The organism is Pseudomonas sp. MYb327, from assembly GCF_040438925.1.
GTDB lineage: Bacteria > Pseudomonadota > Gammaproteobacteria > Pseudomonadales > Pseudomonadaceae > Aquipseudomonas.
Map to the genome: position 1 here is coordinate 4,472,501 of NZ_CP159258.1, position 56,369 is coordinate 4,528,869.

Below are 56,369 nucleotides of genomic sequence, written 5' to 3' on the forward strand. Positions count from 1 at the left end.
GCCGCCTTGGCGGCGTCGATGGCGCTCTGGATGGTTTCGCGGGTCGCCAGTGGCAACTTGTGAATGGCCTGGCCGGTAGACGGGTTGAACACATCGACTGCACGACCGTTCTCGGTCACCAGTTCGCCATTGATCAAATGCGGAATAACGCTCATGGAAGCTCCTGAAAAGTTGTCCACAGACGCCCCTTTCCGAGCGCCCGTTGTTTATAGCTATATAGAAGGAGAAATCAGTCGATCTTGCTCAGCACTTCGCCGACCGCGTCGAACAGACGATCCAGGTCCTGCGGCTTGCTGTTGAAGGTTGGACCGAACTGCAGGGTGTCGCCGCCAAATCGCACGTAGAAACCTGCTTTCCATAGCGCCATGCCCGCTTCGAACGGACGCACAATTGCGTCGCCATCGCGAGGAGCGATCTGGATCGCACCGGCCAGGCCGTAGTTACGGATGTCGATAATGTTTTTCGTGCCTTTCAAACCGTGCAGTGCATTTTCGAAATGCGGCGCGACTTCGGCCACGCTCTGCACCAGGTTTTCCTTTTGCAGCAGGTCGAGGGCCGCCAGGCCAGCGGCGCAAGCCACAGGGTGTGCGGAATAGGTGTAGCCGTGCGGGAATTCCACCGCGTACTCCGGCGTCGCCTGGTTCATGAAGGTCTGGTAGATCTCGGAGCTGGCAATCACCGCGCCCATCGGAATTGCACCGTTGGTAACTTGCTTGGCGATGCACATCAGGTCCGGGGTAACGCCAAAGGTGTCGGCGCCGAACATGTTGCCGGTACGACCGAAACCGGTGATCACTTCGTCGAACACCAGCAGGATGTTGTGCTGATCGCAGATCTCGCGCAGACGCTTGAGGTAACCCTGTGGCGGAACCAGTACGCCAGCGGAACCGGCCAGAGGTTCGACGAATACCGCAGCGATGTTCGACGCGTCGTGCAGTTCGATCAGCTTCAGCAGTTCATCAGCCAGTGCGATACCACCCTGCTCCGGCATGCCACGGGAGAACGCATTGCTCGCCAGCAAAGTGTGCGGCAGGTGATCGACGTCCATCATCGCCTGACCGAACAGTTTGCGGTTGCCGTTCACGCCACCAAGGCTGGTACCGGCAATGTTCACACCGTGATAACCACGGGCACGACCGATCATCTTGGTCTTGGTCGCCTGGCCCTTCAGGCGCCAGTAAGCACGGACCATCTTCACGGCAGTGTCAGCACACTCGGAACCCGAGTCAGTGAAGAACACGTGATTCAGGTTACCCGGGGTCAGATCGGTGATTTTTTCGGCCAGCTGGAATGACAGCGGATGACCGTACTGAAAGCCTGGCGAGTAATCGAGTGTGCCCAATTGCTTGGCGACCGCTTCCTGGATTTCCTTGCGGGTGTGCCCGGCGCCGCAGGTCCACAGACCGGACAGCGAGTCATAAACCTTGCGGCCCTTGTCGTCGATCAGCCAACTACCTTCAGCGCCAACGATCAGGCGCGGATCGCGCTGGAAGTTACGGTTGGCGGTGTACGGCATCCAGTGAGCATCGAGCTTTAGCTGGCTGGCCAGAGATGTCGGGGCGTTTTCAGGCAAGTTCATGGGCGAATCCTCGCAAGGCAATAAGCGCGTAGGGATAAAAAACCGTTGTTGCAGCTAAATTGCCACGGGGATAAAGTCGATGAAATGCAACTCTTCTAACCTTCAGTCAGCCCTTCACTAAACTATCGAGTAAGTGCATGTCCAGCCGCCGCCCCGATCCACTGGCGCAAGTCAGCGACTTTGATATCCGCCTGCTGCGGATCTTTCGCAGCGTGGTCGAATGTGGCGGCTTCTCCGCAGCCGAAAGCGTGCTAGGCATCGGTCGTTCGGCCATCAGCCAACAGATGAGCGACCTGGAGCAGCGCCTCGGCTTACGTCTTTGCCAACGTGGTCGCGCCGGGTTTTCCCTGACCGAAGAGGGTCGCGAGGTCTATCAATCGGCGTTGCAGCTATTAAGTGCGCTGGAAAGTTTCCGCACCGAGGTGAACGGCCTGCACCAACACTTGCGCGGTGAGTTGACCATCGGCCTGACCGACAATCTGGTCACCCTGCCCCACATGCGCATCACCCATGCCTTGGCGCAACTCAAGGAGCGCGGTCCGGACGTGCAGATTCAGATCCGCATGATCGCGCCCAATGAAGTCGAACAAGGCGTGCTCGACGGTCGCTTGCATGTCGGCGTAGTGCCGCAGGCAAGTGCGCTGTCGGGGCTGGAATATCAGCCGCTCTACAGTGAACGATCGTTGCTGTACTGCGCGGTGGGTCATCCGCTGTTTTATGTCGATGACAAACAACTGGACGACGGACGCCTGAACAGCCAGGACGCCATCGCTCCGACGTTTCGTTTGCCGGCGGAAATCCAGGCGCATTATCAGGCACTCAATTGCACCGCCAGTGCGTCAGACCGTGAAGGCATGGCGTTTCTGATTTTGACCGGGCGCTATATCGGTTATCTGCCGGACCATTACGCCAGCCTCTGGGTGCAGCAAGGTCGGCTGCGTGCGCTGAAACCCAAGGCGCGGTTCTATGATCTGAGCCTGGCTTCGGTTACCCGCAAGGGGCGCCGCCCTCATCTGGTTTTGGAAAGCTTCCTCGAAAGCCTGGCTGCCACACGCTGACCTGTAGGATCCGGCTTGTGGTGCTTTCGCTTTTACGCTATCAACGCACTGGATGCACCCACCCACTCGACCGGAAGTGCCTATGACCTTTGAAGTCCCAGCTCATGGCGGAAAACCCGCCAGCCGCATTCGTCAGAAGAACGAAGAGACCATCATCAAAGCCGCCGAAGACGAGTTCGCCCGTCACGGTTTCAAAGGCACGAGCATGAACACCATCGCCCTGAATGCCGGGTTGCCGAAGGCGAACCTGCATTACTACTTCACCAATAAACTTGGTTTGTATGTGGCGGTGTTGAGCAACATCCTCCAGTTGTGGGACAGCACCTTCAATACACTGACGGCCGATGACGACCCGGCCGAAGCCCTGACCCGCTACATCCGCGCCAAGATGGAATTTTCCCGTCGCCAGCCGCAAGCCTCGCGGATCTTTGCCATGGAAGTCATCAGCGGCGGGGAATGCCTGACCGAGTATTTCAATCAGGACTACCGCACCTGGTTCCAGGGCCGGGCGGCGGTGTTTCAAGCGTGGATCGACGCTGGCAAAATGGACCCGGTCGATCCGGTGAACCTGATCTTTCTGTTATGGGGCAGCACTCAGCACTATGCCGATTTCGCCACGCAGATCTGCCGTGTCAGCGGACGCGCCAAGTTGACCAAGCAAGATATGGAAGACGCCGGCAACAACCTGATCCGCATCATTCTCAAAGGCTGCGGCCTGACGCCATCCATTTAAGAAGCCTATGCCTTTTACCCTCAGCGACTTTTGCGAATACCGCGAAGAGATTCGCAAAAGCCGCTTCATTACCTTCGCCGCGCCGATCACCAGCCCTGCAGAAGCCCAGGCATTCATCGAGCAGCACAGCGACCACAATGCCACGCACAATTGCTGGGCGTGGAAGCTCGGGGATCAATATCGCAGCACCGATGATGGCGAACCGGGCGGTACCGCGGGTCGACCGATTCTGGCGGCGATCGAAGCGCAGGATTGCGATCAGGTCGCGGTGCTGGTGATCCGTTGGTATGGCGGTATTCAGCTCGGTACCGGCGGACTTGCCCGGGCGTATGGCGGCGGTGCGAACAAGTGCCTGCAAGCGGCGCCGAAGATCGAGTTGATCAGTCGGGTGCCGTTGCGGTGTGCCTGTGCGTTTGGCGAGTTGAACTTGGTGAAGTTGCGCGTGGCAGAGCTTGGGGGACTGGTTGTGCAAGAGGATTTCACGGCTGATGGCGTGGAATTGCAGTTGGCTGTCGGTGCGGGGCAGATTGATACCTTGCAATCGCAGCTTGCGGATTTGAGTCGCGGGCGGATTTTGCTGCAGCGTTAGATGAGCAAAAGATCGCAGCCTTCGGAAGCTCCTACAGAGAATCGCGCAGGGTGCGATCTTTTGGGGCGTCGCCGCTTTTCACTTATTCCGCACTTGCCCACATCTGCTGTGTACCCGACTGTGGATAACCTGAGCACATACCGCTGTAACCCTTCTGTCATGCGGCTTTGCGGGCTTTGCTCATTTTTCGTCCAATCTACCATCACAAACGCTAAATCCACGTAAAAACAAATAGTTAGAGCGGTTTATCACCTTTAGAAGATAGCCGATGCTCGCTTATGCCCGACATTTGAGCTTGCACACAAATACTGTGGAGCAATCTGTGGATAACCCGTTCATGGCCGGCGCGACACCATGCCGGATATGGTTTGCACCCAACTGGTCAATTTTTGATCAAACACTGACGCCTGAAACTGGAGCCTGGCCAACGGTTCTGCCCCCAAGTGGTGCCGCCTTCAGTATCGAACCAACCGAAGGTCCGCGCTTAAAGCCTTGGCCTGTCAGACTTTTCAGTTTTCCTGACCTGATGGCCAGGAAATTGCTTTATCCACAGGCATAACTCCAAATCCCTTGAGCCTGTCATGCCCGATTCCGCGCCGATTCCCGATCAAACACCGCGCCTGCAACTGCGCAAAATCCGCAAACGCTATCCAGGCTGCCTCGCCAACGACGACATCGACCTGAGCATCGCACCCGGTGAAATCCACGCCTTGCTCGGTGAGAACGGTGCGGGCAAAAGTACGCTGATGAAGATCATCTACGGCGTCGTGCATGCCGATGCCGGGGAACTGATCTGGCAGGGGCAACGGGTGAGCATGCGTAACCCGGCACAGGCTCGCGGCCTGGGGATCGGCATGGTGTTCCAGCATTTCTCGTTGTTCGAAACCCTGAGCGTGGCGCAGAACATCGCGCTGGCCCTGGGCGCGACGGCCGGCACACCCAAGCAATTGGAGCCAAAGATTCGTGAAGTGTCGCAGCGTTATGGCATGGCGCTGGAGCCTGAGCGACTTGTCCACAGCCTGTCGATCGGCGAGCGGCAACGGGTCGAAATCATTCGCTGCCTGATGCAGGACATCCGTCTGCTGATCCTCGACGAACCGACGTCTGTACTAACCCCGCAGGAGGCCGACGATTTGTTCATCACCCTGCGCCGACTCGCCGCCGAGGGTTGCAGCATTCTGTTTATCAGCCACAAGCTCGGGGAAGTCCGCGCGCTGTGCCACAGCGCGACAGTTCTACGCGGCGGTCGCGTGGCCGGGCATTGCGTACCGGCCGAATGTTCGGATCAGCAACTGGCGCGGCTGATGGTTGGCGAAGCCGCGGAGCTGATCACTGACTATCCGAAGGTGCGCGGCGGTGTGGCCTTTTTGCAGGTGAAAAACCTGTCCTGGCATAACCCGGACCCGTTCGGCTGTTCGCTCAAAGACATCGACCTTGAGGTGCGCAGCGGCGAGATCGTCGGCATCGCCGGGGTGGCTGGCAACGGTCAGGACGAATTGCTCGCCTTGCTCAGCGGCGAACAACAGTTAACTCGCGACGACGGCGCCACGATCAGTTTTGCCGCCGAACCGGTCGCCCATTTGCGCCCCGACGCCCGACGCCAACGTGGATTGGCATTTGTTCCCGCCGAACGCTTGGGCCACGGCGCGGTGCCAGAGTTGAGCCTGGCGGACAACGCCCTGCTCACGGCATTTCAGCAAGGACTGGTGAGCAACGGATTGGTGCAGCGCAGCAAAGTCCAAGCACTGGCCGAAGAGATCATCCGCCGCTTCGGGGTCAAGACACCGGACAGCCAAACGCCGGCCCGCAGCCTGTCCGGCGGCAACTTGCAGAAATTCATCCTCGGCCGGGAAATTCTTCAGCGACCGAAACTGCTGGTGGCCGCGCACCCGACCTGGGGCGTGGACGTCGGAGCCGCCGCAACCATTCACCGGGCATTGATCGCCTTGCGCGATGCCGGTGCGGCGATCCTGGTGATCTCCGAAGACCTCGACGAACTGTTCCAGATCAGCGACCGCCTCGGCGCGTTGTGCGGCGGTCGACTATCGCCGCTGCGGGCCACCGTCGACACCCGCCTGATCGATGTCGGCGGCTGGATGGCCGGTCGCTTCGACGCCCCTCAATCATCTGCATCCGCAACGTTTTAACGGAGTGTCACATGCTGCTTTCACTTGAACCGCGCGGCCAGCAATCGCGCCTGATGCTGTGGTGCTCTCCATTGTTGGCAGCCATCCTGACGCTAGGCTGCGGCTCGCTGCTGTTTGTTGCGCTGGGGCATGATCCGCTGCTGACCTTGCACACGTTGCTGATTGCGCCGGTCAGCGATTGGTATGGCGTTTCCGAGTTGCTGGTCAAAGCCCTGCCGATCCTGCTCTGCGCATTGGGCCTGGCCGTGGCGTATCAGGCTCGGATCTGGAACATCGGCGCCGAAGGTCAATTGCTGCTCGGCGCGCTGGCCGGCAGTGCGCTGGCGGTGAACATCATCGACATGCAGAGCCGCTGGGCGCTGGTGCTGATCCTGCTCACCGGCACCCTCGCCGGCGCGGTATGGGCGGGGCTGACGGCGTGGTTGCGCACACGCTTCAACGCCAATGAAATCCTCACCAGCATCATGCTCAACTACATCGCCTTGAACCTGTTGCTCTACTGCGTCCACGGCCCGCTGAAAGACCCGGAGGGATTCAACTTTCCGCAATCGGCGATGTTTGGTGACGCCAGCCGCTTGCCGCTGCTGATGGAGGACGGGCGCGTACATGCCGGGGTGTATTTCGCCCTGCTCGCGTTGGTGGCGGTATGGGTGTTGTTGCAGAAAAGCTTTGTCGGCTTCCAGATCAAAGTGCTCGGGCTGGACAAGCGCGCCGCCGGCTTCGTCGGTTTTCGCGAGAAGCGCCTGATCTGGCTGGCGCTGTTGATCAGCGGCGGTTTGGCGGGATTGGCCGGCGTCTGCGAAGTCACCGGGCCAATCGGCCAATTGGTGCCCCAGGTTTCGCCGGGTTATGGCTACGCGGCGATCACCGTGGCGTTTCTCGGTCGGTTGAATCCCATCGGCATTCTGTTTTCGAGCCTGTTGATGGCGCTGCTGTACATCGGTGGCGAGAATGCGCAGATGAGCATGAATTTGCCGCAGGCAATCACACAATTGTTCCAGGGGATGATGCTGTTTTTCCTGCTGGCCAGTGATGTGCTGATTCTCTATCGCCCGCGTTTGAACCTGCGCTGGGTCCGCCGCGCACCCGCCACCGTCGTACACGCAGGAGCGCTGTGATGGATATCGATCTGCTGAGTAATATTTTCTACGCCATGGTGCGTTGCGGCACACCGTTGTTGCTGGTGGCGCTGGGTGAACTGATCTGCGAGAAAAGCGGTGTGCTCAATCTCGGCCAGGAAGGGATGATGCTGTTTGGCGCGGTGATCGGTTTCATCGTCGCATTCAGCAGCGGCAACCTGTGGCTCGGCGTGGTGTTGGCGATGCTCGCCGGAATGCTGTTGTCGTCGCTGTTTGCCGTGGTGGCACTGGTGTTCAACGCCAATCAGGTGGCTACCGGACTGGCGCTGACGATTTTTGGCGTGGGCCTGTCGACCTTTGTCGGCGCGGCGTGGGTCGGGAAACCGCTGACCGGTTTCGAGCCGCTGGCGATTCCGTATTTGAGCGAGATCCCGCTGATTGGGCGCATGCTGTTTGCCCAGGATCTGCTGGTGTATTTGTCGTTCGCGCTGTTTGCTTTGGTGGCGTGGGTGATTCTGAAAAGTCGCGTCGGGCTGATCATTCAGGCCGTCGGGGAAAATCCGGATGCCGCCAGCGCCATGGGCTTGCCGGTGTTGGGCGTGCGGGCATTGGCGGTGTTGTTTGGCGGGGCGATGGCCGGTTTGGCGGGGGCTTATTTGTCCCTGGCGTACACGCCGATGTGGGCCGAAAACATGAGCGCCGGCCGTGGCTGGATCGCCCTGGCGCTGGTGGTGTTCGCCAGTTGGCGGGTGTGGCGCTTGCTGCTCGGGGCCTACCTGTTCGGGCTTGCCAGCATCCTGCATCTGGTGGCGCAGGGGTTGGGGCTGGCGATTCCGTCGAGTTTGCTGGCGATGCTGCCGTACGTGGCGACGATTGTGGTGTTGGTGCTGTTGTCCCGGGATGCGGTGCGCACGCGGTTGTATGCGCCGGTGTCGTTGGGACAGCCGTGGCAGGCTGGGCATTAAAGGTTGACTGGGCGGGCCTCATCGCGGGCAAGCCCGCTCCCACAAGGTTTGCGCAGATCCTGTGGGAGCCTGGCTTGCCAGCGATGGGGCCAAAACAGACAACAACGGACTCGACGCCTGACATCAGGCGTTGCAGCATAGACCGCATCAACGTTGTCCACTGAACCTCTTTAACCAGGGAAGCCACTCATGTCTAAGGCAAGAACCGCACTCATCATCGGCGCCTCCCGGGGGCTGGGCCTCGGTCTGGTGAAAACACTGCTGGCCGATGGCTGGCAAGTCACTGCTACCGTGCGCAACCCACAGAACGCCGAGGCCTTGCAGGCATTGGGCAATGTGCGGATCGAAAAACTCGACATGGACGATCAGCAAGCGGTGATCGCGCTGAGCCAGCAACTCAAGGGCGAAGTCTTTGACCTGTTGTTCGTCAATGCCGGGGTCAAGGGGCCAGACGTTCAGACACCGAACGGCGGCGCGACGCTGGCCGAGGTCGGTCAGTTGTTCTTCACCAACGCTGTGGCGCCGATCAACCTGGCTCAGCGCTTCATTGGGCAGATCCGACCGGACACCGGCGTACTGGCGTTCATGAGCTCGGTGCTTGGAAGCGTGACCATGCCGGATGCACCGGAACTCGCACTGTACAAGGCCAGTAAAGCGGCACTGAACTCCATGACCAGCAGCTTCGTCACCCAATTGGGCGAGCAGAAACTCACCGTGCTGTCGCTGCATCCGGGCTGGGTCAAAACCGACATGGGCGGTGAAGGCGCGGATATTGATGTGGAGACCAGCACCCGCGGGCTGGTTGATCAAGTGAATGCGTATGCCGGCAAGAGTGGGCATCACTTCATCAACTACAGAGGCGAAACCATTCCCTGGTAACCCTTGTAGGAGCCGGCTTGCTGGCGATCCCGGCGCTGCGGTGTGTCAGGCATGCCCTCAATCGCTGGCAACCGGCTCCTACAAGGTTGTGTTGTCTGGTCGGGCCGGGCTTGCCCGGATCGCACTTTTGATCGACACTTCGCACCTCGCCTCCCCGGCGACCCTGGATCAGCAGACAGGGCAACACTGAGCTGGCAACCCTGAACCCCACTTTCAGAGGAGCCGGCCAACATGCCTGCGACCCGTACCTGGTTAAAAAATCCCCTCGCCATTTTCACCGCCAACGACCTCGATGCCCGCGGTGGCCTGGTGCTGCAAGACGGTGTGATCGTCGAAGTGCTCGGCCTCGGTCAACAGCCTTCCGCACCGTGCAATGAAGTGTTCGACGCTCGCGAGCACGTGATCCTGCCAGGGCTGATCAACACCCATCACCACTTCTATCAAACCCTGACCCGCGCCTGGGCGCCGGTGGTCAACCAGCCGTTGTTCCCGTGGCTGAAAACCCTGTATCCGGTCTGGGCCCGACTCACGCCTGAAAAGCTCGCCCTCGCCACCAAAGTCGCGTTGGCCGAATTGCTGTTGTCCGGTTGCACCACTGCCGCTGACCACCATTACTTGTTCCCGGAAGGTCTTGAAAACGCCATCGATGTGCAAGTCGAGAGCGTTCGCGAACTGGGCATGCGCGCCATGCTGACGCGCGGTTCCATGAGCCTCGGGGAAAAGGACGGCGGACTGCCGCCGCAACAAACCGTGCAGGAAGGCCAGGTGATTCTCGACGACAGCCAACGCCTGATCGCCGAATACCACGAACGCGGTGCCGGCGCGCAAATCCAGATCGCCCTCGCGCCCTGCTCTCCCTTCTCGGTGACCCCGGAAATCATGTCCGCCAGCGCAGAGCTAGCGAACAAACTCGATGTGCGCCTGCACACGCACCTGGCGGAAACCCTCGACGAAGAAGACTTCTGCCTGCAACGTTTTGGCCTGCGCACCGTGGATTATCTGGACAGCGTCGGCTGGCTCGGCCCGCGTACCTGGCTGGCCCATGGCATCCATTTCAACCCGGATGAAATCGCCCGCCTCGGCGCCGCCGGCACCGGCATTTGCCACTGCCCGAGTTCAAACATGCGCCTGGCCTCCGGCATTTGCCCGACTATTGAACTGACCGATGCCGGCGCGTTGCTCGGCCTTGGTGTGGACGGCTCGGCGTCCAACGATGCATCGAACATGATGCTCGAAACCCGTCAGGCGCTTTACATCCAGCGCCTGCGTTACGGTGCCGAGAAGATCACTCCGGAGCGCGTGCTGGGCTGGGCAACCAAAGGTTCGGCGAGTTTGCTGGGTCGTAGCGACATCGGTGAAATTGCGGTGGGCAAGCAGGCTGACCTGGCGCTGTTCAAACTCGATGAACTGCGCTTCTCCGGCAGCCACGATCCGGTATCCGCGCTGTTGCTGTGCGGGGCGGATCGCGCAGATCGGGTGATGGTTGGTGGCAAGTGGCGGGTGATTGATGGGCAGGTTGAGGGGCTGGATCTGAAGGGGTTGATTGCCGATCACAGTCAGGCGGCGCGGCAGTTGATCAGCGGCGTCTGATCGGACGCCATCGCCGGCAAGCCGGCTCCTACAGGTTCGCGATCGACGCGTAACCCGCAGGAGCCGGCCTGCCGGCGATGCTTTTAAAGGCCCAGCAACGACAACATGATAAACGTCGCAAACAACACAAAATGGGTCATGCCTTCGATGGCGTTGGTTTCGCCGTCGTTGAGGTTGATCGCGCTGACGATCAGGGTGATGAAGATCATCACGGTCTGCACCGGGGTCATGGCCATCTGGAACGGCTGACCGGTGTAGAGCGCCATTGCTTCCATCACCGGGACCGTCAGGATCACCGTCGACAGCGACGCGCCCAAGGCAATATTGACCACCGACTGCATGCGGTTGGCGAGTGCCGCGCGTAACGCGGTCAAAATCTCCGGCGCCGCGGAAATCGCCGCCACCAGAATCGCCGTAATCACCGGCGGCGCGCCCGTTCCTTCCAGGCCCAGATCGAGGGTCTTGGACATCACTTCGGCCAGTGCGCCGATTACCACCACGCCGAACACTAGTAAGCCGATAGACAGCGTCAGGTTGATTGGTGCTGGCTCATTTTCCTGCGGCTCTTTCTTGCGGCGCTTGTCCGGATAGCTGTAGCTGAAAAAATAACTGTGCGGCCCGACCTGCATGCGCAGAAACAGCGCGTACAACACGACCATCGCGCCAATGGTGAACGCCGAATAGAGCTTCCAGTTGGCTTCAGGAATGAACTCCGGCACCACCATGGAAACACCCATGGCGGTGAGGATCATCACGCTGTAGCTGCGTGCCGAGTCATCGTTATAGGACTGCTCGCCATGCTTGAGCCCGCCCATCAATGCCGCCAGGCCGAGGATGCCGTTGATGTCGAGCATCACCGCCGAATAGATCGTGTCCCGCACCAAAGTCGCCGAGGCTTCGTTGCTCATCATGATCGCCAGGATCACCACTTCCACCAGCACCGCGGCCAGCGTCAGGATCATCGTGCCGTAAGGGTCGCCGACCTTTTCCGCGAGCAATTCGGCCTGATGGGCAACACGCATGGATGCGGCGACGATGAAGGCAATCAGCACCAGCCCGCCGATCAAGGCGACTGTCTGACCGCTGTGCAGCAGCCAGTGCTCCAGCGGGAAGGCCACCACCGCAGCGATCAGCGCCAACAGCAAATAAGTTTCTTGTTTGAGGACGGTGAGCATGTCGGGCCTTTTGCCGTGGTAAAGCGGATGAGGTACTGACTGCGAGGCGGCGCTAACGTTTCGTTAAACCTTAGCGCACCAACAGCATGCAGCCGGTTTGGCAGGTGCCCTTTTATCGGCCTTACCGACCCCATCGCTGGCAAGTCAGCTTTTACAGAATTCGCGTAACGTCTGTAGGAGCTGGCTTGCCAGCGATGGCCTCACTCCGATTTCAAACCGTTTGTTGTCTTGTTGGTCAGCAATTTGCATTGGCCCTCTGCACACACAACAAAATGGAGTTCCAATTCATGCACAAACGTCCGTTGAAGAAGCTGCTTTGCGCCGTTGTCGCGACCATCGGTCTGAGCGCCAGCCTGACCGCCAGTGCCGCCGACCCGCTGAAAGTCGGCTTCGTCTATATCGGTCCGATCGGTGACCACGGCTGGACGTATCAGCATGAACAGGGGCGCAAGGTGCTGGCGGAGAAATTCGGTTCGCAGATCACCACCAACTATGTGGAGAACGTCGCCGAAGGGGCGGACGCCGAGCGGGTCATCCGCAACATGGCCAAGGACAAGTACGACCTGATCTTCACCACCTCTTTCGGCTACATGAACCCGACGCTGAAAGTCGCCAAGCAATTTCCAAACGTGGTCTTCGAACACGCCACCGGCTACAAGCAGGACAAGAACCTCGGCACTTACCTGGCGCGCACTTACGAGGGCCGATACGTCGGCGGCTTCCTCGCGGCGAAGATGACCAAGACCAAGAAGATCGGCTACGTCGCGTCGTTCCCGATCCCGGAAGTGATCCGCGACATCAACGCCATTCAACTGGCCCTGAACAAGTACAACCCGGGCACCGAAATCAAAGTGGTGTGGGTCAATTCCTGGTTCGATCCGGGCAAGGAAGCCGATGCCGCCAACGCGCTAATCGACCAGGGCGTGGACGTGGTGTTCCAGCACACCGACAGCCCGGCGCCGATCCAGGCTGCTGAACGGCGTGGCGTGTATGCCGTGGGCTACGCTTCGGACATGGCGCACTTCGGTCCGAAAGCGGTGTTGACCTCCATCGTCAACGACTGGGGCCCGCATTACGTTCAGGCGACCCAAGCCGTGCTCGATCACACCTGGAAATCCCAGGACTACTGGGGTGGATTGAAGGAAGGCACGGTGGAGTTGCCGATCAGCGACCTGGTGCCGGCACCGGTGAAAGCCGAGGCCGAGCAGATCATCGCCGACATCAAGAGCGGTGCGCTGCATCCGTTCACCGGCCCGATCAAGGACCAGGCCGGGGTCGAGAAAATTGCGGCGGGGGTGAGTGCGACGAATGCGGAATTGGCCTCGATGAATTATTACGTGGAAGGCATGAAGGCCGAGATGCCGAAGTAACGCCTCAAACACACCCCCCTGTAGGAGCTGGCTTGCCAGCGATGGCGAAAAAACATTCAACAATGATGTTGGATCGAAAGGCCCCATCGCTGACAAGCCAGCACCTCCAGGTTCACTTCGCACTCTGGGCCGCAAAATGAACCAACTTCCAATCATCGACATTGCCCCACTCTACAGCGCCGACCAAAATGCCTGGCCCGCCGTGGCAAAGCAGATCGACCACGCCTGCCGCGAATGGGGCTTCTTCTACATCAAGGGACACCCCATATCCGCCGCGCGTATCGACGCCGTGCTCGACAGTGCGAAACGCTTCTTCGCCCAGCCTGCCGCCGAGAAGTTGAAGATCGACATCACCCAGACCCGTCACCATCGCGGTTACGGCGCCATTGCCACCGAGCAACTCGATCCGAGCAAACCCAGTGACCTGAAAGAAACCTTCGACATGGGCCTGAACCTGCCAGCCGACCATCCCGACGTGCTGGCGGAAAAACCCTTGCGGGGCCCTAACCGCCATCCGTCAATGCCAGGCTGGGAAGCACTGATGGAGGAACACTACGTCGACATGCAGGCCCTCGCTCAAACCCTGTTGCGGGCGATGACCCTGGCGTTGGGCATAGAGCGCGACTTTTTCGACTCACGCTTCAACGACCCGGTCAGTGTGTTGCGCATGATTCATTACCCGCCGCGCCACACCGCCAGCTCTGCAGAACAACAAGGCGCCGGAGCTCATACCGATTATGGTTGCATTACCCTGCTCTACCAGGATTCGGCCGGTGGTTTGCAGGTACGCAACGTCAAGGGTGAATGGATCGACGCACCGCCCATCAAGGGAACGTTCGTGGTCAACCTCGGTGACATGATGGCGCGCTGGAGCAACGACCGTTATTTATCTACTCCGCACCGGGTGATCAGTCCCCTGGGCGTGGATCGTTACTCGATGCCATTTTTTGCCGAACCGCACCCCGACACCCGCATCGAATGCCTGCCCGGTTGTCAGGATGAATCGCACCCGGCGAAATATCCGACCACTACCTGCGCCGAATTCCTGCTCTCTCGTTTCGCCGATACCTACGCCTATCGTCGGGAACAGGAAGCGGTGTGATGAACCTTCCGGTCAGGTTTTGCCAATTGTTTCTGCAAGCACCTGTAGAATGCCGGTCATCTGCACCTGATGAGAAAAGAATATGTACGACTGGCTGAACGCCCTGCCCAAGGCAGAACTGCACCTGCACCTTGAGGGCTCGCTGGAGCCTGAGTTGCTGTTCGCCCTGGCCGAGCGCAACAAGATCGCCCTGCCGTGGAGCGATGTCGAAACCCTGCGCAAGGCCTACGCCTTCAACAACCTGCAAGAGTTTCTCGACCTGTACTACCAGGGCGCCGACGTGTTGCGCACGTCTCAGGATTTCTACGACCTGACCTGGGCCTACCTGTTGCGCTGCAAGGCGCAGAACGTGATTCACACCGAACCGTTCTTCGATCCTCAGACCCACACCGACCGTGGCATCCCGTTCGAGGTGGTGCTCAACGGCATCGCCGCCGCGTTGAAGGACGGCGAGCAGCAACTGGGTATCACCAGCGGTTTGATCCTGAGCTTCCTGCGCCATTTGAGCGAAGAACAAGCCGAGAAAACCCTCGACCAGGCATTACCGTTCCGCGATGCCTTCGTGGCTGTGGGTCTGGACAGTTCCGAGATGGGTCACCCGCCAAGCAAGTTCCAGCGCGTGTTTGACCGTGCCCGTCATGAAGGCTTCCTGACCGTCGCCCACGCCGGTGAAGAAGGCCCGCCCGAGTACATCTGGGAAGCCCTCGACCTGCTGAAAATCCAGCGCATCGACCATGGCGTGCGCGCCATCGAAGACGAGCGTTTGATGCAGCGCATCATCGACGAGCAAATCCCGCTGACCGTGTGCCCGTTGTCGAACACCAAGCTCTGCGTGTTCGATCACATGTCGCAGCACAACATCCTCGACATGCTCGAGCGTGGCGTGAAAGTCACCGTGAATTCGGATGACCCGGCGTACTTCGGCGGTTACGTCACCGAGAACTTCCATGCGCTGTACACCGATCTGGGCATGACCCAGGATCAGGCCAAACGGCTGGCACAGAACAGCCTGGATGCGCGGTTGGTGAAACCTTAAGCATCCCGCATCGCCTGTAGGAGCTGGCTTGCCAGCGAAGAGGCCATCACGTTCAACATTGATGTTGAACGCAGGTCCGCTATCGCTGGCAAGCGAGCTCCTACAGGCGTTTTGTGTTCAGGAGTTCTAGAACGCCACTTCCAGTTCGGTTTGCGTGGCAAAACAATGGATTTCACGCTGCCCGACGGCAGTCAGTTGCAAGGCGCGCGATTCGTTCGGCAGGCTCATCCAGCCGGACTGCATGAACAGCTGCAACAACGCCGCACCCAATGACCCGCCCATGTGCGGGCGTCTTTCGCTCCAGTCAGGACAAGCACACGCGGCCCGACCGTTACGGTGAGCCAGTGCCTGAATGAAAACACCGCGCGCCGCCAGTTCTGTTGCGCCCTTGAGCGTGATGGTCACCCGCTGGTCGAACTGTTCGATCCAGCCCGCATCCAGCAAACGCTGGTACAAATCCGCCGCCAGGGTGCCTCCCAGATGGTCGTCGCAAAGCCGTGCGCGCAACAATGACGAGCGCGTTGCCTGAGGTTTGGTGAGGGGTGAAGTACGCTTGAAAATATCCGGGACTTCCCGGGGTGTACTGGCCAGCGTAGCGCTGGCCAGGGCTTCGATTGCAGCCCCGACTTCCGGGGCCGCCAGACGGAAAAAACGCTTGCGACCCCGTGTTTCGACTTTCAACAGACCTCCGGCAGACAAACGCCCCAGATGTGCACTGGCCGAGGACGGTGACAGGCCGGCCAACAATCCCAGCTCCTCGGTTTGTCGCGCCGAGCCGTCCATCAAGGCCCACATCATTGCGCTGCGCTTTGGGTCAGCCAGCAATGTGGCGATCTGACTGATGCAAGGTGCATGTTCCATGTATTCACTCCCTGTTGAATCGTTTCGTCTACTGCTCAGAGGCATCTTGACCAGTAATGTGTCGTCGGCCAAGACGCGGATACCGCCATAAACCGGGCAACGCCATCGCTTGCAAGCGACGGTGCGTACATGAGGCGAGCGCTAGTATAGGCGGGTTGACCGCCGGTTCCTGCCCTCTGCAAACCGTTGGTGGTGATAGTTCCTGAGGGAAATTTCGCTTTTTGCCTGCGACTAATGATCGATACCCGCCAACCCCGGAAAATGACGGCTCAAGGCGGCACATCGACTGGCCAGTTTTTCCCGCAAAAGGTTCACCGGCTTACTCAATTGCGCGCGATGGGCGCACAGCAGATTCAGCGGTGCGCGCTCACAAAGCAGTTCCGGCATCAGCACTTTCAATCGGCCGGCGAGCACATCCGCGGCCACATCGAGCCAGGACTTGTAGGCGATTCCGGCACCCGCGATGGCCCACAGACGGACGACATCGGCATCGTCACTGAAACGATCACCGCTGACCGTCAGGCTGACCTCGCGTTTGCCGTCGTGGAAACTCCAGTGATCGTGAACCCGGCTGCCGAGCATGAACAACAAGCAATTGTGCTGCGCCAGTTGCTCCAGATGACGGGGTTCGCCATGCCGGGCCAGGTAACTCGGAGCGGCACACAGCACGCGACGATTTTGCGGGGCAATCGGCAACGCGACCAGGCTGGAATCTTCCGGCTCGCCGTAACGCAGGGCAATGTCCACCGGTTGGCGGAACAGGTCGGCGATGCGATCGCCCAATAGCAGGCGCACGGTGAGTTTCGGGTGCTCGCGCTGAAACTCGTCGAGCCAGGGCAGCAGCAGGTTACGACCGAAGTCCGATGGCGCCGACAGCTGCAATACCCCGCTGACTTGATCCTGACCGCTGGCCAGCAAGCGCCGGCCTTCATCGAGGTTGCTCAGCGCCGCGCGGGCATATTCGAGAAAGCCTTCACCTTCAGCGGTCAGGCGCAGGCTGCGGGTGGAACGGGCGAGCAATCGGGCGCCGAGTTGCTGTTCGATACGCTTCAACGCGGCGCTGGCCACCGCCGCCGACATGTCCATGCCCCGCGCAGCTGCCGACAGACTGCCCAGGTCCGCCGCCCGAACGAACAACTGTAAGTCATCAAAACGCAGCATCTACAGCACCGATTATCAAAAAAACATTGAAAGAGACTGCTCTTTTAGCGGGTTTTATCTTCCACAGAAATAGCCAATCATCTGTCCATCGCAATCATCTCGTTTCCGGAGTCTCAGATGTCCCAGCCATTTACCGCTATCGCCACCCTCATCGCCAAAGCCGGCCAGCAGGACGCCCTCGAACAGCACCTGCGAGCACTGATAGAACCGACTCGCGCCGAAGCCGGTTGCGGCCAGTACGATCTGCATCAGGACCTGGCCAACCCTCTGGCCTTTTACATGATTGAACAGTGGAGCAGCGACGAAGCCCTGCAAGCCCACGATGCCAGCGCACACGTCCAGAACTTCCGCGCCAAGGCCGGCGATTTTCTCGAACACTTCGAACTCAAGCGCCTGCGCACCCTCGCCTGATTTCTTCTACTAATTTGCGGAGCCTTCATGAAAGCCATTGCCTACTACGCCTCGCTGCCGATCAGCGACGAAAAATCCCTGCAAGATATCGAGCTGCCAGAACCGGTTGCCGGGCCTCGTGACCTGTTGGTGGAAGTCAAAGCCATTTCGGTCAACCCGGTGGACACCAAAGTCCGCCAGAACGTCCAGCCCGAGGGTGGCGTGGCAAAAGTGCTGGGCTGGGATGTGGCGGGCGTGGTCAAGGCAGTCGGCAGTGAAGTGACGTTGTTCAAGGCCGGCGACAAAGTCTTCTACGCAGGCTCCATCGCCCGCGCTGGCGGCAACAGCGAACTGCACGTGGTGGATGAGCGGATCGTTGGCCACATGCCGAAGACCCTCGGGTTCGCCGAAGCCGCCGCCCTGCCACTGACCGCTATTACTGCGTGGGAATTGCTCTTCGAACGCCTGCAAGTGCGCGAAGGCAAAACCGATGAAGGCCAGAGCCTGCTGATCGTTGGCGCGGCTGGCGGTGTAGGTTCGATCCTCACGCAACTGGCCAAACAACTGACCGGTCTGAACGTCATCGGCACCGCTTCACGGCCGCAAACCCAGAGCTGGGTGAAAGAACTTGGCGCCGATCAGGTGATCGACCACAGCCAACTGTTGAGTGAAGAACTCAAGCGCATCGGCCTCAATCACATCACCCATGTCGCCAGCCTGACCCAGACCGATCAGCACCTGGATCAACTGGTCGAGGCGTTGGCTCCCCAAGGCAAACTGGCCCTGATCGATGACCCGAAAGCCCTCGACGTGACCAAGCTCAAGCGCAAGAGCCTGTCGCTGCACTGGGAGTTCATGTACACGCGCTCACTGTTCGAGACCGCGGACATGATCGAGCAACACAAACTGCTCAACCGCGTGGCGCAACTGATCGATGCCGGGACGCTGAAAACCACGGTTGGCGAACACTTCGGCACCATTAATGCGGCCAACTTGCGTCGGGCCCATGAACTGCTGGAAAGCGGTAAATCCAAGGGCAAGATTGTGCTGGAAGGGTTCTAAGGACTAATAAGGCACGCACCTGTAGGAGCCCGGCTTGCCGGCGATAGCGCTCTTCGGATCGCCATCGCCGGCAAGCCGGGCTCCTACAAGGAGTGCGACTTGTTGATCTGCACACCGTCAGTCCGAAGGTTGACCGCTGTCATAATTGCCATCCAATTCAGGACTACAATCGAAACCTCTGCGAGACAATCTTTTACTTGAGGAGGCCGGCAGTAATGAAGATCCTGATAAAAGAATTGGCAAAATCCCAGTGGCAAGTCCGTTTGGACCAACACGCAGTCACCTTCCGCAGCGAAGCAGAAGCGCGGGCCTTCACCAATACCCTTGAAGCGCGATTGCACGCGCCCCATCAGATCCCCGACCGTCAGCAGCGCGCCGCTGGCTGAGTCCGTCCCTACACCTGGGCTTGCGCCAGTGCCCGGGCTTTTTGCAACCGCCAGGTGAGCGTCGCCGCACTCACCACCAGAATTCCGCACAGGCTGATGACCATGGCCATCGGCACGGCGCTGCCGTCGTGCAAGACGCCGACCAGCGCGGCGGCGCCAGCGGCGACGCTGAATTGCAGGCAACCGAGCATCGCCGAGGCACTGCCGGCCCGCGCACCCTGACCGTTCATCGCGCAGGCCGAAGCATTGGGCAGGATGCAACCCAGACTTGCGATGCAGACAAACAACGGGATCAACAACGGCCACAGCTGTTCGGTGTGCAACGCACTGACGGCGAGCAAGGCCAGGCCGGCACCGAGGTAAATCCAGACGGTGCGCGTGAGCAGAAACGCCGGGCCACGCTTGGCCAACAGCCGCGCGTTGACCTGGGCCACGAGAATGAAGCCCGCTGCATTCACACCGAAGAACCAGCCGAAATGCTCGGCCGGGATGCCATAGAGCTTGATGATGACGAACGGCGATCCGGCAATGTAGGAAAACATCCCGGCGATGGCGATACCGCCTGTCAGGGCATGGCCGAGGTACACCGGGTCCTTCAACAGACGCCCGTACTGACGCAACGCGCCGGACAAGGGTTGGCGTGGCAAATGATCGGGCATGCTTTCCGGTAATCCGAGCGCCACGGCCAGACCTGCCAAGGCACTGAACCCGGTCAGCGCCAGGAAGATCGACTGCCAACCGGTGGTGTTAACCAGTAATCCACCCAACATCGGCGCAAGAATTGGCGCCAAACCCATCACTAGCATCAGCTGTGAAAAGACTTTCGCCGACCCCACCGCATCGCATTTGTCGCTGACCACCGCCCGCGAGATCACCATCCCCGCGCACCCGCCCAGCGCCTGGATGAACCGCGCGCCGATCAACCAGTCGAGGTTCGGCGCATAGGCGCACAACAACGAGGCGGCGGTGAACAAGCCGACGCCGATCAACAAGGGAATGCGTCGGCCAAAACGATCCGCCACCGGGCCGTAGGCCAGCTGTCCGATGGACAAGCCGAGGAAATACGCCGCGAGTGTCAGCTGTACGTGCTGTTCATCGGTGCCAAAGGCCAGCGCCATCGCCGGGAACGCCGGCAAATAAAAGTCGATCGCCAGCGGACCGAACGCGCTCAAGGCGCCAAGAATCAGAATGGTACGGAAGTTCATCAAGCATCCAGTTGGGCAAGTCGGCAGCCCGACAGTCTAGCCGCGCATGGACGCCTTGAACATTCCGATAGCACGCTAACTATTAAAATCAGGCCAACCTTGCGTCATAGCCTTCTTCGTTGATCGCGTCGATCACCTGATCGGTGGTCAGCGCACTCTCTACGCCGACTTCTTTGGCAGCCAAATCGATATGCACGCTGGCGGCCGGGTCCTTGGCCTGAACGGCTTGAGTGATGGCCTTGACGCAGTGACCGCAGGACATGCCTTCAACATTGAACACTTGCATGGGACGACTCCTTAAATGAGCTGTTTTGATATGCCTTCGTGCAGTGTCGAGCTTGCCATCATGGCAAGGTCAAGTTCTGAAATGATCTGCCGGGGTGGCAATCGGCGCCGCGCTCGGCCAAGCTGCGTCCATCTATGACTCGATCTCAGGAGATTCAGCCCATGCGCTGGTCAGCTTTCAGCCTGTTTGGCTTCCTCAGCCTTTTCGCGGCCCTGCCTTCGGCCAATGCCGCCGGGGAGGATTATGGCGTGCTGGTCATTTCCCGCGAGCGGCTGGAAGTGTCGACGAGTTGCGAGATCGGCGTGTATATCCAGGATCAGCTTTCGGCGCGACTGTTCCAGGAGGAAAGCACCTCGTTCAACCTGCCGCCGGGCAATGTGTCGCTGCGACTGAAACTGTTGCCGGGCCAGGCACCCGGTTGCAATCCGGGAATGTTGGCGCCGGGGTCGCAGAACATCACGCTCAAGGCCGGGGATGTGTTGAAGTTCCGGATTGCGATGACGCAGGAAGGGATGTATTTGAAGCCTGCGGCACTCGGATATTGAGTCGCCTTCCCCTGTAGGAGCGAGCCTGCTCGCGAAATCGGTCTGACAGTCACATCCATGTCGAGTGTGCCGCCGCCATCGCGAGCAAGCTTGCTCCTACAATTGGAATTGCGGCGAATTTCAGATTGGCGCTTGACCTTGCCAACATGGCAAGGTTGATCCTGTAGGCATCTTCTACAGGGAGCGTGACCCATGTCCGAATCCACCACCTTCGATCTGCCGATTGCCGGTATGACCTGCGCCAGTTGCGCCGGTCGTGTCGAGCGTGCCTTGAGCAAGGTGCTCGGCGCCAGTGCCGTCAGCGTCAACCTCGCCACCGAGCTGGCCCGTGTTCAAGCGCCTGTCGACAGCCTGCCGGCCTTGATGGAGGCGGTGCAAATGGCCGGTTACAGCGTGCCGCAGCAGAGCCTTGAATTGAGCATTGACGGCATGACCTGCGCTTCCTGTGTCGGTCGCGTTGAACGGGCGCTGAACAAAGTGCCGGGGGTGAAGAGCGTCAGCGTCAACCTGGCTAATGAACGGGCGCACTTGGAACTGCTCGGCCAGATCGATCCGCAAATCTTGATCGGCGCCGTGACCAAGGCTGGCTACAGCGCCAGCGTCTGGGAAGCCCAACACCCAACAACCGACAATCAACAAACCCGCCTGCACCGCGAACGCTGGGCCTTGATCGCGGCCATTGCCCTCGCCTTGCCGTTGGTGCTGCCGATGCTGCTGCAACCGTTCGGCGTGCACTGGATGCTCCCGGCCTGGGCGCAATTCGCGTTGGCAACACCAGTGCAATTCATCTTCGGTGCGCGGTTTTATGTGGCGGCATGGAAAGCCGTGCGCGCCGGTGCCGGCAACATGGACTTGCTGGTCGCCCTCGGTACCAGCGCTGGTTACGGCTTGAGCGTCTACGAATGGGCCACCGCCGCCGGGCGCATGCCGCATCTGTATTTCGAAGCGTCCGCGGTGGTAATCGCTTTGGTATTACTCGGCAAATACCTCGAAAGCCGCGCCAAACGCCAGACCGCCAGCGCCATTCGCGCCCTCGAAGCCTTGCGTCCGGAGCGGGCGATTCAAGTAATTGACGGCCGTGAGCAAGATGTCGCCATCAGCGCCCTGCGCCTCGATGACCTGGTGTTGGTCAAACCCGGCGAACGCTTCCCGGTGGACGGTGAAGTGGTCCAAGGCCAGAGTCATGCCGACGAAGCGCTGATCAGCGGCGAAAGCCTGCCGGTACCGAAACAACCGGGCGACAAGGTCACCGGCGGCGCGATCAATGGCGAAGGGCGGTTGCTCGTGCGCACCCAGGCACTCGGTGCGGAAACTGTGCTGGCGCGGATCATTCGACTGGTGGAGGACGCTCAAGCGGCGAAGGCACCGATCCAGAAACTGGTGGATAAAGTCAGCCAAATCTTCGTGCCGGTGGTTTTGCTGCTGGCACTGGCGACCTTGATCGGCTGGTGGTTGTATGGCGCTTCCATCGAAACCGCTTTGATCAACGCCGTCGCGGTGTTGGTGATCGCCTGCCCGTGCGCGCTGGGCCTGGCCACGCCGACCGCGATCATGGCCGGTACTGGCGTAGCGGCGCGCTACGGGATCCTGATCAAAGACGCCGAAGCGCTGGAACGTGCCCATGAAGTCCGTGCGGTGGTGTTCGACAAGACCGGCACCCTGACCTCCGGCACTCCGCGCATCGCCCATCTGAGCGCCATCGACGGAAATGATGCCGCCCTGCTGCAAATGGCCGGCGCGCTGCAACGCGGCAGTGAACACCCGCTGGCCAAGGCTGTTTTGGACGCATGCGCCGAACGCGGACTGAGCGTGGCCGATGTCACCGAGAGCCAGTCCCTGACCGGACGAGGCATCGCTGGCATTCTCGACGGACGGCGCCTGGCGCTGGGCAATCGTCGCTTGCTGGAAGAATGCGGTTTGAATGCCGGTCCTTTGGCAGAATCGGCAGGCGTGTGGGAAAACGAAGGCCGAACCTTGTCCTGGCTGATCGAACAAAGCCCCGAGCCAACGGTGCTGGGCCTGTTCGCCTTCGGTGACACGCTCAAGCCTGGCGCGCTGCAAGCGGTGCAGCAACTCAGCGCTCGCCACATCAGCAGCCACCTGCTGACCGGCGACAACCGTGGCAGCGCCAAAGTGGTGGCCGATGCACTGGGCATCAGCGACGTGCACGCCGAAGTACTGCCGGCAGACAAAGCCGCCACGGTCGTCGCGCTGAAAAAAACCGGCGTGGTGGCGATGGTCGGTGACGGCATCAACGACGCCCCGGCACTGGCCGCCGCCGACATCGGTATCGCCATGGGCGGCGGCACCGACGTGGCCATGCACGCCGCCGGAATAACGCTGATGCGCGGCGATCCGCGCCTGGTGCCTGCGGCACTGGAAATCAGTCGCAAGACCTACGCGAAGATCCGGCAGAACCTGTTCTGGGCCTTCGTCTATAACCTGATCGGCATTCCATTGGCGGCCTTCGGCTTCCTCAACCCGGTGCTGGCGGGTGCCGCGATGGCGTTGTCGAGCGTTAGCGTGGTGAGCAATGCGTTACTGTTGAAAACCTGGAAACCCGAGGATCTGGAGGACAACCGATGAACATCGGCCAAGCGGCTCGCCACAGCGGCCTGAGCGCCAAGATGATCCGTTATTACGAGTCCATCGGCTTGCTCAAGGCGGCCCATCGCACCGACAGTGGTTACCGGGTTTACGGTGACGACGACCTGCACACCCTGGCTTTCATCAAACGCTCACGGGACTTGGGGTTTTCCCTGGAAGAGGTCGGCAAGTTGCTGACCCTCTGGCAAGACCGCCAGCGCGCCAGTGCCGATGTGAAGGCATTGGCGCGTCAGCATATTGATGAGCTGAACCAGAAGATCCGGGAGTTGGGGCAGCTGCGCGATACTTTGCAGGATCTGGTTGAGCATTGTCAGGGCGATCATCGGCCCGATTGTCCGATTCTCAAGAATCTTGAGTCGGGGTGCTGCACTCCCACGACTAATACCTAACACCTGTAGGAGCAAGCTTGCTCGCGATGGCAGAGGTCCTGACACTTTGATTTTTAATGTGCCGACGCTATCGCGAGCAAGCTTGCTCCTACAGAGGGTTTTGTGACGGACATAAAAAACCCGGCCGAAGCCGGGTTTTTCTTTAGCCGCTCACTGCATCCAGGGTGGAGGCGGTTCTTCGGCCTTGCTTGGCGGTGCATCGTCAGCGGCGCGGGCCGCTTGCTTGCGCTCTTCATCCAGGCGTGCAGCCTCGATCTCGCGCATGATGCCGCCCACGTCGGCCAACTCTTCCGGTTCGTCGAACTCGCCAGTCAGGATACTGGCCGGGTGCAAGGTACCGGCCTCGTACAGGGCCCACATTTCCTTGGCGTACCTGGTTTTTTTCAACTCCGGCGCAAACCGCCCGAAGTAGGACGCCATGTTGCCCACATCCCGCTCCAGCATGCTGAACGCGTGGTTGTTGCCCGCCGCGTCCACTGCTTGCGGCAGGTCGATGATCACCGGACCGGTCGGCGTCAGCAGCACGTTGAACTCGGACAAGTCACCGTGCACCAGACCGGTACACAGCATCAGCACGATCTGCGAGATCAGGTACGCGTGATACTCGCGCGCCTGGTCCGGTTCCAGCACCACGTCGTTCAGACGCGGCGCGGCATCGCCGTACTCGTCGGCCACCAGTTCCATGAGCAGCACGCCTTCGAGGAAGTCATACGGCTTGGGCACTCGCACACCGGCACTGGCCAGACGGAACAGCGCCGCCACTTCGGCGTTCTGCCAGGCGTCTTCGGTTTCCTTGCGGCCAAACTTGGAACCCTTGGCCATGGCCCGCGCCTGACGGCTGTTGCGTACCTTGCGGCCTTCCTGATACTCGGCCGCCTGACGAAAACTGCGTTTATTCGCCTCCTTGTAGACCTTCGCGCAACGTAACTCGTTGCCGCAGCGCACCACATAAACAGCTGCTTCTTTACCACTCATGAGTGGGCGCAGCACCTCGTCGACCAGACCGTCCTCGATCAGGGGTTCAATGCGTTTTGGAGTCTTCATCAGCTTTTATTGTGGGTCCTTTATTACCAAACACGCGAAAGTCATTCGTTATACGGCAATCCACGCAATCGGGGGAGGGGGTGCCGACCTATGAACATTGCCAATGCACACAATGTGCCGTTTTCATCAGCAAAACCTGCGATCCGTCAGCGGTCGCCGAGGATCATAGCCGAGGCCGCAGCACTTGCTATCCAAGGGATGCGAGGGCATTTGTGACAGAAGCTGACATCCGGATTCATACCCCTCGCAGGATTTTTCAAATCAGTCCTCAATTTCCTCCGACAGCCGCCGAAGTCCTAAGTGACAAACTGATTTGTCCGACAATCGTTTCTACAACAATAACGATGCCGCACTCACGGATCCGGGTTCATTAGAACGTTTACGGCTGCCAATAAACCGCGAGTCATCTGCACTGCGTGGGCCTACAAGAAAATCTGGAGCGCGGATGAACATCAAACAGAAGTTGACCTGGGCGTTTGCAATCATCGCCTGCTTGCCCGTGGTGCTGGTCGCCACCCTCGTTGTGCTGAACTTGCGCAGTGATGCCAAGGACGAATTCGTCGACAGCAGCGGTCGCGAAATCCGTCAGGTCAGCAATGCCATGCAACTGTTCTTCGACGGCATCAGCCAAAACGTCGAGTACCTGGCCAAGCAACCGCTGATCACCAACTCTGACGACAGCCTCAAGACCTACATGAGCGCCAACGCCGCCAGCATTCCTCAAGGTGAGGCGGACAAAAAACTCTTTGGTTTCCTGCAGGACCTGGGCAACGCCCACCCGTCCTATGCCTACGCGATTCTCGGCACCGCCGCCGGTGGTTATGTGTCTTGGCCGGACGATGCCAAGCTGGCCAACTACGACCCGCGCCAGCGTCCGTGGTACAAGGCGGCCCAGGCCAAACCGGGCAAGCCGTTCCGTACCGAAGCCTATTACTGGGCGCAAACCGATACGTCCTACGTCAGTACCGTCCGTACCATCGACAACAAGCTGGGCACCAACGGCGGCGTGGTCAGCATCGACGTGTCGCTCAAGCAGCTGACCGAACTGGTCAAGCAGATCAAGCTCGGCGAAAGCGGCTACCTGATGCTGCTGGAAAACACCGGCACCGTGCTGGTCGACCCGAAGCAACCGGAACACAACTTCAAGGCCCTGGGCAGCCTCGGCGAGGGTTATGCGCAACTGGCCAAGGCCGGCAAAGGCCTGGTTGAAGTCGAACTCAATGGCGAACGCTACATGGCCAACGTCTGGCCATCGGAGCAACTGGGCTGGACCTTCATCGGCCTGATCAAGCAGAGCGACGTGATGAGCACGGCGACCCAACTGACCTGGTTGATCGCGATCATCGCGGCGGCACTGGCGGTGATCTTCGCCGTGGTCGGCGCCAGCTTCGCCAGCGTCATCGTGCGTCCGATCCGCAGCGTCGCCAATGGCCTGGAAGGCATTGCCCAGGGCGAAGGGGACCTGACGAAAAACCTGCAAATTCGCGGCAGCGACGAAACCGCGCAATTGGCCAGCTGGTTCAACCAGTTCCTCACCGCGATCCGCAACCTGATCCAGAGCATTGGCGGTGCCGCGACCAAAATCCTCGCAACGTCAAAGAGCTCGACCCAGGTTTCCAGCGACATGGCCGAAGCGGCCGGACGCCAGCGTGAAGCCGTGGACATGGTGTCCACCGCGTTCCACGAAATGGTCGCCACGGCCAACGAAGTGGCGCGTTCCTGCAGTCAGGCGGCCGAGTCCGCCGACAGTGGTCAGCGTCAGGCTCGCGAAGGTCAGCAGCAAATTGATGCCGCGGTGAGCAGCGTCGATCGCCTGAGCCAGGAAATCGAACAGTCGGCGCAGTCAATGCAGCAACTGGAGCGCGACAGCAACGACATCCAGTCGATCCTCGGCACCATCCGTTCGATCGCCGAGCAAACCAACTTGCTCGCGCTTAACGCCGCGATTGAGGCAGCTCGGGCCGGCGAACAAGGTCGCGGTTTTGCGGTGGTGGCGGACGAAGTGCGCGCGCTGGCCAAGCGCACGGCTGATTCCACGGCGGAAATCGATGGTTTGCTGGGCAACCTCGCCAAGCGCACCAGCCAGGTCACTCAGCAGATGCATGCGAGCCTGGAAGTGTCGCAGCAATCGGTCACGCGTATTGGTGAAGCACGCAGCAGCTTCGGGCAGATTCGCGAGTCGGTGGACGTGATCCGCGACATGAACACCCAGATCGCCACGGCGGCTGAGCAACAGCATCAAGTGGCTGAAGACATCAACCGGCACATCAGCCAGATCCATGGTGATGCGCAGTTGGTGGCGGAACTGGCGAACTCGGCGCGGCTGGATTCCCAGAGTCTGGCGGGGTTGTCGAATGAGCTGGACGGGTTGGTGCGTCGGTTCCGTACCTGACCGGCGACCGCTTCGCGGTCGATCGCTGGCACGCCAGCTCCTACAGGTTTTTGCATCGTCCTTGTAGGAGTTGGCTTGCCAACGATGGGGCCGTCACTGCCGGAAGAGCTCTCCCGGGGTAAACCCGAACAGACTTTTGAACGCCGCAATAAACGCCGACGTCGAGTCATACCCACAGGCCAGCGCGGCATTGGTCACGCTGTCGCCCTCCTCCAGCAAACTCAACGACGATAACAGGCGCACACGCTGGCGCCAGCCGCGGAAGCTCAACCCGGTTTCCCGCTGGAACAGTCGCATCAGGGTTTTTTCCGACGTGCCCAATCGTTCCGCCCATTGCTGCAACGTCACGTTACGCTCGGGATTCTCGATCAGCTCGTTGCATAGCCCCAGCAATCGTTCATGCCGCGGCAACGGCAGGGAAAATCCGACTTCCGGCAGCGTCGCCAACTGATCCAGTAACACACTCACCAACCGCGCTTCCTGGCTGTCGCCCTGTGGATATTCCACTGGCATCGAACAAAAGCTTTTAATTAATTCCCGGGCCAGCGGCGTCACTTCCAGCACCCGACAACGCTCGTCCGCCCACTGGCAGTCCTCACGCCGCACGTACAGGCTGCGCATTTCGGCGCGCATCGACGTCACCACTTGGTGTTCCAGATCCGCCGGAATCCAGATACCCCATTGCGGCGGTGCGAAGAAACTGCCCTCCGCCGTGTGCACACCGAGCACGCCACTGATGGCGTAGGAAAACTGTACCCAGTCATGGCGATGGGGCGGAGTCCACGAACCGGCGTTCAGGCTCTCGACCCGGGCAAACAGCGGACGCGGCAAGACGGTAAGAGGCGGAATGCTTCGTTCGAGGGATATTTGTCCGTTAGTCGGCATCGACAGACCTTATGTTGCGAGACGGCTGATAGGGCCGACGTTAGGCCATGTCGCAACTCGAATCAATCAACGCAATATCCGTAGGAGCTGGCTTGCCAGCGATAGCGGCGTGTCAGGCAACAGTGATGTTGAATGTGGCGTCCCCATCGCTGGCAAGCCAGCTCCTACAGAAAACATCAGCGTTCGAGGATGGCGGTCACGCCCTGACCACCCGCCGCGCAGATAGAGATCAATCCCCGCCCCTTCCCCGCCGCATCAAGCAGTTTCGCCTGGTGGGCGACGATGCGCCCGCCCGTGGCGGCAAACGGGTGTCCCGCCGCCAGCGAGCTGCCCTTGACGTTAAGCCGACTGCGGTCGATGGCGCCTAACGGTGCATCGAGGCCGAGACGGGTTTTGCAGTAATCCGCGTCTTCCCAAGCCTTGAGCGTGCACAGCACTTGCGCGGCGAACGCTTCGTGGATTTCGTAGTAATCGAAGTCCTGCAGCGTCAGGCCGTTGCGTGCCAGCAAACGCGGCACGGCGTATACCGGGGCCATCAGCAGCCCCTCGGCGCCATTGACGAAATCCACCGCCGCCGCCTCGCCGTCGCGCATGTACGCGAGAATCGGCAAGCCGCGTTCCCTGGCCCACTCTTCACTGCCCAGCAGTACCACAGACGCACCATCGGTCAGCGGTGTGGAGTTGCCCGCCGTCAGGGTGCCCTTGGCACTTTTTTCATAGGCCGGTTTGAGTGCGGCAAGTTTTTCTAGCGTCGAATCCGGGCGCAGATTGTTGTCGCGGGTAAGGCCGAGGAACGGCGTCATCAAATCGTTGTGCCAGCCTTCGGCGTAGGACGCGGCCAGTTTTTGATGACTCTCCAGGGCCAGTCGATCCTGTTCTTCGCGGGGGATGTTCCAGGTCTGCGCCATCAACTCGCAATGTTGCCCCATGGACAACCCGGTGCGCGGTTCGCCATTGCGTGGGAATTCGGGAATCAAATGCCGGGGCCGTAATTGCAGGAAGGTTTTCAGTTTGTCGCCGGTGGACTTGGCGCGGTTGGCTTGCAGCAGGATCTTGCGCAGCCCTTCGTTGACGCTGATCGGCGCATCCGAGGTGGTGTCGACGCCACCGGCAATGCCGCAGTCGATCTGACCCAGCGCAATTTTGTTCGCCACCAGCAACGCCGCCTCCAGCCCGGTGCCGCACGCCTGCTGGATGTCATAGGCCGGAGTGGCCGGCGACAGCCGCGAACCGAGTACGCACTCGCGCGTCAGGTTCATGTCCCGCGACAGCTTGAGCACCGCCCCCGCGACCACTTCGCCAATGCGCTGGCCGTGCAAGTTGTAGCGTTCGATCAAACCTTCGAGCGCGGCGGTGAGCATGACCTGATTACTGGCGGTGGCGTACGGCCCGTTGGAACGGGCGAAAGGAATTCGGTTACCGCCGATGATCGCGACGCGGCGCAGTTGAGTCATGAAAAGCTCCCAATAAACATCCAAAAGTTAGAGCTATCCCTGTAGGAGCGGACTTGACCGCGATGGCGGCAGCACATTCAGCATGGATGTGACCGATAAATCGCTATCGCGGGCAAGCCCTCCTACAGGGGATGCATTGCCACAAAATCCGGTGTTCAAACTAAGCTGCTGTGATCAAGCGTAGGCCTTATCTCGTGGATCGAACGACTGATCGCCATTCGTGGTCCACACTTTGAACCCCAGCTGCCGGAGCGCGTTCCATGTCTGACCGCTATATCGACTTCGCCAATTCCTCTCTCGGCCATCGTCTGGTCGGGGCCGTGGGCCTGCCTTCACCGGTACGCCTGGAACGCTGGCAAGCTGGCCGCTTGCGCCCGGTCGAAGGGGCATTGCTGATTGGTGGCGGGCCGCTGGCGGAGAAAGTCAGCGCCTTCGCCAATCGCCTGACCGACGCGATTTACAGCTACAGCACCGAACCCTCCATGGCGACGGCATGGATTCCCGGCCACGGCCCGAAACTGAAAGCCGTGGTGTTTGATGCCACTCACCTGGTGCAGACCGATCAACTCAAGCAGTTGCGCGAGTTCTTCCAGCCGCTGATGAAAAACCTCGATCACTGCGCGCATTTGGTGATTCTCGGGCGTGACCCGCAGAGCTTGAGCGATCCGTTCGCCGCCAGCGTCCAGCGCGCGATTGAAGGATTCAGCCGCTCGCTGGCCAAGGAACTGCGCAGCGGCGGCACCTTGCAGTTAATCCATGTCGGCGAAGGAGCCGAAGATCAACTGGAAGGCCCGCTGCGGTTTTTCCTCTCGCCGAAAAGTGCTTTCGTGTCCGGGCAAGTGGTTCGCCTGAATGCTTGTGAAACCCAAGTAACGGACTGGACACGCCCACTGTCTGGGCGCAAGGCATTGATTACCGGCGCCGCACGCGGCATCGGTGCATCCATCGCCGAAACCCTGGCCCGTGATGGCGCCGAGGTCATCCTGCTTGACGTACCACCGGCCAAAACCGATCTCGAAGCCCTCGCCGCACGTCTCGGCGGGCGCAGCATCACCCTCGACATCTGCGCCGAAGACGCCGCCACGCAACTGGTTGCACAGTTGCCCGACGGCATCGACATCGTGGTGCACAACGCCGGGATCACCCGGGACAAAACCCTGGCCAACATGACCCCGGAATTCTGGGACGCAGTGCTCGCAGTCAATCTCAACGCCCCGCAAGTTCTGACCAAGGCCTTGCTCGACAGCGGCACCCTGCAAGACAACGGCCGGGTGATTTTGCTGGCGTCGATCAGCGGCATCGCCGGCAACCGCGGGCAAACCAACTATGCGGCGAGCAAGGCCGGGCTGATCGGGCTCGCGCAAGCCTGGGCACCGCAACTGCAATCACAGGGCATCAGCATCAATGCCGTGGCTCCCGGATTCATTGAAACCCAGATGACCGCACACATTCCCTTCGGCCTGCGCGAAGCCGGGCGACGGATGAGTTCGCTCGGTCAGGGTGGTCTGCCGCAGGATGTCGCCGAAGCGGTAGCCTGGCTGGCGCAACCGGGCACCGGCGCGTTCACCGGGCAAGCCTTGCGCGTCTGCGGGCAAAGCGTTCTGGGGGCATGAGCATGATCACCGACTGGCACACCCTTCACCGCGAACCCAGCCTGCCAGGCCTGTATGTGCAAGCGGCGACGCGACGAAAAATCACCGGCACCACACTGCCCGATTCAGGTTTGCGTTGCTGGGTCGATGTCGATCCGAAGCGGTTGACGGCCTATCGCAACGTCTGTGGTTTTGCCGACAACGGTCTGCTGCCACCGACTTATCCACATGTGCTGGCGTTTGCGTTGCAGATGCAATTGCTCACCGCCAAAGCGTTTCCATTCCCGTTGCTGGGCCTGATTCACTTGAGCAACCGCATTCGCGTGCTGCGCCCAATGGGCGGGGTCAATCGGGTTCGGGTCAGCGTGCAGGTGCAAAACCTGCAACCTCACGCCAAGGGCGCAACGTTCGACTTGGTGACAACCCTGGACGATCAATTGGGGCCGTTGTGGGAAGCCGAAAGCCAGATGCTCTGTCGCGGCGTCAAACTTGACGGCGAGCCCGTAGAAGAGGCGTTGGACCCGATACTGCCGCTGACCGAAGTCACCCATTGGAAAGCCCCTTCGGACATCGGCCGGCAGTACGCCAAAGTGTCCGGAGACTACAACCCGATCCACCTGAGTGCGGCCAGCGCCAAGCTGTTCGGTTTTCCTTCGGCGATTGCCCACGGCTTATGGAACAAGGCGCGCGCACTGGCCGCATTGGCCGATCATCTGCCGACGGCGAATGTCGAGATTCATGTGCAATTCAAGAAACCGGTGCGTCTGCCCAGCGAAGTGACGTTACTGGCCAGTGCGGCGGGGTCCAGTGGGGATTTGCGGTTGGTGGGGGTTGGGGATCTGGAGCATATGGTGGGGCATTGGCGGCCGGTTGCCTGACACATTAAAAGATCGCAGCCTTCGGCAGCGATCTTTTGATTTTCCAGCTACTTACTGCCGGGTGGATAATTGGCAAGAATCCGGGTGACCGTTTCGTGTATCGCGCTACTGCGATCCGACGGGTTCGGCGTGCGGCTGAGGATTTGTTCATCACTGCCACGCCATACCAACTTACCGTCCTTGCCGTCGATCAGGTCGATCTGGATGGTCGCGACCTTGTAGTTGACCAGCCGGGTTTCGTTGTACATCGGCGCGCCCCAGTAGCCGTTCCACGGGTTGCCCCAACCACCACCGTAGTTGGTCGTCACTTGCTGCTGACGCTCTTCGACAACCAGGTAAGTCTGCACATTCAAATCACCCTTGGCACCCGGGGCCGCATGGCGCAAGCCTCGTTGATCCAGTTGATCTTCAACCGACTCACGGATGCGTTGTTCGGTGAGGTCGCTCTTGATCCGTGGGTCATCGGGGCGATATTGCAGGGCGGGTTCTTTCCAGCTCCAGCTGCGATAGGCGGCGAAGTCGCGGCTGGCATCGAAGTCATGATTGACCTGGTTGGCGGCGCAGGCACTGAGCAGCGCGGCCACTGCCAGTAAAGCGAAACGGCGGAACATGATGATTCTCCGGTTGAAGACATGAACCTGCGAAATGATTCTCATCTATTGACGCTAACTGGGAGGATACGCCGACATGGCCTTTTCTACAGCCTTGCGAATCGCATCAGCCTGCTGACTCTGACTGCCGCTCTGGCTGGTTTCGGCGCTGGAACTCCACACTGGCTGACCGCTGTGCGCGTCAAACATGTCCACCTGCACCACCACGACTTGTTCCTGATACGTGCGGATGATCGGCACACTGCCGTACAGGCCATACCCGTTATTGTAGTGGTTGTAGCCACCATAACCGCCGTAGTAGGCGCCACCGTAACCATAGTCATCGCGGTACTGGCGCAAGCGCGTTTCCAGGCGCAGGTCGGCGCTGACGAACAGGTCCGCCGGGCGATTGTCATGCAACGGACGCAAACCGCGTTGGTCGAGGGCGTTGCTGACCGCCTCGGCGACTTGCGCCGAGTCCGCCCACGCCGTGCCGGGCGGCAGATGTCCGTCGAGCCAGGCCCAACTGCGGTAGCGACCATAGTCGCGCGGTGGCGCCGGGTAAGCGCTGCGATCGAAAGTATTGGCCGCTTGCGGCGGTGCAGGTGGAATGGGTTTGGAAGACGCCACGTACGGGTTGCTGCCCTGACACGCAGTCAATCCCAGGCACATCACCAACAACCCCGAACGAATGTTCATTTCGCGCTCCAATCAGACTGGCCGGCAGATCCAGTGCAAGTAACGCCCAAGCCCGGAAAAACTTGGATGGCGGCGATGCGCCAACTCCATTTCCAGCAAGTCCACCAGCTCGGCGCGGGCCTGGAACTCCACCGGCATGTAATCGTGAAAAACCCGCACGCCGCTCTGTGTTTCGACCTTCCACATACCTTCAAGTTGCGCCGCCAATTCCCGTGGATCAAGGGGTTGTTGCGGGGTCAGGCTTTGCTTTTCACCGGCCATGTCGTTCTTGCGCATCTTGCGGAAATGGCCCTTGAGCAAGTTGCGGTAAATCAGCGCATCACGGTTGTAAAAGGCCAGGGACAACCAGCCATCCGCTTTGGTCAGTTGATGCAGCACCGGCAGGATCGCGTGGGGTTCGGCCAGCCATTCCAGCACCGCGTGGCACAACACCAGATCGTAGGGTTCGGTAAGCTGACCGAGCAGTTCCTGCCACGGCGCCTGAATGAACGTCGCGCTCTGCCCGGCCTCGGCGAAACGCTGGCGGGCGCCTTCGAGCATCGGTTCAGCAGGTTCGGCCAAGGTAACTTGATGCCCGCGCTGGGCCAGCCACAGCGACATGTGACCCAGCCCCGCGCCGATGTCGAGTACCCGCAGCGGCCGGTCCGGCAGGGTTTCGGCCAGGTCGGCCTGTAACACCGCCAGACGGATCGCACCTTTCGCCCCACCGTAGATTTTTTCCGCGAAGCGGGTCGCCAGTTGATCGAAATGACGGTCGCTCATCAGCTGAACCTCCGTTCGCTGTCGGCCAGTTTGCTGCGTACCACTTCATTCATGTCCAGACCCAGCTCGCTGCACAACAACAGCAGATACAGCACGATATCGCCGATTTCCTGCCCCGCGTGGGCCAGTTTGTCCGCCGGCAATTGACGTGACTGGTCTTCGCTCAACCACTGGAAAATCTCCACCAGCTCGGACATTTCAACGCTGGCGGCCATGGCCAGGTTTTTCGGGCTGTGAAAGTGCCGCCAGTCGTTACGGTCGCGGATGGCGTGCAGGCGTTCGGTCAGTTCAACAAGGTTCATCGGGCTCTCCTGAAGGCGTATAGCTTCGGGGGGATGGCGAGTGAAGGCAAGCGCCCAAGTGCGACGAAGAACTTTGCGCCATAATCCAAAGGTCGCGCGCTTCGGCAGCTACCACACAAGATCGTTGGCAAGCCAGCTCCTACAGGGAACTCGGTGCCGTGATTGATAGCCCAAGGTTCGACTCCGGCAAGCATGCCCTCTTTCATCAGGACGCTCATTCCATGCAGGTAGAAGGTTTTTTCGAGTGGCTCGGCCAGGCCCTTGGCTCCGTTATCCGCTTCATCGTCGATGCTCTCAGTGGCCTGTTCCAGTTGGTGAGCCGCGCCAGCAGCAATTTCGTCGAGGGCTTGTCTCGGGCCCTGGGCATGGACACATCAATTATCAGCATCGCCATCCTGATCCTCGGCCTGGTGCTGCTGTGGTCGGCGATTCGTGCATTCATGAATGCGTCGATCATCATGGGAATCATCTGGTTGATGCTGGGGTTATGGCTGCTCAGCTGGATCATGCACTGACATCAACATCTCCCACATGATTCGCGGCAGATTCCACCCGTGTCGCTACAATGCCCGCTCCCCCAAGGAGCCTGCATGTCCAACCTGATTGCCGACTGGCGCGACCGCCCTACCCATCGTCGGGTCTGGGCGCTGGCTGCGCCGATGATTCTGTCGAACATTTCCGTACCGTTGGTGGCACTGGTGGACAGTACCGTCATCGGTCACTTGCCCCATGCCCATCAACTCGGCGCCGTCGCGGTCGGGGCCAGTCTGTATACCTTTCTCGCCTGGGCCATGGGCTTTCTGCGCATGGGCTCGACCGGGTTCGCCGCCCAGGCCGCCGGGCGCGGGGATGGTGCGGCGTTACGGCAGATTCTGCTGCAAGGCTTGTTGTTGGCCATGGGGCTGGCCGTGGTGCTAGGCGCACTGGGCGTACCGTTAAGCGGGGTTGCGCTGCACTTCATGCAGCCCTCGGCGGAACTGGATCAGATGACCCGCGAGTTCTTCCACACACGGCTGTTCGGCCTGCCGGCGGCGCTGGCCAGTTATGCGCTGGTCGGCTGGTTCCTCGGCACGCAGAACGCCCGCGCACCGCTGGTGATTCTGCTGAGCACCAACCTGGTCAACATTGCCCTTAACTTGTGGTTTGTCCTTGGCCTGGAATGGGGCGTGGTCGGCGCCGCCCGGGCATCGGTGATCGCCGAGTGGACCGGCGCGCTGATCGGCCTGCTGATGACCCGCCATGCCCTGCGCGCCTACCCCGGCCACATCGCCTGGGTCGCCCTGGCGCTTTGGCAGAGCTGGCGACCGCTGCTGGCGGTCAACCGTGACATCTTCATCCGCAGCCTGGCGCTGCAATCGGTATTTTTCCTGATCACCGTGCAAGGCGCGCGCCTGGGTGATGCAACGGTCGCCGCCAACGCCCTGCTGCTCAACGGCTTGCTGCTGACCGCCCATGCGCTCGACGGTCTGGCCCATGCTGTGGAAGCCCTGTGCGGGCATGCTATCGGCGCCCGCGACCGCGATGCCTTGCGCCGTTCGCTGGTGGTGGCCTGCGGATGGTCACTGTTGGCGAGCCTGGGTTTTGCCGTGTTGTTCCTGTTCGCCGGGCACCTGTTCATCGCGATGCAGACCGACATTGAGAGCGTGCGCGACACCGCGTTCATCTACCTGCCCTACCTTGCCGCGCTGCCGCTCATAGCAGTCTGGAGCTACCTGCTCGACGGCCTGTTCATCGGAGCCACGCGCGCCCGGGAAATGCGCAACGGCATGCTGCTGACGGTGATACTGCTGGTGCCGTTTGGCTGGGCATTGCAGGGGTTGGGCAACCATGGCTTGTGGATAACCTTTCTGCTGTTCATGTTGCTGCGCAGCCTGACCCTCGGCGCCATCGCCTGGCGACTGCGCCGGAACGACGGCTGGTTCACCCGCGCCCATTGACCGGGAGTAAATCAGGGTTGGTCGTTCTGCCAGCGGTTGCGCAGGCCATCAAGACGCTCCTGCTGGGTTCGTCCCACCAACGGCTGCGTTGGCGTGGCATGGGGGTACTGCAGGCGCAACCAGAGCCAGCCATCGAGCACCGCGCGCTCGCTGAAGCCCAGCGCCAAGCCGTCCTGCACATGCGACCACAGGCGGGTGAAGTCAGTCCCGGTGGATCGGCTCCAGTGCCAGGCATGTTGCTCCAGCAAACAGGTTTGCAGTTTTTCCCGCTGCCGAGAGCTGAGGTTTTCCTCGATGGTCAAAGGCCTGACGTCAAGCCCCGGATTGAATAGCTGCTGCCAGCCCTGACTGCCGATCGCGCGATCAGCCCAGGTCCCGCCAAACCAGCGCAACTGGCTGATCGGTCCGAGCCAGCGACTCAGATCCCCGGCGTCGCAACCATCGAAAAAGTAACTGGCGGTGTATGGGTTGTAATAACTGAGCAAGGCCCGATGGTGCAGGCCGAGCGAAACGCTAAGCATGCGCCGCAAGTGCGCCAGCAACGTCGACTCCGACGCCTCACTGACCAGCAACAGACCGCGCCAGTGCTGTGTGTCACGCCGGCACTCCTCAGCCAGCCGCGGACACGTGCGCAGATCGACCAGCACGGGACCTTGCTCGCGCAGCACATTCCACTCCGTGTCTTCGAACAACCAGCACCAGCGACCATTGGCATACCGGTGTTGCAGGGTTGCAACTGCCTGCGGCGTGCCCGTTGCATCCAGCAAAAACCACTGCGGCCGCGCATCGGGCGTCTGCGCGGTGATCATGTCGCACCACTCTGGCTCAGCCCTGTCAGCGCGCGGCAAGTGCAAAGGGTTTGCGCGCAATGATGGAAACTGCCACCGCCAGGCAATAGACACAGCAACAGCAACGGCTCACCCGAGCGCAGCCAATCCTGCACGCCTTCAGGAGGGCAATCGTCGGCTGCGGACTGGGCCAGGGACACCACGCCGGCCGCTTCAACTCGTTTGGGTGCGTGTAAAAAACCAGTGATCAATGGCTGATCCGGATCGCCTTCAATGAAGCTGACCACCACCTCTGTACCTTCACTCAGTTGCGCGCCCGATGCTGATTGCAGTTCCGGCGCCAATGGCAGCCAACAGTGGCTCGGTGCTGCGCCTTCGCCCTGATAAAGCCAGTCAAACTGCACCGCCACCGGCCTGCACGGATCAGGCCGGGGCTCATCGACTTCAACCACCCATGCCCTTTGCAGGCTGTGCATTTTTGGTTTGACCACACAATCAGGCGACTCAAAAGGCATGTCCCACCGAATGGCACGCACCTGATTGCTGTATGGCGTATGAGGATCCTGGCTACCCTGATGCTCGACATGGGTCAGCAGCCATGGCTGGTTCCATCCGGCAACCGGATGGCCGGACAGCGGCAATAGCTGGCCACTGCGCAGGGTTGCCAGATCGGTGCGGATTTCAGCGTGCATCGTTTTATCCCGGCAGCCCTGCACCTCGAAACGACGCACCGCCGGTTGCTCCCCCTCATCCTGGAAAACCGCCATCTCGCCGGAACGAAACGGCCCCCGACCGTCACCAAACACCACACAGTGCCCCTGCGCCTGGTGTTCGAAGTGGTAGTGCAGTCGTTCCTGGGCGCACAGGCGCTGTACAAACTGCAGATCCGATTCCCGATACTGCGTACAGAAATCGCGGAGCGGGTAATCGCCATCCAGTTCGAAGCGTCGATCGTGGCCGGTGATGCCGTGCTCCTTGAGCACCTGGTCGAGAATCTGCGGCACCGAGCGCGAACTGAAAATCCGCTCGCTGAAACGCTGGGAAAGACAAGACAGCCTTGGCCCCATACGAACCTTGCAGAGCCTGATTGGCGAACCATGGTCACGCTGGACCAGTTCATGCAATTGTCCGTGGACGCTGTTTCCTGCTGGCCCGAAGTGCAACGAAGCCGAACGGTACAACAGGCTGGCAAGGTCGAGCGTCGGGTCCTCGATCAGCATGTCCACATCGAACACGAAAGGCTCACTGATGGCTTCTTTACCGCTAAAAGCCAGGACCTCGAAGGTATCGGACAGACCTGCTACGTCCAGACGAAATGAAGGTTCGTTGACTGGATCGAACATCGGCGATTCTCTACAGGAGGGGCGGCCGGGGATTCTCGCCGAGAGACATCGCCGAGTAGAGAGGTGAAGTACAACTTAGGAAATGGCCTACGCGAAAAGAAGACCAAATGGCATGGATTGCCGAGGATGTAGGCAGATTCGCTTGGAAAAAGAGAGTCGCCGCACCAGGTCATCTGAAATTTCCGCAGTGAACGGTAAATTTTCAGACAGCCTGATGAGAGCGAGGCTTACCTCAAGAAGAGAGGTAAGAGGAACGGGTCAGACCCAGGCGCAGCGCGTCGAGGAACTGCGTACGTTCGCTGGCACTGATGCGCGCGTTGGCGCACTTGTCGCGGTAGTGGGTCATCAACTCTTCCGGCGACAGGTGCACGTAACGCAGCATGTCTTCGATGGTGTCGTGGGTTTCGATACCGGCGTGGTACACGCTGCCGTCAGCGTTCTGGTAGATGTTCACCGAGTCGGTGTCACCGAACAGGTTGTGCATGTCGCCGAGAATTTCCTGGTAGGCGCCGACCAGGAACACGCCCAGCAGGTAATCCTCGCCTTCGTTCAACGCGTGCACCGGCAAACTGGTCTCGATGCTCTGCTCGTCGACGTACTGGTTGATCTTGCCGTCGGAGTCGCAGGTCAGATCCTGCAACACCGCGCGGCGCAGCGGCTCTTCATCGAGGCGATGCAGCGGGATGATCGGCAAGACCTGGTCGATGGCCCAGGTGTCCGGCAGGCTCTGGAAAACCGAGAAGTTGCAGATGTACTTGTCGGCCAGCTTGTCGTTGAGTTCGTCCAGCACCTGGCGGTGGGAACGCTGACGCGCCTTCAGCGAGTTGTGCAGGCGACGGCACACGGCGAAGTAGCATTGCTCGGCCAGGGCTTTTTCGGCCAGGGTCAGTTTGCCGTCGGCATATTGGGCAGCGACATCGCTCATGTAGTGCGTGGCGCGCCAGTAGGTTTCGGTGACCATCTCGATGTCGGTCGGACCCAGCAGGTCCACCAGCCACTGCACGGTTTCCGGGAGCGAGTCCTTGTTTTCGATCTGCGGCACGTCGTCGTTGTGTTTCTCGACGTCGGTCACCTGGATCACCAGCATCGCGTGGTGCGCGGTCAGGGAGCGGCCGCTTTCGGAGAAAATGTTCGGATGCGGCAGGCTCTGCGCGTCGCAGAACTCCTTGAGCATCCCGACCACGACACCGGCGTAATCGTCCATGTCGTAGTTGATCGAACTGGCGTTACGCGAGTGCGTGCCGTCATAGTCCACGCCCAGGCCACCGCCAACGTCGATGTGATCCACCGGCAGGCCGAGGTTGCGCAGCTCGCCGTAGTAGCGGATCGCTTCTTTGAAGCCGTGCTGGTAGTCCGCCAGGTTGGCGATCTGCGAACCCATATGGAAGTGCAGCAGGCGAATGCCCTGATCCAGGCCGGCCGCGCGGAAACGCTCGACCACCGACAGCAGTTGCGCCGCCGACAGACCGAACTTGGATTTTTCGCCACCGGTGTCCGCCCACTTGCTCGAGGCCAGGGACGACAGTCGCACGCGCAAACCGACCTGCGGCTTGACCTTCAGCGAGGCCGCTTCTTCGATCACCAGGCCGACTTCGGATTCTTTCTCGATCACGATAAATACGTTGTGGCCAAGCTTCTGGCCCATCAGCGCCAGACGAATGAACTCGCGGTCCTTGTAGCCGTTGCAGACGATGGTGCCGCCCTTCGGCGCCAGGGCCAGCACAGCCAGCAGCTCAGGCTTGGAGCCGGCTTCCAGACCGATGGAGACGTTCTGGGTGGCGATGATGTTCTCGATCACCGCTTCCTGTTGGTTCACCTTGATCGGGTACAGCGCGGTGTACTTGCTCTGGTATTCCAGGCGTTCGATGTTCGAATCGAACGCGCCGGTCAGTTGACGCACGCGGTCTTGCAGAATATCCGGGAAACGCACCAGCAACGGCAACGACAGGCCGCTCTTGCGCAACTGGTCGACTTGCTCGAACAGATCGATAGGCGAGCTGCTCGGACCGTTCGGACGAACTTCGACGCGACCGGCATCATTGATCGCGAAATACCCGGCCCCCCAATGGCGAATCCCGTAAACACTGCGGCTGTCCGCAACTGTCCATTGGCTGCCATCGTCTTTGCGTGTGCGTCGTACGGACATCGAAGTCCCCTATAAAGAAGTCATAGTGCGTCGCCTGGATTCAGGCCGGCGCAGTCTAAAGAATGAAAATGACGGTTCGTCAACGAGGGGATAGACCTCGCCGACCGCAGTGAGTTTAGAAACCGGTCATGAACAGGCTCTGTGAAAACCATAGTGACGACGCCAGGCCTGAAGGCAAAACAGGCTGGATCATGTCGCGGGTGGTTTTCACAGAGGCTGCTAGCCGCCGGACTTCTTCGCTTTGAAACCGTGCTTGATCAACTCAGCCAAGAGTAGCTCGACATGATCGCCCTGGATTTCAATGATCCCGTCTTTCAACGCTCCACCGGTGCCACAGCGTTTCTTCAACGTGGTCGCCAGTTCCTTGAGCGCGTCTTCGGCCAACGGCACGCCGGTGATAGTGGTCACCGTCTTGCCGCCACGCCCTTTGCTTTCACGACGCACGCGAGCAATGCCGTCGCCGGCAGGGATTACGGTCTGTTTGCAGATGCAGGCGTCCACCGGTTTACTGCATTCCGGGCAATGACGACCTGCGTCGGTGGAAAATACCAGGCCACCAAGGGCGGCGAAGGATGCGGCTTTTTTGGCCACCGGCAATCCTCTTGGGAGGACAAAGACTGGTCGCGGCACTCGGGAAGGCCATCGACCGCGAAGCCCCACTCAGGCAGGGGCAGCGCTACTGAGCCAGGCAATGCTGGCTCAGCTTGAAAAGGTCGCGCAGTGTAACGGCAAAAACGCCGATTGCTAAGAGCCAATCGGCGCCAATTTATAGCGCTTTTGCGACGTCCTTGCCTCGGGCTCGAAGATACCGCTTCAACGCTGCCAGGGAGTCCGGACAGTAAGGCTTTTCTTCGATTTCCCGAAGCACGTCATCGATCGGTAAAAAACGCGCTTCCAGCACCTCTTCCGGTTGCAGGATCAACGGGCCGTCCCATACCGCCGAGAACGCCGAACACCAAAGGCGATTGCCTGTGTCCTCGAAGAAAAAATGATCATGGGCGACCAGTTCCACGCCGCTCACACCCAACTCCTCCTCCAGCTCCCGGGCCGCCGACTCGGCGTAGGTTTCGGTGGCGAGCACCATACCGCCCGCCGCCACGTCCCAGAACCCGGGGTAAATCGCCTTGCTCAGGGTGCGCCGATGCACGCACAGCTCACCGGCAGAGTTGAACAACATAATGTAGGTACCGCGTCCGATCAGCCCGCGCTCGCGCAGGTCGGAACGGACCAGGGCACCGAGCAGATGATCCTGCTCGTCGACCCAGGCGATCTGTTCGGCATCCGAGGCCGCCCGATGGGCAGCCTCTTTGGCGCTATCGACCATGGCTTAGCCCTGATTCAGCAGTTGACGCAAATCGATCACCGCCGCATTCGCGCGGGAAATGTAGTTGGCCATGACCAGCGAGTGGTTGGCCAGCACGCCAAAGCCGCTGCCATTGAGGATCATCGGGCTCCACACCGGCTCCTGCGACGCTTCCAGTTCACGAATGATCTGGCGCACGCTGACCGTGGCGTTTTTCTTGGCCAATACATCGGCGAAGTCGACTTCAATGGCGCGCAGCAAGTGGGACAAGGCCCAGGCTTGGCCGCGGGCTTCGTAAAACACGTTGTCGATCTGCAGCCACGGGGTCTCGACGATTTCTTCGTCAACCTGCGGCACCTGCCCCGGCGCCACGACTTCGGTTTTCAGAGCGGTGTTGAGCTTGACTCGGCCAACGCTGGCCGACAGCCGTTGCGACAGCGAACCGAGACGAGTCCCGACATCACCCAGCCAGTTGTTCAGGTTGTCGGCGCGGGCGTAGAACAGCGCGCTCTTCTGGTTCGGATCGGACAGACGGGTCTGGTAACGGGTCAGAGAGTTGATGCCTTCCTGGAACTCGGACTCGCTGGACGGCAGCACCCAGCTCTTATTGTCGAAGTTGAAGCGCGGCTCGGCCTTGGCCAGGTCGGCGTCTTCGGTGGACTGTGATTGCGAGCGGGCGAAGTCTTTGCGCAGTGCACGGCTCAGATCGCGCACCTGCACCAGTACGCCATACTCCCAGCTCGGCATGTTGTCCATCCACAAGCCTGGCGGGAGGCGGTCGTTGGAAATGTAGCCACCGGGTTTGTTCAGCAGAGTACCGGCGACACTCTTGAGGGTTTCCACCGTGGTGTAGCCGACCACCATCTGCTTGCCGTCTCGTTCGGCGGCCATCTGCGCGTTCTGCTGAACCGGAAACAGGGAAGGTTCGTCGCTCCAATACCACCCCAGAGCAATCGTCACCAGCAGGTAGAAGCCAATCAGCGTGGCCAGCGCCCGGCTGAAAAACAGGCCGCCCAGATAACTGCGGGTAGCCGATTTCGGTTCAGCGGCACGTTCAGGCGCGCTACCGGCGCGGTTCTTCCAGTCCAGCATGGCGATATCCTTTCAATCACTTGAGTTCATCGGTTCGACCACAACCATACAACAACGTGCCTTTGCCCGGCACCCGCCGTTGGGCTTATCCCGAAAAATAGCGCCAGACACTGCGGCAACCGTTATCCGCGAACTCAAGCGTCCATGCCGCCACTAAACGCCGATGACATCCATTGAAATCTGCGACACATCGGCCTCCACAAACAGATGGGCGATGCCTTGTACGTCGGTTCTGCGCTCGGTCGCCTCTCCGTTAACCGTCGCCATGTATCGACGTTGCGCCATGGGCTCTCCCGTGACGCTCTCGACAAGACGAAAAACTCTTGGCGCTCTGGAGGTCTGCTCCGGTGGATTTTTCATCAACTGAAGGACTCGTTGATTGAAGAGCGGCGCCGTCCAGTCGCCAAATTCGGCTTCAGCGCTGATCAGGCACCACTCGCCCCGCTCAAGCTGCTCCAGCACCTCACTGTCGATATCGATCAACAAGCCGGCGCGCAACTCATCCAGGCCTTCAATGGGTTGCCGATCGTGTAACGCCTGCCGGACGTGATCCAACGCTTGTTCGCTGGAACAGGCGTGTCGGCGTTCCCACGTCGACAGATAAAGCGCCCTGACCAGCCTCATCCCTGCGACTCTCCACTCCATTCGTCAGAACCCATGGTTCGACTCACTTCATGTCGCCAATAGATTCGCCGATAGCTGAAGTGGACCTTTTCCAATTGAGTCAGGTGAGCGCTGTCAGGGTCCTGGCAATGCGGCATGAGCACTTCGGCGCCGATGATCAGCGCGTCCTCCAACTCCATCGTGTAGAAATGCTCCTGCGTTCCACGAGCCGACGTGCGATACCACTCGATGCGGCACTTGCTGAGCAACTCCCCGGAACACAATGCAATGTTGATCAGCGGCGACGACTTGTCGATGGCCTTGGTAATGATCAAGGGCTTGTGCATCCGCCGCCCGCTTCCAGATCCCCTGGGCACGAAAATACCGTGGCTCAGGGCTTGAATCATGATCTGGTCCTCACGCCCCGACTGGTACACGTTACCCACTGACGCCTGGGTGAAGGCGCCTTTACTGATGAGGCCTTGTCGCTCGCCGTGGAGGGTCATGAACGCGGGGGTTGGCATGGTGGGGCTCCTTTTTTATTTGGGTTGAGGGGGCGGAAAGTGATGGTGCTCATCGTACATGTCTTCAATTTCGTCGAATGGAATCCAGGGCTTGGCGAGTACAAGCGTGATTAGGTAGCGCTCTTCAGCGGGATTTCTATAGTCGTCGAAGCGCCCCAGCAATAGCATCGCCTGATACTTATCGTCGGCTTGCCAATAAGATATCCCCGCCAAAATCCCTTTCCTCAGATAGGCACGCCATTCAGGGCTATCGGAGATCGTGGGGTTGTTTCGCACCCCCTTTGCCACCCATCCTTTTTCCCGCCATTGGGCTTGCAGATCGAGGACCACCTTTAGGGCGTCATCAATCAGTAGTGGTTCGACCTGCGGAGACATGCGGATGCCGTAAATGACATTGTCATCAAAGTTGACAGTGAAAAATCGCGCCGAGGGTGTGGTGAACCCGAACTGAGGGTCGACGAATCGCAATCTCGCATCGGTCATGGGAATGCCGAACCAGATATGCCCGCGCATCTCCGGGCTAAAGGAGGCAGAAGAGCGTTTACGCAGCTCTTCATACGTCCCTCCCATTTTCAGAACGACTTCTGGCTCATCCCACAGGGGTTGCGTCAGTTGATAAATGGCGGCCCATATTAGGAATGCCAAAAGTAAGAGGCAGGCACCGTAACGCCAACCAAACAACCGAAGTCGCAAGTTCATAACCCGCTGCCGCTGGTTGCGATCTCGTTGATCGACTGCTCCAAGGCACTACGATTGTGGTCACTGAGCATCTGATCAAACCGCGCGGCCGCCTGTAGCACGAATGGCATTCGTTGCTGGATGTCTGACAAGTCCGCCAGTGGATTGTTGCCAAAGCCGATAGTCCGCCCATCCTCGACACGCTGGCATTGGCTGGTAAGCGTCAACTCGATAGCCTGGGCAACGCCCGAGGGAAAACCAGTGACGTAGGAAGCGTGGTTGCCACGCAGCAAAGCCACCAATTGCTGGTCCTGGTAAATTGTGGGCTGAAGTATATTTTTCTGCTCATGCAACGCCAGATGCTCCACGCTCCCGGCAATGTTGCCTGTCTCTATTGCCTCAAAAGCCCGCAAGATTTCCGCGTGAGCCACTCCGAACTGGGCTGTCTTTTGCCCCACTGGCCATAGCACCGGGAACTTTGGATGCCCATAGATACCTGCCCGTGCTAGCAAACACCGCCTCAACTCCTTCAACCCCCGCTTCGCATAAAACTCATGCAACGGAAATACATCCAGAAACAGCGTGGTGTTCCCCAAGGCCATCATGTCGTGCACATACCGGAATTGCTGCTGCACCAGCGACAACTCCTCCCCCGGCAAATGGAAATCCACCGAAGGAACAGGATTGCGTGCATCCGCCTCTTTATAGTCACGCAGCGTTTGCGCCTGTTCAGACATCCTGTGCGGCGTCAGCAATCCATGCTCTCGACGGCCATCGCGCAATCGCTGTCGAGCCTCACGCTCGTCGCGTATGCGCTCAACGCTGTCCGCCGCATGCAGCAATCCGCAGCCAACCTGCTTGGAGGCAAACGCCGCCAGCCCGGCCCATTGAAAACGCGAGTCGTGCAGCCACAAGCGGGCATAAGCGGCGTTGATCGCGCGGTTGCGCTCCACTGGATCTGCAATCAATACACCTTCTGGCGCTACGATCTTTTCAGCCTCTTGCTGATAGATCCGCCAAAGGCAGGCGCAGGTAAGGATCGGCACGTCAGTGACCTGCGTCTTGCTGCCATAAAGCCGAACCTCTTTGCATTCACAATCAACAACAAGCGTGCTGTTTTGATTTAGACGAAGATCATCGCTGGGGTATTCCTTGAAACACTGGGTCATGGCTGGCGGATGTCTTCTAAGGGAATCCCTGACCCTACCAGCCATAAATCCCGTCCGAATCCTGTTGACGAAAAATCAGAAAATCCTGACAGACGCAGTTCGCCGCCCACTCGGAAATCACCACGTGGCAAGCCAGAAAACTCCTGAAACCCCCAATCCACCAGCCTTGAGCAGGAATTACCATTCGATTACAGACCGAGCAGTCAGAAACTGAATGCGCTTGCCGGGCAGATTATTAACGTACAGCTCTCATGTAACCGGAAAGAGGTGCTAGCATAGAGCCACCACTCGACCTCAGCTTGCACCCTAACTAGTAGTCAGGATATGACCGAGCCAGAAGATCCCAGCCGCGAGCGCCTCAAGCACCACTTTGCCCAGCGGGTAATTCATCAGGCACGTCAGATACTTGAGATATGGCAGCGCCTGCAACGCAGTGAGTGGTCAACCACCGATTTAGCGGAATTGAGCGAGGCTAACCTGCGCCTGCTACGTTTCGCCGAGCGTTTCGAACAACCGGAACACGTTCAACTGGCCCATCACATCGGGCAGTCGCTGGTCGCTGTCGACGCCAACCGTGGGCGCTTGAGCAGCAGCTTGATCACCGACCTCAATCGCTTGATGCAGCGCCTGTCGCGCACCGGCCTGCGACATGGCGATCAGCTCGACCAAACCTTCCTGCCGCCCCTGCGCAAGCCGATCTACGTGATGCTGCAGGACTACGATCGCGGGGAGCGCCTGGCCAAACAACTGGAATTCTTCGGTCTCAGTGCCCAGTCCCTGGACAGCGTGGCCGCATTTCGCTCCTCGATGATCGAACGTTTGCCCGCCGCCATCGTCATGGACGTGGATTTCAGCGGTCCTGGCGTCGGCCTGAAACTGGCCGCCGAAGCCCAGGAAGGCCTTGACCATCAATTGCCATTGCTATTTTTCAGCCTGCACGAAACCGATACCCCGACGCGCCTCGCCGCCGTGCGCGCCGGCGGCCAGGAGTTCCTCACCGGCACCCTCGAAGCGTCGAGCCTGCTGGAGAAAATCGAGGTCCTGACCTGCGTCGCCCAGTACGAACCTTATAAAGTGCTGATCATCGACGACTCCCGCGCCCAGGCCTTGCACACCGAGCGTCTGCTTAATAGTGCAGGGATCGTGACCCGCACCTTGATCGAGCCGATCCAGGCGATGGCCGAGCTGGCGGATTTCCAGCCGGACCTGATCATTCTCGACATGTACATGCCAGCCTGCACCGGTACGGAACTGGCCAAAGTGATCCGGCACAACGACCGCTATGTCAGCGTGCCGATCATTTACCTGTCGGCCGAAGATGACCTGGACAAGCAACTCGACGCCATGAGCGAGGGTGGCGACGACTTCCTGACCAAACCGATCAAGCCCCGGCACCTGATCACCACGGTGCGCAACCGCGCGGCACGGGCACGTAACCTGAAAGCGCGCATGGTCCGCGACAGCCTCACCGGCCTGTACAACCATACTCACATCCTGCAATTGCTCGAAGACTGCTCGTTCCGCGCCCGCCGCGAGAGCAAACCGCTGAGTTTTGCGATGCTCGACATCGACCACTTCAAACGGGTCAACGACAGCCACGGCCACCCCATGGGCGACCGGGTGATCAAGAGCCTGGCGCTGTTTCTCAAGCAGCGGTTGCGCAAGACCGATTTCATTGGCCGATACGGCGGCGAAGAGTTCGCCATCGTCATGCCCGACACCGACCTCGAAGCGGCCTACGCCGTGCTGGATGAAATCCGGCAGCGCTTTGCCGAGATTCACTACCCTGCCCAACCGCAGGATTTGTGGTGCACCTTCAGCGCAGGCGTGGTGGAAATGAGCGAAAACTCCGACAGCCTGTTAATGGCCAGTCAGGCGGACGAAGCGCTGTATCGGGCAAAAGGCGCCGGGCGTAATCGCGTACAAGCCGATGGGGCATCAAAGCAAAGTGCCACTTTTTCATCGCAAACGACCCATTCAGTCATAACCCTGTAACAGAAACGCAATAACTTCAGGCGCTTACCATTCTGCCGTTGGTAGACCGCAATGCGCCTTAAGCTGCTGACCAATCTCAACACCCTCCTTTTAGTTGCCGTGTGCGTGGCCCTTGGCGCCACGCTCTGGTGGTCGCAAAAGGCCCTCGAACGCCCCTATCTGTTAATGGAGCGTTACCTGGGCCTGTCCCAGCAGTTTCAAAATGAAGTGGCACGCAATATCGAGGATTACCTCGCCAGCGGCGATGCCCTGCGCCTGAGCAGCGCCAGCCAGGCCATCGACAGCCTGCAAAAAGAACTCGGCGAACTACCGCCGGCATTGGCGCAAACCTTGCGCCCGAGCCTGTCAAACCTGGGCGAATTCAGCAAAGCCGATTTGCTCGCTGCCGGAAAACTGGCGGGCGACCCGCAAGCCCTGTTGCTGCAGGCCGAACGAGAGCTCGGCGCCAGCCTCGATCAACTCAGCCAGTACGCCAGTGGCAACGCAACATACCTGACACCGCTGCTCGCCGCGTCCCAGCATTTGGGCAAACTGTCGCTGGCCCGGGACAAACTGGTCAGCAGCGGTCGCAGCGAACTGGCCGCCGACGTCGAGCGCGAAGTCGCCAACATCCGCACCCAGGCTGGACAACTGGACGCCTTGCCGTTGCTCGGCGTGGCCGCCAGCAGCGAATCGAACACCGATGATTTCGCCGCGATGATGGGCCTGGAAAACACCGAGAAAACCGTCGCGGAAGACGCCGGCGTAGGTTTCAAGCGTGAGCTGAACAGCCTGCTCACTCGCTATCCGGCGGAACTGGCGCGCACTCGCGAGCAAATCCAGAAACGCACCGATCTCAGCGCCGCGACGCATCTGAAAATCACTGCGGTGCAGCAGGCCATCGCCGGTCTCGAACCGGTGGTGCGTGCCCAGCACGGGCAAATCCAGAGCGAAGTGCGGCTGATGCAGGGCGTGATGATCGGCCTGATCTTGCTGATCGCCTTGCTCATCGACACCCTGCAACGGCGCCTGGCGCGGACGTTGACCAACCTGGCGCCGGCCCTCTCGACCTGGGCCGAGGGCGACTTCAGCCGGGACATCGAACTGGGCAAGAGCAACCGCGAACTGCATGACATCCAGGCCTCGCTCAATCGCCTGCGGGCTTATCTGGTGGACTTGGTGGGGACCATTCGCCTCAATGCCGAACAGGTCGCCGGCAGCAGCCGAACCCTGGCCGAATTGAGCAACGACCTGCACAGCGGCGCCGAGCATCAGGCTGGCGACACTGCGCTGATCCGCGATTCCCTCGGCGAACTGGAAGCCACCATCCAGCAAGTGGCCGGCGACGCCAGCCAGGCGGCCGATGCCAGCCGCCATGCGGGGCTGGCCGTGGAGCACGGACAGAAAGTCATCGGCCTGAGTCTCACCGGCCTTCATGCGCTGGTGGGTGAAGTGCAAGGCAATGCGCAGATGATCGAACACCTCGCCGAAGAGTCCGCGACCATCGGCGGTGTGTTAACCGTGATCCGATCGATTGCCGACCAGACCAACCTGCTAGCCTTGAACGCCGCCATCGAAGCGGCCCGTGCCGGCGAAATGGGCCGTGGTTTTGCCGTGGTGGCGGAAGAAGTGCGCTCCTTGGCGCAACGCACCGCCGGCGCCACTGCCGAGATTCAGAATTTGATCGCAGGCCTGCAAAGCGCCGCGCGGCAATCGGTCGAAGGGATGCGCGCCCAGGTCGCACATGCCGAAGCCACCGCCAACCAGGCGCAAGCAGCTGACGGCGCTCTGGATAAAATCGTCGGGGCAATCCAGACCATTTCCGACACAGCGGTGCGCATCGCCGATGTCACCGCTCAGCAGAGTGGTGCCGTCAGTGAGATCCGCGACCACAGTGAGCGAATCCATCAATTGGGTGGGGATAACTTGCTGCGCATTGGTGAGGGGCGCGAGCAAGGGGAGAACCTGCTGGTGTTGGGCGGGCGTTTACACACAGCCGTCCAAGCCTTCCGCGTCTGAAAGATCGCCATCGCTGGCAAGCCAGCTCCTACAGGACTACACCATACCCGTAGGAGCTGGCTTGCCAGCGATGGCGTCGAAACATTCACCATAAAACTACCCGCACTGCACACCGGCCCGACGTCCGCTATCATCCCTCCAATTCCGATACGCGAGATTGTCATGCGCCGTTTGCTTTGCCTGCTGCTTTTAGTATTCGCCCTGCCGGTCACCGCCGCCGGGTTGCTGGAGAGCCGCCCCAGTTCGACCCTGGGCTCGATCAACAACAGCGCCGACTTCCTGCCGGTGCGCGAAGCCTTTCAGTTGAGCCTGGTAGAAAGCACGCCACAATCGATCAAACTGCGCTTCGTCGCCACGGAAGGCTACTACCTCTACCGCCACCGCTTTCAGTTCCGCGCCGAGCCGGCCGATGTCGTCCTCGGTACTGCGCAATTGCCTGACGGACAAAAAAAGCACGATGAGTACTTCGGCGATGTCGAGGTCTATCACGGCATTCTCGACGTAGAACTGCCCCGCAACGATCAACGCCCGTTCACCCTGGCCGTGACCTATCAAGGCTGCGCCGACAAAGGCTTGTGCTATCCACCGGAAACCGAGCGCCTGAGCATCGCTGGCGACGGCGCAACGACAGCCCATGATTGGGGCTGGCGTGAACTCGCGCTGTTTTTCCTCGCAGGCCTTGGCCTGACCTTTACCCCCTGTGTATTACCGATGCTGCCGATCCTTTCCGGCGTGGTGCTGCGCGGCCAGGTCGGTGGTTGGCGCGGATTCAATCTCTCTTTGGCCTATGTGCTGCCGATGGCTATCTGCTTTGCATTGCTTGGCGCGCTGATGGGAATGTTCGGCGCGCAACTCAACCTGCAAGCGCGCCTCCAGTCGGCCTGGGTGCTGGTGCCGTTCGCGATGTTTTTTGCGCTGTTTGCCTTGGCGATGTTCGGTGTTTTCGAACTGAAGTTGCCGCATGCGATCAGCAGTCGACTGGACCGCATTGCCGGGCGTACCGAAGGCGGTTCACTGTGGGGTGCGGCGGTGCTGGGCGTGGTGTCCAGCCTGCTGGTTTCGCCCTGTGTCTCGGCGCCGCTGGCCGGTGCACTGCTGTACATCAGCGCCAGCGGCGATGCATTGGGCGGTGGTTTGAAACTGTTCATGCTCGGCCTCGGCATGGGTGCGCCGTTGTTGCTGGTGGCCACCGGCGGTGCTGCGTGGTTGCCGAAAAGCGGACCGTGGCTGATCTATGTGAAGAACGCGATTGGCGTGTTACTGCTTGGGTTGGCGATCGGTTTACTCAGTCGAGTCATGCCAGGACAAATCACCTTGCTGCTGATCGGTTTGCTGGCCGGCGGCGTCGGCTTGTTCATGGGCGCGCTGGAGTTCGTCTACAAACCACCACGCAAACGCCTTGGACAACTGCTCGGGATGTTCCTGCTGTTTTATGCGCTGGCCTGTTGGTACGGCGCATTCAGTGGCCAGACCGATCCGTTCAACCCGATCGGTCAGCCGCGCATGGTGGCTGGCAACGAACCAACGCAGAACCCTAACGCCTGGCAAACCATCAGCACTCCGCCAGACCTTGACCGCGTACTCGCCGAAGCCCGCGCCTCCGGCACTCCGCTGCTCCTCGACTGGTACGCCGACTGGTGCATCAGCTGCAAAGTCATCGAACATGAAGTGCTCGGCGATGCGATCGTCGTCGAACGTCTCAAAGGCTATCGGCTGATCCGCTTCGACATCACCGCCAGTAACGCCGAACAACGCGCCCTGCTCGACCGCTACAAGTTGTTCGGTCCTCCCGCATTGATGTTTTTCGGCAAGGACGGCGTCGAACGCGCCGATGTGCGGGTCATTGGCGAGATCAACGCCGGGGACTTCGCCGAACGTGTCGCCAAAGCGAATGACCGGATTTAATCAAGCAGTCACATATTTCGCGCAAACATCGGTAATCGTGCTGGCTATTGCAGAGAACTGGACAGTCACAAAGTCTTTGCGGCATAGTCGCCGGGTTCTGACAAATGCACACAGATAACAAAGGAACCGCCGATGGCGACGCTACTCGTTCTGCACGGACCCAACCTGAACTTGCTCGGCACCCGTGAACCGGGCACCTATGGCGCTACCACGCTGGCGCAGATCAACCAGGACCTGGAACGCCGTGCCCGCGAATCCGGCCACCATTTGCTGCACCTGCAAAGCAATGCGGAGTACGAATTGATCGACCGCATCCATGCCGCCCGCACCGAAGGCGTGGACTTCATTTTGATTAACCCGGCAGCTTTTACACATACAAGTGTCGCATTACGTGACGCGCTGCTGGCGGTGAGCATCCCATTCATCGAAGTGCATTTGTCTAACGTGCACAAACGCGAACCTTTCCGCCATCACTCTTACTTCTCGGACGTAGCGGTGGGAGTGATCTGCGGCCTTGGCGCCAGCGGTTATCGACTGGCCCTGGAGGCCGCCCTGGAACAGCTTGAACAACAAGTTAACCGCCCCTGACCGACCCTTGGGAGTTGATGATTCATGGATATCCGTAAAGTTAAGAAACTGATCGAATTGCTGGAAGAGTCCGGCATCGACGAGCTCGAGATCAAGGAAGGCGAAGAGTCCGTACGCATCAGCCGCCATAGCAAGACCCCGGCTCAGCAGTACTACGCACCGGCTCCAATGCCGGCTCCGGCTGCCGCGCCTGCCGCTGCCGCCGCTCCGGCTGCTGCCGCCCCTGCTGCTCCAGCCGCACCTGTGTTGAACGGCACCGTTGCCCGTTCGCCAATGGTCGGTACGTTCTATCGCAAATCTTCGCCAACCTCGCCGTCCTTCGTTGAAGTCGGCCAGACCGTGAAGAAAGGCGACACCCTGTGCATCGTTGAAGCCATGAAGATGATGAACCACATCGAAGCTGAAACCAGCGGTGTGATCGAATCCATCCTCGTCGAAGACGGCCAGCCGGTTGAGTACGACCAACCGCTGTTCACCATCGTTTGAACCGCGGAGAGCCTTTGATGACTGCGAAGTTGGAAAAAGTTCTGATCGCCAACCGCGGTGAGATCGCACTGCGGATTCTGCGCGCCTGCAAAGAGATGGGCATCAAGACCGTCGCCGTTTATTCCAAGGCTGACAAGGAACTGATGCACCTGGGCCTGGCAGACGAATCCGTCTGCATCGGTCCGGCATCGGCCGCCCACTCCTACCTGCACATCCCGGCCATCATCGCCGCGGCCGAAGTGACCGGCGCCACTGCCATTCACCCAGGCTACGGTTTCCTCGCGGAAAACGCCGACTTCGCCGAACAGGTCGAGAACTCCGGCTTCGCCTTCATCGGCCCGAAAGCTGAAACCATCCGCCTGATGGGCGACAAGGTTTCGGCCAAGCACGCCATGATCGCTGCTGGCGTACCGACTGTTCCGGGTTCTGACGGCCCGCTGCCGGAAGACGAAGAAACCGCTCTGCGCATCGGTCGCGAAGTGGGTTACCCGGTGATCATCAAAGCCGCTGGCGGCGGTGGTGGTCGCGGCATGCGCGTTGTGCATAAAGAAGAGGACCTGATTTCCTCGGCGAAACTGACCCGCTCCGAAGCAGGCGCGGCGTTCGGTAACCCGATGGTCTATCTGGAAAAATTCCTGACCAACCCGCGTCACGTGGAAGTGCAGGTTCTTTCCGACGGCCAGGGCCATGCCATCCACCTGGGCGACCGCGATTGCTCGCTGCAACGTCGTCACCAGAAAGTTCTCGAAGAAGCGCCGGCACCGGGCATCGACGAGAAGGCTCGCCAGGAAGTTTTCGCTCGCTGCGTCAAGGCGTGCATCGACATCGGTTACCGTGGCGCAGGCACTTTCGAGTTCCTGTACGAGAACGGTCGCTTCTACTTCATCGAGATGAACACTCGTGTCCAGGTAGAGCACCCGGTTTCGGAAATGGTCACCGGCATCGACATCGTCAAGGAGATGCTCAGCATCGCCGCCGGCAACAAGCTGTCGTTCACCCAGGATGACGTAGTCATCCGCGGTCACGCGCTGGAATGCCGGATTAACGCCGAAGACCCGAAAACCTTCATGCCGAGCCCTGGCACGGTCAAGCACTTCCACGCTCCAGGCGGAAACGGCGTTCGCGTCGATTCACACCTGTACAGTGGTTATGCCGTTCCGCCGAACTACGATTCGTTGATCGGCAAGCTGATCACCTACGGCGCAACCCGTGACGAAGCCATGGCGCGCATGCGCAATGCGCTGGACGAGATCGTGGTCGACGGGATCAAGACCAACATCCCGTTGCACCGCGACCTCACCCGCGACGAAGGCTTCTGCAAAGGGGGCGTGAACATTCACTACCTCGAGCACAAGCTGGCTGGCGAGAAGCACTAAGCTTCGACCCTGCACCTGACAAAGCCGCCTTCGGGCGGCTTTGTTGTTTCTCAATATTGCCGCGCACCTCTCTCGCCTCAAGACATTTGTCCACATCAGAACACTGCCACCCGGTCGTCATCTGCGCCGCGCTCGCGTAAACTTGCGCGCTTCTCGCAGCCCGCTAGGCTGCAATCAATATTTTTCAAAGGTGCCCGCCATGCCTTGGCTGCAAGTCCGTCTCGCCATCAGCCCAGAACAAGCCGAAACCTACGAAGACGCTTTCCTTGAGGTGGGCGCCGTTTCGGTCACCTTCATGGACGCCGAAGATCAGCCGATCTTCGAGCCGGAACTCAACACCACGCCACTGTGGTCGCACACGCACCTGCTGGCCTTGTTCGAAGGTGGCACTGAGCCTGGCCCGGTATTGGCCCACCTGGAATTGCTAACTGGCAGCCCGTTGCCGGAACACCACAGCGAAGTGATCGAAGACCAGGACTGGGAACGCAGCTGGATGGACGGATTCCAGCCAATGCGCTTTGGTCAGCGCCTGTGGATCGTGCCGAGCTGGCATGCTGCGCCGGAACCTGACGCGGTCAATCTGCTGCTGGACCCGGGCCTGGCCTTCGGCACCGGCACCCACCCGACCACCGCACTGTGCCTGGAATGGCTCGACGGTCAGGACCTGAAAGACTGCAATGTGCTGGACTTCGGCTGCGGCTCGGGGATTCTGGCGATTGCCGCCCTGCTGCTGGGCGCCAAGGAGGCCGTGGGCACCGACATTGATGTCCAGGCACTGGAAGCCTCCCGCGACAACGCCGGGCGCAATAACATCGCCGATGAACGCTTCCCTCTTTATCTGCCGGAAGATCTGCCGCAGGTTCAGGCCGACGTGCTAGTGGCCAATATCCTCGCCGGTCCGCTGGTGTCCCTGGCCCCGCAACTGTCCGGCCTGGTCAAGTCCGGCGGGCGCCTGGCGCTGTCAGGCATCCTCGCCGAGCAAGGTGATGAAGTCGCCGCCGCCTACGCTAAGGACTTCGATCTGGACCCGATTGCCAATCGCGATGGCTGGGTGCGCATCACAGGCCGTCGGCGCTAGAATGGACGCCTGCATAAACCGGATCGCCGCATGACCGACAGTTTCGTCACTCAGTGCCCGCATTGCCAAACCAGCTTCCGCGTCAGCCATGCTCAATTGAGCGTGGCGCGCGGGGTCGTTCGCTGTGGCTCATGCTTGCAGGTGTTCAACGCCGCCAAGCAATTGCTTGAGCAAGCCGGCAAGGAGCCGGTCGCACCGGTACCTGCGGCCGTCGTTGAAGTACCGGATCCAGTAGAACCAAAGGCCATCAGTCAAAAACAATGGTCCGCCGCCGAACTGGACCTGGACACTCTGGACCTCGACGAAGAGCTCGCCCGCCTCGAACAGCGGGAAATCCAGCCGACCACTGAATTTGGTCGACACCGCGAAGACTCGCTCAGCGCCCGTCGCGATAGCGTCGATACCGACGAAGAGCCATGGTCCGACAGCCTGTTCAGCGAATCGGCTGCCGATCGTGCGCAAACGGCCGAGAACCTCGACGCCCTCGATGCGCTCGACGAGCCGGAAACGGCTATCGAGCCGAGCAAAAGCGCCCGCACCGAACCTTCGCTGTCGTTGTCGCTGGAAC

General features: G+C 60.1%; 54 protein-coding genes (2 of these 54 running past the window's edge). 30 read left to right on the forward strand and 24 right to left on the reverse strand.

All coding sequences use genetic code 11. The features are described from left to right. Positions 1-155 carry the start of a CoA-acylating methylmalonate-semialdehyde dehydrogenase gene (locus ABVN21_RS20175; RefSeq protein ID WP_339556754.1) on the reverse strand. Its footprint begins 1,339 nt before the window's first position, so the window shows 155 of its 1,494 coding nt (coding positions 1-155); it begins with the start codon at positions 153-155; its stop codon lies beyond the left edge, outside the window. 74 nt (positions 156-229) lie between these two features. Beyond that, positions 230-1,579: an aspartate aminotransferase family protein gene (locus tag ABVN21_RS20180; RefSeq protein WP_339556753.1), complete on the reverse strand. Its 1,350-nt coding sequence runs from the start codon at positions 1,577-1,579 to the stop codon at positions 230-232. 137 nt (positions 1,580-1,716) lie between these two features. Here ABVN21_RS20180 and ABVN21_RS20185 point away from each other — a divergent pair, with 137 nt between their 5' ends. From ABVN21_RS20185 to ABVN21_RS20220, 8 genes are all read left to right on the forward strand, one after another. Next, positions 1,717-2,637, forward strand: a complete 921-nt coding sequence (locus tag ABVN21_RS20185; RefSeq protein ID WP_339556752.1) for a LysR family transcriptional regulator — start codon at positions 1,717-1,719, stop codon at positions 2,635-2,637. 82 nt (positions 2,638-2,719) lie between these two features. Next, positions 2,720-3,370 carry a TetR/AcrR family transcriptional regulator gene (locus ABVN21_RS20190; protein WP_339556751.1) on the forward strand — a complete coding sequence of 217 codons (651 nt, stop codon included), beginning with the start codon at positions 2,720-2,722 and terminating at the stop codon, positions 3,368-3,370. 7 nt (positions 3,371-3,377) lie between these two features. Then, positions 3,378-3,959, forward strand: coding sequence for a YigZ family protein (locus ABVN21_RS20195; protein ID WP_339556750.1), 582 nt, complete (start codon positions 3,378-3,380; stop codon positions 3,957-3,959). Between the two features lie 581 nt (positions 3,960-4,540). Continuing rightward, positions 4,541-6,106: an ABC transporter ATP-binding protein gene (locus ABVN21_RS20200; protein WP_339556749.1), complete on the forward strand. Its 1,566-nt coding sequence runs from the start codon at positions 4,541-4,543 to the stop codon at positions 6,104-6,106. A gap of 11 nt (positions 6,107-6,117) precedes the next feature. Further along, on the forward strand, positions 6,118-7,224 hold the full coding sequence (locus ABVN21_RS20205) for an ABC transporter permease (RefSeq protein ID WP_339556748.1): 1,107 nt from the start codon (positions 6,118-6,120) through the stop codon (positions 7,222-7,224). Further along, complete coding sequence (locus ABVN21_RS20210; protein ID WP_339556747.1) at positions 7,224-8,150, forward strand: ABC transporter permease; 927 nt, start codon at positions 7,224-7,226, stop codon at positions 8,148-8,150. Before ABVN21_RS20205 ends, ABVN21_RS20210 begins: the two co-directional genes overlap by 1 nt. 189 nt (positions 8,151-8,339) lie before the next feature. After that, positions 8,340-9,029 (forward strand): SDR family oxidoreductase, encoded by a 690-nt coding sequence (locus ABVN21_RS20215; RefSeq protein WP_339556746.1) that lies wholly within the window; start codon positions 8,340-8,342, stop codon positions 9,027-9,029. 231 nt (positions 9,030-9,260) lie between these two features. Then, complete coding sequence (locus ABVN21_RS20220) at positions 9,261-10,619, forward strand: 8-oxoguanine deaminase (protein WP_339556745.1); 1,359 nt, start codon at positions 9,261-9,263, stop codon at positions 10,617-10,619. A gap of 83 nt (positions 10,620-10,702) precedes the next feature. Here the strand turns inward: ABVN21_RS20220 and ABVN21_RS20225 are convergent, their stop codons facing one another. Next, a complete protein-coding gene (locus ABVN21_RS20225) occupies positions 10,703-11,794 on the reverse strand; it encodes a calcium:proton antiporter (protein WP_339556744.1) in 1,092 nt (363 codons plus the stop codon). Between the two features lie 287 nt (positions 11,795-12,081). Between ABVN21_RS20225 and ABVN21_RS20230 the strand changes: the two genes are divergently transcribed. The 3 genes from ABVN21_RS20230 to ABVN21_RS20240 all read left to right on the forward strand — a co-directional run bounded on the left by ABVN21_RS20230 (position 12,082) and on the right by ABVN21_RS20240 (position 15,302). After that, entirely contained in the window at positions 12,082-13,164 is a 1,083-nt protein-coding gene (locus ABVN21_RS20230) for a BMP family ABC transporter substrate-binding protein (protein ID WP_339556743.1), read from the forward strand. 136 nt (positions 13,165-13,300) lie between these two features. Further along, entirely contained in the window at positions 13,301-14,266 is a 966-nt protein-coding gene (locus ABVN21_RS20235; RefSeq protein ID WP_339556742.1) for a 2-oxoglutarate and iron-dependent oxygenase domain-containing protein, read from the forward strand. An 82-nt stretch (positions 14,267-14,348) separates the two neighbouring features. Further along, on the forward strand, positions 14,349-15,302 hold the full coding sequence (locus tag ABVN21_RS20240; RefSeq protein ID WP_339556741.1) for an adenosine deaminase: 954 nt from the start codon (positions 14,349-14,351) through the stop codon (positions 15,300-15,302). A gap of 126 nt (positions 15,303-15,428) precedes the next feature. Here the strand turns inward: ABVN21_RS20240 and ABVN21_RS20245 are convergent, their stop codons facing one another. Further along, a complete protein-coding gene (locus ABVN21_RS20245; RefSeq protein ID WP_339556740.1) occupies positions 15,429-16,163 on the reverse strand; it encodes a helix-turn-helix transcriptional regulator in 735 nt (244 codons plus the stop codon). 231 nt (positions 16,164-16,394) lie between these two features. Then, entirely contained in the window at positions 16,395-17,324 is a 930-nt protein-coding gene (locus ABVN21_RS20250) for a LysR family transcriptional regulator (RefSeq protein ID WP_339556739.1), read from the reverse strand. 117 nt (positions 17,325-17,441) lie between these two features. Here ABVN21_RS20250 and ABVN21_RS20255 point away from each other — a divergent pair, with 117 nt between their 5' ends. From ABVN21_RS20255 to ABVN21_RS20265, 3 genes are all read left to right on the forward strand, one after another. Beyond that, positions 17,442-17,735: a putative quinol monooxygenase gene (locus tag ABVN21_RS20255; protein WP_339556738.1), complete on the forward strand. Its 294-nt coding sequence runs from the start codon at positions 17,442-17,444 to the stop codon at positions 17,733-17,735. A gap of 27 nt (positions 17,736-17,762) precedes the next feature. Further along, positions 17,763-18,776 (forward strand): zinc-binding alcohol dehydrogenase family protein, encoded by a 1,014-nt coding sequence (locus ABVN21_RS20260; RefSeq protein ID WP_339556737.1) that lies wholly within the window; start codon positions 17,763-17,765, stop codon positions 18,774-18,776. A gap of 215 nt (positions 18,777-18,991) precedes the next feature. After that, positions 18,992-19,162, forward strand: a complete 171-nt coding sequence (locus tag ABVN21_RS20265) for a hypothetical protein (protein WP_339554210.1) — start codon at positions 18,992-18,994, stop codon at positions 19,160-19,162. An 8-nt stretch (positions 19,163-19,170) separates the two neighbouring features. Here ABVN21_RS20265 and ABVN21_RS20270 read toward each other — a convergent pair whose 3' ends face one another. Both ABVN21_RS20270 and ABVN21_RS20275 read right to left on the reverse strand, forming a co-directional pair. Continuing rightward, positions 19,171-20,367: a multidrug effflux MFS transporter gene (locus ABVN21_RS20270; RefSeq protein WP_339554211.1), complete on the reverse strand. Its 1,197-nt coding sequence runs from the start codon at positions 20,365-20,367 to the stop codon at positions 19,171-19,173. 88 nt (positions 20,368-20,455) lie between these two features. Continuing rightward, positions 20,456-20,653 carry a cation transporter gene (locus ABVN21_RS20275; protein ID WP_339554212.1) on the reverse strand — a complete coding sequence of 66 codons (198 nt, stop codon included), beginning with the start codon at positions 20,651-20,653 and terminating at the stop codon, positions 20,456-20,458. 161 nt (positions 20,654-20,814) lie between these two features. Here ABVN21_RS20275 and ABVN21_RS20280 point away from each other — a divergent pair, with 161 nt between their 5' ends. From ABVN21_RS20280 to cueR, 3 genes are all read left to right on the forward strand, one after another. Continuing rightward, entirely contained in the window at positions 20,815-21,198 is a 384-nt protein-coding gene (locus tag ABVN21_RS20280; RefSeq protein ID WP_339554213.1) for a hypothetical protein, read from the forward strand. Between the two features lie 192 nt (positions 21,199-21,390). Beyond that, positions 21,391-23,784, forward strand: coding sequence for a heavy metal translocating P-type ATPase (locus ABVN21_RS20285; RefSeq protein WP_339554214.1), 2,394 nt, complete (start codon positions 21,391-21,393; stop codon positions 23,782-23,784). Continuing rightward, the gene (gene cueR, locus ABVN21_RS20290) at positions 23,781-24,194 is read left to right on the forward strand and encodes a Cu(I)-responsive transcriptional regulator (RefSeq protein ID WP_339554215.1); all 414 of its coding nucleotides are present in this window, start codon (positions 23,781-23,783) and stop codon (positions 24,192-24,194) included. The genes ABVN21_RS20285 and cueR overlap by 4 nt, the downstream gene beginning before the upstream one ends. 150 nt (positions 24,195-24,344) lie before the next feature. On the opposite strand, the gene ABVN21_RS20295 is transcribed toward cueR, so the two are convergent. Next, positions 24,345-25,238, reverse strand: a complete 894-nt coding sequence (locus tag ABVN21_RS20295; protein WP_339554216.1) for a PA4780 family RIO1-like protein kinase — start codon at positions 25,236-25,238, stop codon at positions 24,345-24,347. A gap of 445 nt (positions 25,239-25,683) precedes the next feature. Here ABVN21_RS20295 and ABVN21_RS20300 point away from each other — a divergent pair, with 445 nt between their 5' ends. Continuing rightward, positions 25,684-27,630 carry a methyl-accepting chemotaxis protein gene (locus ABVN21_RS20300; protein ID WP_339554217.1) on the forward strand — a complete coding sequence of 649 codons (1,947 nt, stop codon included), beginning with the start codon at positions 25,684-25,686 and terminating at the stop codon, positions 27,628-27,630. A 93-nt stretch (positions 27,631-27,723) separates the two neighbouring features. Here ABVN21_RS20300 and ABVN21_RS20305 read toward each other — a convergent pair whose 3' ends face one another. Further along, the gene (locus ABVN21_RS20305; RefSeq protein WP_339554218.1) at positions 27,724-28,515 is read right to left on the reverse strand and encodes a helix-turn-helix transcriptional regulator; all 792 of its coding nucleotides are present in this window, start codon (positions 28,513-28,515) and stop codon (positions 27,724-27,726) included. A gap of 176 nt (positions 28,516-28,691) precedes the next feature. Further along, complete coding sequence (locus ABVN21_RS20310; RefSeq protein WP_339554219.1) at positions 28,692-29,969, reverse strand: acetyl-CoA C-acetyltransferase; 1,278 nt, start codon at positions 29,967-29,969, stop codon at positions 28,692-28,694. Between the two features lie 260 nt (positions 29,970-30,229). On the opposite strand from ABVN21_RS20310, the gene ABVN21_RS20315 reads away from it, so the two are divergent. Together ABVN21_RS20315 and ABVN21_RS20320 are read left to right on the forward strand one after the other, a co-directional pair. After that, positions 30,230-31,582 (forward strand): 3-oxoacyl-ACP reductase, encoded by a 1,353-nt coding sequence (locus ABVN21_RS20315; RefSeq protein WP_339554220.1) that lies wholly within the window; start codon positions 30,230-30,232, stop codon positions 31,580-31,582. Positions 31,583-31,584: 2 nt separating this feature from the next. Next, positions 31,585-32,439 (forward strand): MaoC/PaaZ C-terminal domain-containing protein, encoded by an 855-nt coding sequence (locus tag ABVN21_RS20320; protein WP_339554336.1) that lies wholly within the window; start codon positions 31,585-31,587, stop codon positions 32,437-32,439. Between the two features lie 47 nt (positions 32,440-32,486). Here ABVN21_RS20320 and ABVN21_RS20325 read toward each other — a convergent pair whose 3' ends face one another. The 4 genes from ABVN21_RS20325 to ABVN21_RS20340 are packed head-to-tail and all read right to left on the reverse strand — an operon-like array spanning position 32,487 to position 34,792. Beyond that, the gene (locus ABVN21_RS20325; RefSeq protein ID WP_339554221.1) at positions 32,487-33,050 is read right to left on the reverse strand and encodes a DUF4136 domain-containing protein; all 564 of its coding nucleotides are present in this window, start codon (positions 33,048-33,050) and stop codon (positions 32,487-32,489) included. Between the two features lie 54 nt (positions 33,051-33,104). Next, on the reverse strand, positions 33,105-33,728 hold the full coding sequence (locus tag ABVN21_RS20330) for a DUF4136 domain-containing protein (RefSeq protein ID WP_339554222.1): 624 nt from the start codon (positions 33,726-33,728) through the stop codon (positions 33,105-33,107). A gap of 12 nt (positions 33,729-33,740) precedes the next feature. Then, a complete protein-coding gene (locus ABVN21_RS20335) occupies positions 33,741-34,490 on the reverse strand; it encodes a methyltransferase domain-containing protein (RefSeq protein WP_339554223.1) in 750 nt (249 codons plus the stop codon). Then, positions 34,490-34,792 carry a MazG-like family protein gene (locus ABVN21_RS20340; protein WP_339554224.1) on the reverse strand — a complete coding sequence of 101 codons (303 nt, stop codon included), beginning with the start codon at positions 34,790-34,792 and terminating at the stop codon, positions 34,490-34,492. The genes ABVN21_RS20335 and ABVN21_RS20340 overlap by 1 nt, the downstream gene beginning before the upstream one ends. A 221-nt stretch (positions 34,793-35,013) precedes the next feature. Here ABVN21_RS20340 and ABVN21_RS20345 point away from each other — a divergent pair, with 221 nt between their 5' ends. Both ABVN21_RS20345 and ABVN21_RS20350 read left to right on the forward strand, forming a co-directional pair. Beyond that, a complete protein-coding gene (locus tag ABVN21_RS20345; protein WP_034149729.1) occupies positions 35,014-35,307 on the forward strand; it encodes a hypothetical protein in 294 nt (97 codons plus the stop codon). A 75-nt stretch (positions 35,308-35,382) separates the two neighbouring features. Then, a complete protein-coding gene (locus tag ABVN21_RS20350; protein ID WP_339554225.1) occupies positions 35,383-36,729 on the forward strand; it encodes an MATE family efflux transporter in 1,347 nt (448 codons plus the stop codon). 11 nt (positions 36,730-36,740) lie between these two features. Here the strand turns inward: ABVN21_RS20350 and ABVN21_RS20355 are convergent, their stop codons facing one another. From ABVN21_RS20355 to ABVN21_RS20400, 10 genes are all read right to left on the reverse strand, one after another. Beyond that, positions 36,741-37,538 carry a DUF4123 domain-containing protein gene (locus ABVN21_RS20355; protein ID WP_339554226.1) on the reverse strand — a complete coding sequence of 266 codons (798 nt, stop codon included), beginning with the start codon at positions 37,536-37,538 and terminating at the stop codon, positions 36,741-36,743. Continuing rightward, the gene (locus ABVN21_RS20360; RefSeq protein WP_339554227.1) at positions 37,535-38,860 is read right to left on the reverse strand and encodes a contractile injection system protein, VgrG/Pvc8 family; all 1,326 of its coding nucleotides are present in this window, start codon (positions 38,858-38,860) and stop codon (positions 37,535-37,537) included. Before ABVN21_RS20360 ends, ABVN21_RS20355 begins: the two co-directional genes overlap by 4 nt. A 232-nt stretch (positions 38,861-39,092) precedes the next feature. Next, positions 39,093-41,006 carry an arginine decarboxylase gene (gene speA, locus ABVN21_RS20365; protein WP_339554228.1) on the reverse strand — a complete coding sequence of 638 codons (1,914 nt, stop codon included), beginning with the start codon at positions 41,004-41,006 and terminating at the stop codon, positions 39,093-39,095. A 219-nt stretch (positions 41,007-41,225) separates the two neighbouring features. Next, complete coding sequence (locus ABVN21_RS20370; protein ID WP_007914613.1) at positions 41,226-41,597, reverse strand: translation initiation factor Sui1; 372 nt, start codon at positions 41,595-41,597, stop codon at positions 41,226-41,228. A gap of 175 nt (positions 41,598-41,772) precedes the next feature. Next, on the reverse strand, positions 41,773-42,330 hold the full coding sequence (locus tag ABVN21_RS20375; protein ID WP_339554229.1) for an NUDIX hydrolase: 558 nt from the start codon (positions 42,328-42,330) through the stop codon (positions 41,773-41,775). Between the two features lie 3 nt (positions 42,331-42,333). Continuing rightward, on the reverse strand, positions 42,334-43,401 hold the full coding sequence (locus ABVN21_RS20380; protein ID WP_339554230.1) for a DUF2333 family protein: 1,068 nt from the start codon (positions 43,399-43,401) through the stop codon (positions 42,334-42,336). Between the two features lie 153 nt (positions 43,402-43,554). Next, positions 43,555-44,046 (reverse strand): hypothetical protein, encoded by a 492-nt coding sequence (locus ABVN21_RS20385; RefSeq protein WP_339554231.1) that lies wholly within the window; start codon positions 44,044-44,046, stop codon positions 43,555-43,557. After that, the gene (locus ABVN21_RS20390) at positions 44,022-44,528 is read right to left on the reverse strand and encodes an Hcp family type VI secretion system effector (RefSeq protein ID WP_339554232.1); all 507 of its coding nucleotides are present in this window, start codon (positions 44,526-44,528) and stop codon (positions 44,022-44,024) included. The genes ABVN21_RS20385 and ABVN21_RS20390 overlap by 25 nt, the downstream gene beginning before the upstream one ends. Before the next feature lie 15 nt (positions 44,529-44,543). Further along, positions 44,544-45,227: a hypothetical protein gene (locus ABVN21_RS20395; protein ID WP_339554233.1), complete on the reverse strand. Its 684-nt coding sequence runs from the start codon at positions 45,225-45,227 to the stop codon at positions 44,544-44,546. Further along, complete coding sequence (locus tag ABVN21_RS20400; RefSeq protein ID WP_339554234.1) at positions 45,224-46,375, reverse strand: hypothetical protein; 1,152 nt, start codon at positions 46,373-46,375, stop codon at positions 45,224-45,226. The genes ABVN21_RS20395 and ABVN21_RS20400 overlap by 4 nt, the downstream gene beginning before the upstream one ends. 324 nt (positions 46,376-46,699) lie before the next feature. On the opposite strand from ABVN21_RS20400, the gene gcbA reads away from it, so the two are divergent. From gcbA to ABVN21_RS20440, 8 genes are all read left to right on the forward strand, one after another. Then, complete coding sequence (gene gcbA, locus ABVN21_RS20405; protein ID WP_339554235.1) at positions 46,700-48,370, forward strand: diguanylate cyclase GcbA; 1,671 nt, start codon at positions 46,700-46,702, stop codon at positions 48,368-48,370. A 51-nt stretch (positions 48,371-48,421) separates the two neighbouring features. Then, positions 48,422-50,368, forward strand: coding sequence for a methyl-accepting chemotaxis protein (locus ABVN21_RS20410; protein WP_339554236.1), 1,947 nt, complete (start codon positions 48,422-48,424; stop codon positions 50,366-50,368). A gap of 162 nt (positions 50,369-50,530) precedes the next feature. Then, a complete protein-coding gene (locus tag ABVN21_RS20415; protein WP_339554237.1) occupies positions 50,531-52,273 on the forward strand; it encodes a protein-disulfide reductase DsbD in 1,743 nt (580 codons plus the stop codon). 132 nt (positions 52,274-52,405) lie between these two features. After that, entirely contained in the window at positions 52,406-52,861 is a 456-nt protein-coding gene (gene aroQ, locus ABVN21_RS20420; protein ID WP_034149718.1) for a type II 3-dehydroquinate dehydratase, read from the forward strand. 24 nt (positions 52,862-52,885) lie between these two features. After that, positions 52,886-53,347, forward strand: a complete 462-nt coding sequence (gene accB, locus ABVN21_RS20425) for an acetyl-CoA carboxylase biotin carboxyl carrier protein (protein WP_339554238.1) — start codon at positions 52,886-52,888, stop codon at positions 53,345-53,347. Between the two features lie 17 nt (positions 53,348-53,364). Then, the gene (accC, locus tag ABVN21_RS20430; protein WP_034149716.1) at positions 53,365-54,723 is read left to right on the forward strand and encodes an acetyl-CoA carboxylase biotin carboxylase subunit; all 1,359 of its coding nucleotides are present in this window, start codon (positions 53,365-53,367) and stop codon (positions 54,721-54,723) included. 199 nt (positions 54,724-54,922) lie between these two features. After that, positions 54,923-55,801, forward strand: a complete 879-nt coding sequence (gene prmA, locus ABVN21_RS20435) for a 50S ribosomal protein L11 methyltransferase (RefSeq protein ID WP_339554239.1) — start codon at positions 54,923-54,925, stop codon at positions 55,799-55,801. Positions 55,802-55,831: 30 nt separating this feature from the next. Next, positions 55,832-56,369, forward strand: the 5' portion of a protein-coding gene (locus tag ABVN21_RS20440) for a DUF3426 domain-containing protein (RefSeq protein WP_339554240.1). The gene runs 719 nt beyond the window's last position; the window shows 538 of its 1,257 coding nt (coding positions 1-538); its start codon is at positions 55,832-55,834; the stop codon falls past the right edge of the window.

Excerpts from the sequence above, each read along its gene's own strand:
- ABVN21_RS20295 (WP_339554216.1), bottom strand. The coding sequence starts at position 25,238 with ATGAAGACTCCAAAACGCATTGAACCCCTGATCGAGGACGGTCTGGTC.
- ABVN21_RS20190 (WP_339556751.1), top strand. The coding sequence starts at position 2,720 with ATGACCTTTGAAGTCCCAGCTCATGGCGGAAAACCCGCCAGCCGCATT.
- ABVN21_RS20325 (WP_339554221.1), bottom strand. The coding sequence starts at position 33,050 with ATGTTCCGCCGTTTCGCTTTACTGGCAGTGGCCGCGCTGCTCAGTGCC.
- ABVN21_RS20235 (WP_339556742.1), top strand. The coding sequence starts at position 13,301 with ATGAACCAACTTCCAATCATCGACATTGCCCCACTCTACAGCGCCGAC.
- aroQ (WP_034149718.1), top strand. The coding sequence starts at position 52,406 with ATGGCGACGCTACTCGTTCTGCACGGACCCAACCTGAACTTGCTCGGC.
- accB (WP_339554238.1), top strand. The coding sequence starts at position 52,886 with ATGGATATCCGTAAAGTTAAGAAACTGATCGAATTGCTGGAAGAGTCC.
- accC (WP_034149716.1), top strand. The coding sequence starts at position 53,365 with ATGACTGCGAAGTTGGAAAAAGTTCTGATCGCCAACCGCGGTGAGATC.
- ABVN21_RS20300 (WP_339554217.1), top strand. The coding sequence starts at position 25,684 with ATGAACATCAAACAGAAGTTGACCTGGGCGTTTGCAATCATCGCCTGC.
- ABVN21_RS20270 (WP_339554211.1), bottom strand. The coding sequence starts at position 20,367 with ATGAACTTCCGTACCATTCTGATTCTTGGCGCCTTGAGCGCGTTCGGT.
- speA (WP_339554228.1), bottom strand. The coding sequence starts at position 41,006 with ATGTCCGTACGACGCACACGCAAAGACGATGGCAGCCAATGGACAGTT.
- ABVN21_RS20380 (WP_339554230.1), bottom strand. The coding sequence starts at position 43,401 with ATGCTGGACTGGAAGAACCGCGCCGGTAGCGCGCCTGAACGTGCCGCT.
- ABVN21_RS20265 (WP_339554210.1), top strand. The coding sequence starts at position 18,992 with ATGAAGATCCTGATAAAAGAATTGGCAAAATCCCAGTGGCAAGTCCGT.
- ABVN21_RS20205 (WP_339556748.1), top strand. The coding sequence starts at position 6,118 with ATGCTGCTTTCACTTGAACCGCGCGGCCAGCAATCGCGCCTGATGCTG.
- ABVN21_RS20185 (WP_339556752.1), top strand. The coding sequence starts at position 1,717 with ATGTCCAGCCGCCGCCCCGATCCACTGGCGCAAGTCAGCGACTTTGAT.
- ABVN21_RS20250 (WP_339556739.1), bottom strand. The coding sequence starts at position 17,324 with ATGCTGCGTTTTGATGACTTACAGTTGTTCGTTCGGGCGGCGGACCTG.
- ABVN21_RS20320 (WP_339554336.1), top strand. The coding sequence starts at position 31,585 with ATGATCACCGACTGGCACACCCTTCACCGCGAACCCAGCCTGCCAGGC.
- ABVN21_RS20395 (WP_339554233.1), bottom strand. The coding sequence starts at position 45,227 with ATGAACTTGCGACTTCGGTTGTTTGGTTGGCGTTACGGTGCCTGCCTC.
- ABVN21_RS20385 (WP_339554231.1), bottom strand. The coding sequence starts at position 44,046 with ATGGAGTGGAGAGTCGCAGGGATGAGGCTGGTCAGGGCGCTTTATCTG.
- ABVN21_RS20215 (WP_339556746.1), top strand. The coding sequence starts at position 8,340 with ATGTCTAAGGCAAGAACCGCACTCATCATCGGCGCCTCCCGGGGGCTG.
- ABVN21_RS20310 (WP_339554219.1), bottom strand. The coding sequence starts at position 29,969 with ATGACTCAACTGCGCCGCGTCGCGATCATCGGCGGTAACCGAATTCCT.
- ABVN21_RS20200 (WP_339556749.1), top strand. The coding sequence starts at position 4,541 with ATGCCCGATTCCGCGCCGATTCCCGATCAAACACCGCGCCTGCAACTG.
- ABVN21_RS20285 (WP_339554214.1), top strand. The coding sequence starts at position 21,391 with ATGTCCGAATCCACCACCTTCGATCTGCCGATTGCCGGTATGACCTGC.
- ABVN21_RS20330 (WP_339554222.1), bottom strand. The coding sequence starts at position 33,728 with ATGAACATTCGTTCGGGGTTGTTGGTGATGTGCCTGGGATTGACTGCG.
- gcbA (WP_339554235.1), top strand. The coding sequence starts at position 46,700 with ATGACCGAGCCAGAAGATCCCAGCCGCGAGCGCCTCAAGCACCACTTT.
- ABVN21_RS20415 (WP_339554237.1), top strand. The coding sequence starts at position 50,531 with ATGCGCCGTTTGCTTTGCCTGCTGCTTTTAGTATTCGCCCTGCCGGTC.
- ABVN21_RS20355 (WP_339554226.1), bottom strand. The coding sequence starts at position 37,538 with ATGATCACCGCGCAGACGCCCGATGCGCGGCCGCAGTGGTTTTTGCTG.
- ABVN21_RS20255 (WP_339556738.1), top strand. The coding sequence starts at position 17,442 with ATGTCCCAGCCATTTACCGCTATCGCCACCCTCATCGCCAAAGCCGGC.
- ABVN21_RS20360 (WP_339554227.1), bottom strand. The coding sequence starts at position 38,860 with ATGTTCGATCCAGTCAACGAACCTTCATTTCGTCTGGACGTAGCAGGT.
- ABVN21_RS20220 (WP_339556745.1), top strand. The coding sequence starts at position 9,261 with ATGCCTGCGACCCGTACCTGGTTAAAAAATCCCCTCGCCATTTTCACC.
- ABVN21_RS20305 (WP_339554218.1), bottom strand. The coding sequence starts at position 28,515 with ATGCCGACTAACGGACAAATATCCCTCGAACGAAGCATTCCGCCTCTT.
- ABVN21_RS20410 (WP_339554236.1), top strand. The coding sequence starts at position 48,422 with ATGCGCCTTAAGCTGCTGACCAATCTCAACACCCTCCTTTTAGTTGCC.
- ABVN21_RS20240 (WP_339556741.1), top strand. The coding sequence starts at position 14,349 with ATGTACGACTGGCTGAACGCCCTGCCCAAGGCAGAACTGCACCTGCAC.
- ABVN21_RS20375 (WP_339554229.1), bottom strand. The coding sequence starts at position 42,330 with ATGGTCGATAGCGCCAAAGAGGCTGCCCATCGGGCGGCCTCGGATGCC.
- ABVN21_RS20275 (WP_339554212.1), bottom strand. The coding sequence starts at position 20,653 with ATGCAAGTGTTCAATGTTGAAGGCATGTCCTGCGGTCACTGCGTCAAG.
- ABVN21_RS20280 (WP_339554213.1), top strand. The coding sequence starts at position 20,815 with ATGCGCTGGTCAGCTTTCAGCCTGTTTGGCTTCCTCAGCCTTTTCGCG.
- ABVN21_RS20260 (WP_339556737.1), top strand. The coding sequence starts at position 17,763 with ATGAAAGCCATTGCCTACTACGCCTCGCTGCCGATCAGCGACGAAAAA.
- ABVN21_RS20195 (WP_339556750.1), top strand. The coding sequence starts at position 3,378 with ATGCCTTTTACCCTCAGCGACTTTTGCGAATACCGCGAAGAGATTCGC.
- ABVN21_RS20390 (WP_339554232.1), bottom strand. The coding sequence starts at position 44,528 with ATGCCAACCCCCGCGTTCATGACCCTCCACGGCGAGCGACAAGGCCTC.
- ABVN21_RS20350 (WP_339554225.1), top strand. The coding sequence starts at position 35,383 with ATGTCCAACCTGATTGCCGACTGGCGCGACCGCCCTACCCATCGTCGG.
- ABVN21_RS20335 (WP_339554223.1), bottom strand. The coding sequence starts at position 34,490 with ATGAGCGACCGTCATTTCGATCAACTGGCGACCCGCTTCGCGGAAAAA.
- ABVN21_RS20180 (WP_339556753.1), bottom strand. The coding sequence starts at position 1,579 with ATGAACTTGCCTGAAAACGCCCCGACATCTCTGGCCAGCCAGCTAAAG.
- ABVN21_RS20315 (WP_339554220.1), top strand. The coding sequence starts at position 30,230 with ATGTCTGACCGCTATATCGACTTCGCCAATTCCTCTCTCGGCCATCGT.
- cueR (WP_339554215.1), top strand. The coding sequence starts at position 23,781 with ATGAACATCGGCCAAGCGGCTCGCCACAGCGGCCTGAGCGCCAAGATG.
- ABVN21_RS20245 (WP_339556740.1), bottom strand. The coding sequence starts at position 16,163 with ATGGAACATGCACCTTGCATCAGTCAGATCGCCACATTGCTGGCTGAC.
- ABVN21_RS20225 (WP_339556744.1), bottom strand. The coding sequence starts at position 11,794 with ATGCTCACCGTCCTCAAACAAGAAACTTATTTGCTGTTGGCGCTGATC.
- ABVN21_RS20345 (WP_034149729.1), top strand. The coding sequence starts at position 35,014 with ATGCAGGTAGAAGGTTTTTTCGAGTGGCTCGGCCAGGCCCTTGGCTCC.
- ABVN21_RS20340 (WP_339554224.1), bottom strand. The coding sequence starts at position 34,792 with ATGAACCTTGTTGAACTGACCGAACGCCTGCACGCCATCCGCGACCGT.
- ABVN21_RS20400 (WP_339554234.1), bottom strand. The coding sequence starts at position 46,375 with ATGACCCAGTGTTTCAAGGAATACCCCAGCGATGATCTTCGTCTAAAT.
- ABVN21_RS20210 (WP_339556747.1), top strand. The coding sequence starts at position 7,224 with ATGGATATCGATCTGCTGAGTAATATTTTCTACGCCATGGTGCGTTGC.
- prmA (WP_339554239.1), top strand. The coding sequence starts at position 54,923 with ATGCCTTGGCTGCAAGTCCGTCTCGCCATCAGCCCAGAACAAGCCGAA.
- ABVN21_RS20230 (WP_339556743.1), top strand. The coding sequence starts at position 12,082 with ATGCACAAACGTCCGTTGAAGAAGCTGCTTTGCGCCGTTGTCGCGACC.